We start from the raw sequence: 54,920 nt of genomic DNA on the forward strand, positions 1-54,920 counted from the left end.
CGGTCTGGTCCGGCAATGCGGGCGATATCGACCCGACGACGCGCGACTTCTTCCACTGGCTCTCCGCCCTGATCGCGCTGCCGACGGCGGCCTATGCCGGCCGGCCTTTCTTCGAGAGCGCGCTTCGGGCGCTGAAGGCCGGCGCGGTCAACATGGACGTGCCGATCACCATCGGCGTCGTCCTGGCGCTCGTGATGTCGGTCGCCGAGACCTGGAACCATGGCCGCCACGCCTATTTCGACGGCGTGGTGATGCTACTCTTCTTCCTTTTGATCGGGCGTTATCTCGACCAATTGATGCGGCGGCGCACCCGCGATCTCGCCGGAAATCTCGCCGCGCTCAAGGCCGAGACCGCGACGAGGCTCGCCGCCGACGGCAGCACCACGGTGATGCCGATCGCCGCGATCGCCCCGGGCGATCTCGTGCTGGTGCGGCCGGGCGAGCGGGTCTCCGTAGACGGCATCGTCGAGACCGGCTGGTCCGAACTCGACCAGAGCCTCGTCACCGGCGAGACCGCACCGGTCGCCATCGGGCAAGGCGAGCGCGTCCATGCCGGCACGCTGAACCTCACCGGCACTCTGACCGTGCGGGTTAAGGCGGCCGGGCAGGGCACTCTGCTCGACGAGATCGACCGGCTGATGGACCAGGCGGTCGGCAACCGCTCGCGCTATGTCCGCCTCTCCGACCGCGCCGCGCGGCTCTATGCCCCGATGGTGCACACGCTGGCGGCCTCGACCTTCCTCGGCTGGCTGGCCTTCGGCCTGTCCTGGCCGGAAGCGCTGATGATCGCCGTCACCGTGCTGATCATCACCTGCCCCTGTGCGCTCGGCCTGGCCATCCCCGCCGTGCAGGTCGTCGCGGCCTCCGCCCTGTTCAGGCGCAAGATCATGCTGAAGCAGGGCGATGCGCTGGAGCGTCTGGCCGAGGCCGACATTGCCGTCTTCGACAAGACCGGCACGCTGACCCTGCCCGAGCCGGAGATCCTCAATCCGGAGGCCCTGCCGGCCGAGCGGCGAGCCGAGATCGGCGCGCTCGCGGCGGCGAGCGGGCATCCGTTGGCGCAGGCACTCGCAAGGGCGCTCGGTGTTTCGCGTGCGGCGGAGGACGTGCACGAGGAGAAGGGGCAAGGTCTTTGCGTGGGGCAGGGCGGCAATGAGCGGCGTCTCGGCAGCGTCGCTTTCTGCGGCGCGCAGGCGCAGGCGGCCATGGTCGCGGCGCTGCATCCCGGCGCCTCGCTGATCGCCTATCGCCATGGCACCTTCCGCACCGTGCTGGCGCTCGGGCAGGCGCTGCGCCCGCAGGGGCGCGACACCATCGTAGCCCTGCGCAAGGCCGGGCTAGAGGTCGCGATCCTCTCCGGCGACCGCTTCGAGGCGGTGGCGCCGATCGCCGCCGAACTCGGCGTGACCGAACTGCATGCCGGCCTGCTGCCTGGCGACAAGCTCGCGCTGCTCGAACAAATGGCGGCCGATGGCCAGAAGGTGCTGATGGTCGGCGACGGGCTCAACGATGCGCCGGCCCTGGCGGGCGCCCATGTCTCGCTTTCGCCGGTCAGCGCCACGCATCTGGCGCAGGCGGCGGCCGACATCGTCTTCCTCGGCGAGAGCCTGGCGCCGGTCGCGGCGGCGCTGGGAATCGCCCGCAAGGCGCGCCGGCTGATGCTGCAGAACCTCTGGTTCGCCGTGCTCTACAATGCGGTCGCGGTGCCGGTCGCCATCGCCGGGCTGGCGACGCCTTTGGTCGCCGCCGTCGCCATGTCCGGCTCCTCGCTGGTGGTGACGCTCAATGCGTTGCGCGCCCGTGCAGCGGGGGCGGCGCAGTCATGAACATCATCGTGATTCTGTTCCCGCTGGCGCTCGGCCTTGGGCTTCTAGGCCTCGGTGCCTTCTTCTGGTGCATGCGCAGCGGCCAGTACGCCGATCTCGACGGCGCGGCCTGGCGGGTGCTGCAGGATGACGATGCGCAGGCCGGGCCGCGAGGTGGTGTCAGCGGCAGCGCCGGAAACGCTTCGGGCTGAAATCGAAGCCGCGCTGGCGGATGAAGGAGAGCGTGTCGCCATCGACACGGACGGTGAAGACGACCCGCATCGGCCGGCCTTCGCCATGACATTCCCCCGCGATTTCGTAGACGTCCCGCCGGCGCTCGGCGCACAGCGTTCGGCAACTCGCCTCGAATGTCGAGAAGTCAAGCTCCTTGGCGTCGAGGCCGATCACCGTGTCGTCGGCGCTGCAGCCCGGCGCGCCCCAGCGCCCGATCCATTCGGTCGCCTGCGCCGGTACTGCGATGATCGCAAATCCGGCGAAGGCGGCAATCCCTGCGATATGGTTCATGCTCGCGGCTCCTATCATGACCCATGGTCATGATAGGGCGGATGCCGCCGCCGCGACATAGACCCCGCCCTGGTGCGGTTGGGTCAGACGGGGGAGCGCCCCGGCCCTTATGGCCGGGGCGATGTCGTCAGTAATAGACGGTCCGGCAAACGCGCACGCGACGGCCGTAGCGGTTGCGTCGGACCGAGCAGACCGTCCGGCGACGGCGCGGACGGCGCCAGTACTGGCTGAACTCGGCGGGAGCCGCGTCGAGCCGGGCCGCGTTCTCCGGTGCAAGCGAGGCGGCGGCGACCGGCGCGCTCGCCAAGCTCACACCCGCGGCGCTCGCGGCGAGTCCACCACACAGCGTGGCGATGAATGAACGTCGGTTCATGATTTCTCTCCTTGGTGTCGCCCTTCGTAGAGCTGACCACAGGAAACATGAACGAATTGTGAAGCTATGGCTCGCTCGCTATAGCAGGCGACTGCGCTGTATTCGGTGATGAAGATCGAGATCATCGATACTGGCAGGCGCCTGGGTCGATCTGCCATTTCGAGAGATCTTATGAATTCTGTTCTTGAATCTCTTCTCCACTTACATTGAGGAATGTGCCGCGCCCTTTGCGGGCGCGGCCACCCTTTTGCGCCCGGCGTGGCGATCACGCCGGGCGGCCGGTTTCCTCGGCGTCAGGCGACGTCGAAACGGTCGAGGTTCATCACCTTGGTCCAGGCGGCGACGAAGTCCTTGACGAACTTCTCCTTGGCGTCGGCGCTGGCATAGACCTCGGCGAGGGCGCGCAGGATCGAGTTCGAGCCGAAGACGAGATCGGCGCGGGTGCCGGTCCATTTGACGGCGCCGGTCTTGCGATCGGTGCCCTCGAACACGTCCTTGGCCTCGGAGGTCGCCTGCCACTGCGTGCCCATGTCGAGCAGGTTGACGAAGAAGTCGTTCGTCAGCACGCCCGGCCGCTCGGTCAGGATGCCGTGCTTGGAACCGTCGGCGTTGATGTCGATGGCGCGCAGGCCGCCGATCAGCACGGTCAGCTCGGGGGCGGTCAGCGTCAGCAGTTGGGCCCGGTCGATCAGCGCCGCCTCGGCCGGTACCCTGACGCCCGGCTTCCGGTAGTTGCGGAAGCCGTCCAGCGCCGGCTCCATCACCGCGAAGGAGTGGACGTCGGTCTGCTCCTGCCTGGCGTCGGTGCGGCCCGGGGTGAACGGCACGCTCACGTCATGGCCGGCGGCCTTGGCCGCCTGCTCGACGCCGACATTGCCGGCCAGCACGATCAGGTCCGCCAGCGAGACCTTCTGGTCGCCGTCAGCTTCCTTGTTGAACTGGCGGCGGATGCCGTCGAGAACATCGATCACCCTGGCGAGCTGGGCCGGGCGGTTGACCTCCCAGTCCTTCTGGGGGGCGAGGCGGACGCGCGCACCATTGGCGCCGCCGCGCTTGTCGCCGCCACGGAAGGTCGCGGCCGAGGCCCAGGCGGTGCCGACCAGCTCGGAGACGGTCAGGCCGGAGGCCTTGATCTTGTCCTTGAGCGCGGTGACGTCGGCCTCGCTGACAAGCGGGTGGTCGGCCGCCGGCACCACGTCCTGCCAGATCAGCTCTTCCTTCGGCACTTCCGGGCCGAGATAGCGCGAGCGCGGGCCGAGATCGCGATGGGTCAGCTTGAACCAGGCGCGGGCGAAGGCCTCGGCGAAGGCCTGCGGGTTTTCGAGGAAGCGACGGGAAATCTTCTCGTAGGCCGGGTCGACCCGCAGCGAGATGTCGGTCGTCAGCATGGTCGGCTTGCGCTTCTTCGAGCGGTCATGCGCGTCCGGAATGATCGCCTCGGCGTTCTTGGCGACCCATTGATGCGCGCCGGCCGGCGACTTCTCCAGCTCCCATTCGAAGCCGAAGAGGTTCTCGAAGAAGAAGTTGCTCCACTGTGCCGGCGTCTGGGTCCAGGTGACCTCGAGACCGCTGGTGATGGTGTCGCCGCCCTTGCCGGAGCCGAAGCCGCTATGCCAGCCGAGGCCCTGCGCTTCGAGGCCGTCGGCCTCGGGATCGACGCCGACATTGTCGGTGGGGCCGGCGCCATGGGTCTTGCCGAAGGTGTGGCCGCCGGCGATCAGCGCGACGGTCTCCTCGTCGTCCATCGCCATGCGGGCGAAGGTGTCGCGGATGTCCCTGGCGGCGAGCAGCGGGTCGGGATTGCCGTCGGGCCCTTCGGGATTGACGTAGATCAGGCCCATCTGTGTCGCGGCGAGCGGGCTTTCCAGATTGCGCGAATGCACCTTGCCGTCGGCGTCGTCATCGGCGACGAGGACGGCCTCGCCGGCAGGCTTCTCGACGCCTTCCGAACCATGGGCGTAGCGCAGGTCGCCGCCGAGCCAGGTGGTCTCGCGGCCCCAGTAGACATCCTGATCCGGCTCCCAGGTGTCGGCGCGGCCGGCAGCGAAGCCGAAGGTGCGGAAGCCCATCGTCTCCAGCGCGACATTGCCGGTCAGGATCATCAGGTCGGCCCAGGAGATTGCCTGGCCGTATTTCTGCTTGATCGGCCAGAGCAGGCGGCGCGCCTTGTCGAGGCTGACATTGTCCGGCCAGCTGTTGAGCGGCGCGAAGCGCTGCTGGCCGCGACCACCGCCGCCACGCCCGTCGGCGAGGCGATAGGTTCCGGCGCTATGCCAGGCCATGCGGATGAACAGCGGGCCGTAATGGCCGAAGTCGGCGGGCCACCAATCCTGCGAGTCGGTCATCAGCTTGCGCAGGTCGTTCTTCAGCGCGGCGTAGTCGAGCTTGGCGAAAGCTTCGCGATAGTCGAAGGCCTGGCCGAGCGGATCCGACTTGGCCGAATGCTGGCTCAGCAGCTCGACGGGCAGCCGGTTCGGCCACCAGTCGCGGTTCTGCCGGGCGCCCCCGCCATGGGCGACGGGGCATTTTCCCGTGCTGTCCTCAGTCTTCGCGTTCATGTCTCTCTCCGAAGCTCGGCTGGGTTCCGGGGTGGGTCTTAGCAGGGCCATTTCATTATTTTAATTCCGATTTTCTGATCGCGACGATAAGCTGGGGTTATGACAAATCTGACCTTCAAGCAGCTGCGCTATTTCGAGGCGCTGGCGCGGCACGGCCATTTCGGCCGCGCGGCCGAGGCCTGCGCGATCTCGCAGCCGGCCTTGTCACAGCAGATCAAGGCGTTGGAGGAGGAGCTGGGCGGCGGGCTGTTCGAACGCGACAGGCGCCAGGTCCGGCTGACGCGCTTCGGCGAGGAGATCGCGGCGCGGGCCAGGGACGTCCTGCGCTCGCTCGACGAGCTCGAAGGTTACGCGCATACCTCGCGAGATGGGCAAGTCACGCGCCTGCGCATCGGCGTGATCCCGACGGTTGCGCCCTATCTACTGCCCGGCCTGATCAGCGATCTCACCCGCCTGCATGGCGAGCTCGACCTCAATGTGCGCGAGACTCTGACGCCGAAGCTGGTGCAGGAGCTGAGCGAGGGGCGGCTCGACATGGCGATCGTCGCCCTGCCGGTGTCCGAGCCGTCGCTGACCGAGGTCGCGCTGTTCACCGAGCGCTTCGTCCTGGTGCGGCCGCGTTCGGACGAAGGCAAGCCGGCCCCGGACCGCGAGGCGCTGCGCGAGATGCGGCTGCTGCTGCTGGAGGAGGGGCATTGCTTCCGCGACCAGGCGCTGTCGTTCTGCAGCACCAAGCCGCGGACCGTGCAGTCGCGCGACCTGCTCGACGCCAGCTCCCTCTCGACGCTGGTGCAGATGGTCGATGCCGGGCTCGGCGTCACGCTGATCCCGGAAATGGCGGTGGCGGTCGAAACGCGCTCGGCCTGCGTCGCGATCACGCATTTCAGGGCGCCGGAGCCGTCCAGGACGATCGGCATGGTCTGGCGCAAGACAAGCCCGCTGGCGAAGCAACTCCTGGAGATCGCGGAAGTGGTGCGGCAATCGGCCGGCGCGCTGCGGCAAGCCGATGGGACACGCGCCACAGAGGCTGGCTGACGCCGGCCTCGATCGTGGGGATGCCTGTTTTACCGTGGAGTCAGCGGTGATACAGCGCCGGCCGAGCGATGTCCGAACGCTCATGCGCGCCTGGCGCAAAGATCGAAACGGCCTTCGGATGAACTTTGAAACGCGCTGGCGTGGCGGTGACGATTTCGCCATCGGTGTTCACCGGCATCGGTTTCCTCGTCTCGATATCGAACTCGACGCATTTCGCCGTGCGGACCTCGCGCCATGCACCGTGAGTTCCCGACCGGAACGAGCGCAGCATCAGCGCCAGTTTCCAGAGATTCGTCATCTCCAGGCTGTAGAGATCGAGATGCCCGTCATCGATCTCGGCATTCTCCTCGACCACGTTGCCGCCGCCATAGTGCCGGCCGTTGCCCACGGCGATCTGGTAGGTCTCGACGTCGGTCGTCTGCCCCTTCTCCGTGATCTTGGCCTTGAAACGCGATGCGCCTGTCATGACCTTCATGGCGGCCACGGCGTAGCCCAGTCTCCCGAACCGCTTCTTCAGCACCGGGTCGAGGCTTTGCGCCAGCTCGCTGCTCAACCCGATGCTGGCGACGTTGAAGAAGGCGTAGCCGTTGACCGTACCGACGTCGACCGGGCGTATCTCGCCGCGAGCGATGATGTCTGCCGCGCCGACGAGATCCATCGGTATGTCGAGCGTGCGCGCCAGGTCATTTGCCGTTCCCATCGGGATGATGCCGAGCGGCAGGCCGCTTTCCATCGCTGCGAGCGCAGCCGACGACACCGAGCCGTCGCCGCCGCAGACGATGACGAGATCCGCCCTGTGGCGCAGGCGCACGATGTCGCGCGCGATTTCCGGTAGGGCTTCGAAGGTTTCGACGGTGACGTCGAGCCCGCCATCCTTCAGGCGATCGAGAAGGGGGTCGATCGACTCCTGGCCGCGGCGCGCCTTTGGATTGCGCAGCAGCAAGGCTCTTTTCGGTCGGCGCGTGAGATTGTCTGATATCGGGGACATCCCGACGCAGTTGGGGACGGCAACCTCGATGTCAACCGGGCAGAGTGTCGAGCTGGTGCACTCGTCGAACGAACCTGATCGGCGGCGACCACGTCCCGACCAGAAAACCTCGGGGGGCAAGATGGTAGCGGGAGAGGGACTCGAACCCCCGACACGCGGATTATGATTCCGCTGCTCTAACCAGCTGAGCTACCCCGCCCCGATGGCGACGCGCCGTGAACGGCGGTCAATCGCGACGGCGCGGATATAGGGGGCGGGGGGCGCCGGCGTCAAGCCTTGATGACGTGGCTCAGCTCAGCTTCCTCAGCCGGACCACCTTGAAATAGCCCTGGCCGACATGGACGGTCTCGTAGCGGCCGGTTCGCGCGGCCCAGTCGGTCAGGCGCGAGACCTTGAAATCGCTGCTCCAGCCGATCGCCCTGGCCAATGGCGCGACCGCCTTCCAGAACGGGGCGGCGAAGCCGCCATCATCGACGAGGCGGCTGGAGATGACGATCTCGCCGCCCGGGCGCAGCACCCGGTCCATCTCGCCGAGGGCCTGCTCGGGATCGGGGACGAGGGTGATGACGAACTGCGCGGTGACCGCGTCGAAGGAGTTGTCGGCGAAGCCGAGCCGGCAGGCGTCCATCACCATCAGGCCGCGGACATGAGCGAGATTCTGGCTCAGCACCTTGGCTCGCGCCACGCGCAGCATGTCCAGCGAGAGGTCGGCGCCGACAACCTGCCTGTCGGGCTCGAAATAGGGCAGGGTCAGGCCCGTGCCGACGCCGATCTCGAGGATGTCGCGGCCGCTGGCGCAGGCCGCCGCCACCGCCTCGCGCTGGGCGCGGGCAAGCAGGCCCTGATAGATCCGGTCGTAGAATTTCGCCCAGACCGCGTAGACGCGCCTTTGCGCGTCGAGACCGTTCGTCGTCGTCATGAGATGGCGTAGGCGGGCTCGGGCTGCGGCGCCGGGCGGGGCGCCCGGTTGGCCATGATGACGCCGCCGCCGAGCACGCGGGCTCCGCTGCCGGCATGGTCGTAGATCACGCAGGCCTGGCCCGGCGAGACGCCCTCCTCGCCCTGCGCCAGGAGGACATGCACGCCCTTGTCGTCGGCAAGCAGGCGGGCCTCGCGCGGCGCGCGGGTCGAGCGGACGCGGACCGCGACCTCGATGCCCTCGGGCGGCAGGTCGGCGAGCGCGATGTCGCCGATCCAGTTGAGGTCGCGCAGGTCGACGCGGCTGACGCTGAGCGCCTCGCGCGGGCCGACGATGACGCGGGCGTTCTCGGCGTCGAGCGCGACGACATAGAGCGGTTCGGCGCTGCTGATGCCGAGGCCCTTGCGCTGGCCGACGGTGTAGCGCAGCACGCCCTCGTGCTCGCCGAGCACGCGGCCGTCGAGGTGGACGATGGCGCCGGGACGGGCGGCGCCCGGCTTCAAGCGCTCGATCACCTCGGCATAGCGGCCGTTCGGAACGAAGCAGATGTCCTGGCTGTCGGGCTTGTCGGCGATGGCGAGGCCGAACTCGGCGGCGAGCGCCCGGGTCTGGACCTTGTCGAGGCCGCCGAGCGGGAAGCGCAACAGGTCGAGCTGCTCCTGCGTCGTGGCATAGAGGAAATAGCTCTGGTCCCGGCTCTCGTCGGCGGCACGGAAGAGGCCGCGATGGCCGGTGCCGAGATCGCGGCTGGCGACATAATGGCCGGTGGCAAGCGCATCGGCCCCGAGCTCGCGGGCGAGGCCGAGCAGGTCGCGGAACTTCACGGTGCGATTGCACTCGACGCAGGGGATCGGCGTCTCGCCGGCGAGATAGCTCTCGGCGAAGCGCTCGATCACCGCGTCGCGGAAGCGGCTCTCATAGTCGAGCACGTAATGCGGGATGCCGATCGCCTCGGCGACGCGGCGGGCGTCGTGGATATCCTGGCCGGCGCAGCAGGCGCCGGCGCGGTGCACGGCTTCGCCATGGTCGTAGAGCTGCAGGGTGACGCCGACGACGTCATAGCCCTGGCGCTTCAGCAGCGCGGCCACCACCGAGGAGTCGACGCCGCCCGACATGGCCGCGACGACGCGTGTGGCCGCAGGCGGCTTGGCGATGTCGAGCGAGTTGAGCGAAACGGTCATCAGGGGTCCAGGCGGGTTCGGGCGCGAAGCGTCCGAGGATTTGGGCGCTCTATAGCGGTTTTGATAGATGCGGGCCAGCATCCGGCCGGCAATTCCTGCCGAGTGGCGTCGTCCGATGACGTCATTCCTGCCGGGTCCGGGATCGAGCCGAATCACTCAAGATATTGAATTATAAAGATTTTCTGGTTGGCTCGCCTCTTGCTGGGAGAGCGGCGGCCACATCGTCACGGTTCCGTTCCGGAGAGTACCCATGTCAGCTGCGCCGGTCTCGCGTTCCTCTGCGCTGCCTGAGATCACGTTTCCGAGCCGCCGCGGCCCCGAACGGGACGCCTCGGAACAGGCTTTCACCTTGCCGCCCCAGCCGGCGGATCGGCCGCGCCCGCGCCTGGATGACGACCGGTCCCGCGGGCGTCTCGATGATGACCGCAATGCCCGCGATGACGCCGGCTTGCGCGATCAGGCGAAGCCGGACGACGGCGCCCGCAAGACGAGCGCGGCCGATGCCAGATCGTCGACCCGCGCCGACGATACCGGCAAGGACAGGAAGACCGCGGACGCCAGCGAGACATCCGACACGACGAAGGCGGAGGTCGGCGCGGACGCGACGAAGGACACCTCGGCGAGCCAGACCAGGACGAGCGAGACGGCTGCCGACGACAAGCCTGTCGGGGGCAAGACGATCGAGGAGCGCAAGGCCGCGTTGGCCGCTGCCCTCGATGGAGCGCCGGTGATCGGCAAGGGCAGCCCGGACGAGCAGGCCGCCGCTGGCGCGGTGATGCAGCCCGTGCCGCCGACACCGATCGCCGCGGAATTCCTCGCCCTCGCGGCCGCCGCGCTCCAGGGCGGCGAGCCGGCGAAGCCGGAAGGCACGACCACCGAGGACGGCAAGGCCGTGACGGCGACCGGGGCTACGGCGCAGGCGACCGGCGAGGCTATCGCCGTGCCGGTCCCGCCAGCGCTGCCGGCGAAGGCAGACGGCCAGGCGAGCGCGGGCGGCGAGGCCGCCGCTGCCGACATCAAGGCAGGGCTGCAGCCGCAGCTTCCGGCTGCCGGCACCGAATCCAAGACGGACGGCAAATCGGGCGAAGCCAAGTCCGGCGGCGCGGACCAAAGTGCTGCGAAGACGGCTGAGACCAAGCCCGGCGAGGCGCAGGCCACCGCCAAGGACGATAGCGAGGCCGGCAAGGTCGCTGCGAGCGCCGCTGGCAGCGATGCGAAGGCTACGGGCGATACCAAGGCCGCCGATGCCGCCACTGCGCCCGCAGCCACCGCCCAGACGACGCAGGCCGCGTCGACGGAAGCCACCAGCGGCGTGCAGCAGGCAAGCGCGCCCCTGAGCCCGCAGGCCATTCTCGCGGCCGGCCCGCAGAGCCTGACCGCGCCGCAAGCGCCGTTGACGGAGCTCGACGCCGCCGCCCAGGCGACGGCCCGTGCCCAGGCCGAAGCAGCCCACAAGGCTGTTTCCGCAGATGCCGGGCGGCCGACGCCGCTGCATGTCGTGCCGATCGAGATCGGCGCGAAGGCACTCGCCGGCAACAGGCGCTTCGACATCAGGCTCGATCCGGCCGAGCTCGGGCGCATCGACGTCAGCCTGGAAATCTCCGACAAGGGCGACGTCAGCGCCAAGCTGACCGTCGACCGGGTCGAGACACTCCACATGCTGCAGCGCGACGCACGCACGCTCGAGCGCGCCTTCGAGCAGGCTGGACTGAAGCCCTCCGAGGGCGGAATCGATCTCAGCCTGCGCGATCCGGGCGGCCAGCAGGCCGGTGGACGCCAGCAGCAGGGCGACGAGGCGCCGCGCGGCCGCCGCACCTGGGTTCAGGCCAGCGAAGACAGCGCACTCGTCACCGATGTCGCAACCCTGCCGCGAACCGGCGGCCGCCTCGGCGGCGTCGACCTCAGCATCTGAAGGAGGGACGTGTCATGGCCGTCTCCAATACCAGCAAGCTCACCGCCCAGCAGATCGCGGCGGCACAGAACAACACCGCGAGCGGCAACGGCACCTCGATCGCCAATAACTTCGACCAGTTCCTGACGCTGCTGACGACACAGCTCAGGAACCAGAACCCGCTCGATCCGCTCGACACCAACCAGTTCACCCAGCAACTGGTCCAGTTCGCCGGCGTCGAGCAGCAGCTCAAGCAGAACGAGACGCTGACCGCCCTGCTCGGCGTCAGCAAGGCGACGACGGGCGCGAGTGCGATCGGGTTCGTCGGCCAGACCGTCACGGCCGATGGCGCCGCGACGCCGCTCAAAGAAGGCAAGGCCGAGTGGACGCTCAATGCCTCCAAGGGCGGCACCGGCACGATCACCATCAAGGATTCGAGCGGCAAGGTGGTCTATACCGGCACAAAGACGCTGACGGCGGGCGACCAGACCTATAGCTGGGACGGCAAGACCTCGACGGGGTCCACTGCGCCCGACGGCGAATATACCATCACTGTCGACGGCACCGACGTCTCGGGCGCGGCGATCACGGTCAAGACCGAGATCACCGGCAAGGTCGACGGCATCGACTTCTCGACCACCGTGCCGACGCTGCTGATCGGCGCGATCAAGGTCCCGCTCGACAGGGTCAAATCGGTGAAGAGCACGTCCTGACAAACCCGTCATGAGCCATGCCGAAAGCCTGCGTGATTGCTTTAGGCAAAATTTAAGCCCGTCGGGGCTAGGCTCTCTGGCAGTAGGTCTGTTGAGTTGTGTGAGAGTACAATGACCGAGCCGCTGCGACCGCGCGTCAAATATGTGATCGGGCCCGATGGCAGCCCGTTGACGATCGCCGATCTGCCGCCGATGAACACGCGCCGCTGGGTGATCCGGCGCAAGGCCGAAGTCGTCGCTGCCGTGCGCGGCGGCCTGCTCAGCCTGGAGGAAGCCTGCCAGCGCTATACGCTGACGGTCGACGAATTCCTGAGCTGGCAGATGTCGATCGACCAGCATGGCCTCGCTGGCCTGCGCACCACCCGCATCCAGCACTACCGCCAGTAATTTCTTCTGGCGACCGCAGACATTCGAGAGGCGCCGGCCGAGAGGCCGGCGCTTTTCGCGTTCTGCTATGTGGCATTTCAGCCGAACTCCGCCGTTTCCTAACCGCCGTTAACCGGGCGCTAACCATGCACCGGGAAAAACTTGCCTAGTGGTGCGTCTGTGCGTTGGTCTCGCAGGCACCGGGCGACGGAAGAACGGCGTGAACGGGCTAGTCGAACAGTTCCGGAGATTCGGCGCGGCGCGGCTGGCGGCTATGCTGGCGGTGACTCTGGCGCTGATCGGCTTCTTCGCCTTCGTCATGGTGCGCATGTCGCAGCCGGCGATGGGCGTGCTCTTCGCCGACCTGTCGAGCCAAGACGTCAGCGCCATCACCAAGGATCTCGATACGCGCGGGGTCAAATACGAGTTGCGCGGCGATGGGCAGACCATTCTTGCACCGCGCGCCGACGTGCCGAAGCTCAGGCTCGAGCTCGCCGGCAAAGGCATCCCGTCCGGCGGCGGCGTCGGCTACGAGATCTTCGACAAGGGCGACGCCTTCTCCTCGACCAGCTTCGTCCAGAACATCAACCATCTGCGGGCGCTCGAGGGCGAGCTCTCGCGCACCATCCGCTCGATCAGCCGCGTCCAGGCGGCGCGCGTCCATCTCGTCATCCCCGAGCGGCGCCTGTTCGAGCGCGACCGCGAGCCGCCGCGCGCCTCGATCGCGCTCAAGCTCGCCGGCGACCTCGACAATGCCCAGGTCAGGGCGATCCGCCATCTCGTCTCCTCGGCCGTCGATGGCCTGAAGCCGGAGCGGGTCTCGATCGTCGACGAGCGCGGCCGGCTCCTCGCCGACGGCGCCCAGGGCGAGCAGGGCATGGTCGGCGTGGCGCTGGACGAGCGCCAGAATGCGATCGAGCGGCGGATCAAGTCGCAGGTCGACGACATCGTCGCCAGCATCGTCGGCCCGGGCCGCGCCCGCGTGCAGGTCTCGGCCATGCTCGATTCGAACCGGATCGAGAGCCGCTCCGAGACCTTCGATCCCGAAAGCAAGGTCATCCGCTCCAGCCAGAACCGCAACGAGGCCTCTGCCTCGAACGAGCAGCGCGAGGGCGTCACCGTCGGCAACGAATTGCCGGGCGCGCAGCAGAACCAGGGCCAGCAGCAGGGCGCGCAGCGCGACACCAGCTCGAAGAACGAGGAAGTCGTCAACTACGAGATCTCGCGCACGACAAGGACCGAGGTGCAGGAGGGCGGGCGCATCCGCAAGCTCTCCGTCGCCGTGCTGGTCGACGGGCTCTACAGCAGGCAGGGCAATGATGTCGCCTACCAGCCGCGGCCGCCCGAGGAGCTGGAACGCATCTCGCAGCTCGTGCGCACCGCGGTCGGCTTCGACCGCCAGCGCGGCGACCAGGTCGAGGTCGTCAACCTGCGCTTCGCCGAGGCGCCGCAGGCGCCGACGGACCTCGTCGAGCAGACGCTGATGCAGCAGCTCGCGTCGTTCACCCGGGAGGACGTCGTCCGCTTCGCCGAAATGGGCGTGATCGCGCTGCTGATCCTGATGGTGCTGATGGTGGTGGTGCGCCCGCTGCTCAAGCAGGTGCTGGCGCCCGATCGCGAGCTCCGGGCGATTCCGAGCTTCATGCGCAACGGCATGGTCGTCGTCGATCAGGGCACGGGCGATCCGTCGGCGTTCCCGTCCGTCTCAGGCGGCGCGGCGACGGGTTCCGGCGGAGAGGGTGGCATCGACGTCGAGGCGCCGTCAGAGCGCATGCTCGCGATCGCGCAGATCAAGGGCCAGCTCAAGGCCCAGTCGGTCGAGAAGATCGGCGCCATGGTCGCGCAGAATCCGGCGGATTCCGTCGCGGTGCTGCGCAGCTGGATCCACGAGAAAGCACCAGCGTGACGGGAGCCTGAACCATGGCCGCGACACGCGCCATCGCAACCCGCAGCGGAAACAGCGACTCCGACAGCGAGATGACGAACTATTCCGACGGCCCGATGATGCTCGACAGCATGACCGGGCCACAGCGCGCCGCAGTCATTCTGCTCATCCTCGGTGAAGACCATGGCCGGGTGATCTGGCAGGAATTCGACGACGAAGAGATCCGGATCATCACCCGCGCCATGGCCGAGCTCGGTACGGTCGATGCCGACCAGGTCGAGAAGCTGATGCTCGACTTCGTCGGCCGGCTGTCCAGCGCGGGGGCGATCACCGGCTCCTTCGATCGCACGATCTCGCTGCTGGAGAAGATCCTGCCGACCGACCAGGTCGCTCTGATCATGGAGGAGATCCGTGGTCCTGCCGGCCGCAACATGTGGCAGAAGCTCGGCAATATCGACGCCGTCGTGCTCGCGAACTTCCTCAAGAACGAATATCCGCAGACGATCGCCGTGATCCTCTCGCGCATCCGGCCCGATCATTCGGCCAATGTGCTGCGCAATCTGCCGAACGAATTGTCGATCGAGGTGGTCGGCCGGATGCTGCGCATGGAAGCGGTGCAGAAGGAGGCGCTCGACCATATCGAGAACACGCTGCGCACCGAATTCGTCTCGACGCTGACGCAGACGCGCCGGCGCGATCCGCACGAGATGATGGCCGAGATCTTCAACGGCTTCGATCGCCAGACCGAAATGCGCTTCCTCGCCGCGCTCGACGCCACCAACCAGGAATCGGCCGAGCGCATCCGCGCGCTGATGTTCACCTTCGAGGACCTCGGCAAGCTCGATTCCGCCGGCCTGCAGACCATGATGCGCCAGGTCGACAAGGACACGCTGGCCCGCGCCCTCAAGGGTGCGAACGAGGAGATGCGGGCCTTCTTCCTCGGGGCGATGTCGCAGCGCGCCGCCAAGGTCCTGCAGGACGACATGCAGGGCCTCGGGCCGTTGCGCCTCAAGGAGGTCGACGAAGCGCAGATGAAGATGGTGACCCTGGCCAAGGACCTCGCCGAAAAGGGCGAGATCATCATCTCCAAGGGCAACGCCGAAGACGAGCTGGTCTACTGACATGGCAGCAGCCAAGAAATTCATGTTCGCCACCGACTTTCGCGGCAATGGCAGCAAGGCGGTCGACGAAGCCGCGCTCGAGGCCGCCCGGGCGGACGGCTTCCATAGCGGGCTCGACCATGCGCGGCGCGAGGCCGACCAGCAATTGGGCGCGCTGCTCTCGCAACTGGTACGCCAGAGCGAGCGACTGCTGGCACACCAGGATGAGCAGCTGGCGCAGATCGAGGCGCAGGCTGCGCAGCTTGCGATCAAGACCGCGCGCAGCCTTGCCGGTGCGGCTCTTGCCGACAAGCCGCTGGCGCAATTGCTCGATGCGGCGCGCGAATGCCTCGCCCATGCCCGGCACGCGCCGCATTTGGCGATCCGAGTGCATGAGAGCCTGGTCGAGACCGTCGAGGCCAAGCTGTCGGCGCTGGCGCGCGAGACCGGATTCGCCGGCCGGATCGTCGTGCTGGGCGAACCCGACATCGCCCTCGGCGATGGCCGGCTGGAATGGGCCGATGGCGGCATCGCGATCGAAAGCGCAACGCTCAACGAGGCGGTCGACAAGGCCGTCAGGGCCGTCTTCGGCCCGGCAGCAGGGTAAGAGACAATGGCAAACGAAAACGACCTCAACCTGCCGCCGCTCAACCCGGCCGACCTGTCCTTCGATCACGATGCCGGAGGTGACTCGGTCGCGCGCTCCGGGCCGGTGCCGGTCAAGACGGCGGAGGATCTCGAGCAGGTCTTCGACGTGCCGGTCACCGTCTCGGCGGTGCTCGGCTCCTCGCGGATCGCAGTCGGCGACCTCCTGCGCGTCACGCCCGGCACGGTGCTGGAGCTCGACCGGCGCGTCGGCGAGGCGATCGACATCTTCGTCAATGAGCGCCTGGTGGCGCGCGGCGAGGTCGTGGTGGTCGAGGAGCGTCTCGGCGTGACCATGACGGAAATCATCAAGACCGACCGGTGACGAACCGGCCGGAACGACTGTATTCTTCAAGGAAGGCCTGAGCCATGCGCCTCATCATCGTCGGCAGCCTCAAGGGCCAGCTCATCACCGCCGCCAAGATCGCGGTGTCGCAGGGCGCCGCCGTCACCCATGCCGAGAGCGTCGAGCAGGCGCTGGCGGTGCTGCGCACCAAGGGCGGCGACCTCTTGATGGTCGATGTCGAGCAGCCGATCGCCAAACTCGTCGCGGCGCTCGAGGCCGAGCGCATCCGCACCCCGCTCGTCGCCTGCGGCACCTCGACAGATGCCCGCGCCGCCGTCGCCGCGATCCAGGCCGGGGCGCGCGAATACGTGCCGCTGCCGCCCGATCCCGAACTGATCGCCGCCGTGCTCGCCGCCGTCGCCGGCGACAAGGCCAGCCTGATCTGGCGCGATCCGGCGATGGAGCGCGTCGTCCAGCTCGCCAACCAGATCGCGCGCTCGGATGCGCCAGTTCTGGTCACGGGCGAGAGCGGCACCGGCAAGGAAATGATCGCGCAGCATTTGCACCAGAAGTCGCTGCGCAAGGACAAGCCCTTCGTCGCGGTGAACTGCGCCGCGATCCCCGACAATCTGCTCGAATCCGAACTGTTCGGCCATGAGAAGGGTGCCTTCACCGGCGCGATCGCCCGGCGGATCGGCAAGTTCGAGGAGGCCAATGGCGGCACGCTCCTGCTCGACGAAATCTCGGAGATGGATGTGCGCCTGCAGGCCAAGCTGCTGCGCGCGCTGCAGGAGCGGATGATCGATCGGGTCGGTGGCACCCAGCCGGTCAAGGTGGACCTGCGCATCATCGCGACCTCGAACCGCAATCTCGGCGATGCGGTGCGCGAGGGCTCCTTCCGCGAGGACCTGTTCTACCGGCTCAACGTCGTGCATCTGCGCCTGCCGGCGCTGCGCGAGCGGCCGGGCGACATCCTGGCGCTGGCCGACCATTTCGCCAAGAAATACGCCGAGCTGAACGGCATGCCGCTGCGGCCTATCGCAGCCGAGGCGCGCAAGCTCCTGCTCGGCAACAGCTGGCGCGGCAATGTCCGCGAACTGGAGAACACCGTGCATCGTGCCGTGCTGCTGGCGCAGGGCGTCGAGATCGGCACCGAGGCGATGCTGACGCCGGAAGGCGAGACGCTCGGCCCGGCCAGCGGACGCGACGTGGCCTCTCGGGCGGCGCAGACGGCCGAGGCGGTGACGCGCGGCCTGGTCGGGCGCACCGTCGCCGATGTCGAGCGCGACCTGATCCTCGACACGCTCGACCATTGCCTGGGCAACCGGACGCATGCCGCCAAGATCCTCGGCATCTCGATCCGGACGCTGCGCAACAAGCTGAGCGAGTATGTCTCTGCGGGCGTTCCCGTCGCCGAACCGGGCCAGGCACGGACGACATCGCTCTGACAAGCCCTGAAATGCAGATGGGCCGGAGCGAGAACTCCGGCCCATCCACGGTCACTCAATAATAGTAGCGGCGACGATAATAGTAGCGCCGCGGACGATAATAGTAGCGCGGGCGGTAGTAGTAGCGCCGGACATAGCGCGGGCGGCGATAATAATAGTACTGGCTGAAGTCGGCGTCGGTCTTGTCGAGGCCTTCCTTCAGCTCTTCAGACAGCTCCTCAGGCTTCCTGGTCGGGAGCGGGGCGATCTTGGGCTGTGCGGCTTCCGAAGCGGCGATGCCGCCGACGCTGGCTACGGCGAGACCGCCGAAGAGCGCCATCACAAATGAACGTCGATCCATGTCATGCCTCCAGTTGGTTCGATCCGGGCGCCGCGTTCCCACGAGGCCACTCTATTCCCCTTTCTGACCGAGCGTCACGCTGGTGTTGCGACGATGGTTCACAAAGGGCCGACGGCGCGGGAGACCGGCCGTTAGCTTGTTGTGACGGTCTGAGGCGCAATCGCGCCGCCGATGTCCGCCTCATTCTCAGACCGCTCCCAGCGGCTTGCTGATGTCTTCGAGCGAGCGGCGCTCGGCCTTGATCGCAAAGCGCCAGGCGATCAGCCCGGCCGCGATCATCAGCGCTGCGCCAAACAGATAGCCGCCGAACACACTCATGCGCGAGCCGGTGTCGATCAGGGCGCCGAACAGCCAGGGGCCGGCGATGCCGCCGAGGCCGGTGCCGAGCGAATAGAACACCGCGATCGCTAGCGCCCTGATCTCGAGCGGATAGGTCTCGCTGACCGTGAGATAGGCGGAGCTCGCTGCGGCCGAGGCGAAGAAGAAGACGATGCTCCAGCAGATGGTGAGCTGGCTGGCGCTGACGATCTCGCGTGCGAAGAGAAAGCCGGTGCCGGCGAGGAGCAGGCCAGACAGGATATAGGTGGCGGCGATCATCGGACGCCGGCCGAGCGTGTCGAAGAGCCGGCCCAGCAGGAGCGGGCCGAGGAAGTTGCCGGCGGCGAAGGGCAGGATGAACCAGCCGATCGCCTGCGATGGAACGCCGTAGAAGTCGGTCAGGATCAGCGCGTAGGTGAAGAAGATCGCGTTGTAGAAAAAGGCTTGCGAGGTCATCAGCGCCAGCGCCACCAGGGTGCGCGGCCGGTGCGTGACGAAGAGGGTATCGGCGACCTCGCTCATCGGCGTGCCCGGGCGAGGGCGCAGAGTGAGTGTCGGCAGCGTCGCGGTGGGCTGTGGCGGCGAGAAGGACTCGATATGGGCGACGATCGCCTCCGCCTCGGCAATGCGGCCATGGCTCATCAGCCAGCGCGGACTTTCGGGGATCCATCGCCGCAGGATCATGACGACGAGACCAAGCGCGGCGCCGATGAAGAAGGCGAGCCGCCAGCCGGTGTCGGGCGGTACCAGCGCGGGGTCGAGAAGGACGATGGCGGCGACGCCGCCGATCGCGGCGCCGACCCAGAAGGAGCCGTTGATGACGAGATCGGTCCAGCCGCGCACGCGCGCCGGCACAAGTTCCTGAATGGCCGAGTTGATCGCGGTGTATTCGCCGCCGATGCCCATGCCGGTGAGGAAACGGAAGAGCAGGAAGCTCCACAGGTTCCAGGAGAAGGCGGTCGCGGCTGTCGCCGAGAGATACACCAGTACGGTGATGGTAAAGAGCTTCTTGCGGCCAAGACGGTCGGTGAGCCAGCCGAAGAGGATCGCGCCGATGACCGCCCCGGCAATGTAGGCGGCGCCGGCGAGACCGATATCGGTGTTGGTGAACTTGAGCGCGGGGCTTTCCTTCAGCGCACCGGACACGGATCCGGCCAGCGTGACCTCGAGACCGTCGAGGATCCAGGTGACGCCGAGCGCGACGACGACGAGCGTGTGAAAGCGCGACCAGGGCAGGCGATCGAGCCTGGCCGGGATGTCCGTGACGATCTCGTCGCGTAGGCTTTCGCGTCCTTCGCTCAAACGGCTTATTCCTCCGACAGACGGTCTCGGCGCCGCTTCAAAGGTGACAGACGGCCCGAAGGCCGCCTGCCGATCGGATTTGCTCTCAGCGGTAGATTACGCGGCGGCGAACGACGACGCGGCGCGGACGGCGCACAACGACGCGGCGACGCACGACGACCGGACGACGATAGGGCCGTGGCCGGCGAACGACGACGCGATCACGGACTACCACTTGGCTGAAGTCGGCATCGGTCTTGTCGAGACCGGCCTTCAGCTCGGGAGCGAGATCTTCCGGATTCGGCAGCGGGGCAGCGGCGGGCACAGCGGTCGCGGCCTGCGCGATGCCCATGCCGCCGACGCTGGCGACGGCGAGACCACCGAACAGGCTCAGCATGAATGAACGTCTATCCAAAATTTCCTCCAGAAGGCTTTGGCCAGGTGGCCTTGTGTCGTCGGCCCGCCTCGAAGTTGGACGGCTGAATGCGGCCGGAAGGCGGCCATCCGATAACAGTCCGTTCAGAGAAAGGTTCCAGATGGGATTTTTTGAGGGGTCTTAACCACTCGTTCACCATGAGCCCGGCAAGAATTGCCGGGTACGGCTGCTCTTCGCGGAGGGGTGGCGCGTGGGAGCGGTTCTTCGATGAGCGATGTGACGGCAGGCAGCGGCAACGGCATGGCGATGCCGACGCGCGGCCAGATGGGCGCGCTGCTCAACCGGCCGGACCTGTTCCTCGCCATCGGCGTGATGGGCATCCTCGTGGTGCTGATATTCCCGCTGCCGGCGATGCTGCTCGACATGCTGCTGGCGCTCTCGATCATCCTCTCGGTGCTCGTGCTGATGACGGCGCTCTTCATCGAGGAGCCGCTGGAGTTCTCGGCCTTCCCGACCGTGCTGCTGATCGTGACGATGCTGCGCCTCGCGCTCAACCTCGCCTCGACGCGCCTCATCCTCGCCCATGGTCATGAGGGCACTGCTGCTGCAGGCCACGTCATCGAGGCCTTCGGCAACTTCGTGATGAGCGGCAATTTCGTGATCGGGGTGATCGTCTTCACCATCCTGATCATCGTCAACTTCGTCGTCATCACCAAGGGCTCGGGCCGTATCGCCGAGGTCGCGGCGCGCTTTGCCCTCGATGCCTTGCCTGGCAAGCAGATGGCGATCGACGCCGACCTCTCGGCCGGGCTGATCGACCAGGACGTCGCCAAGGTCAGGCGCAAGGCGCTGGAGGACGAGGCGAATTTCTTCGGCTCGATGGACGGTGCCTCCAAGTTCGTGCGCGGCGACGCGATCGCGGGCCTCCTGATCACCTTCATCAACGTGATTGGCGGCATCATCATCGGCGTCGCGCAGCAGGGCATGAGCTTCAGCGCCGCGGCGCACAGCTATACCCTGCTGACGGTCGGCGACGGCCTGGTCAGCCAGATTCCGGCGCTGATCGTCTCGACCGCGGCCGGCCTGCTCGTCTCGAAGTCGGGCGTGCGCGGCGCCGCCGACAAGGCGCTCGGCAAGCAGCTCTCGGGTTACCCCAAGGCGCTCGGCATGTCGGCGGCGGTGATGCTGCTGATCGCGGTCCTGCCGGGCATCCCGATGCTGCCCTTCCTTGTGCTCGCCGGCGGTTCGGGCTGGCTGGCGCGGCATTTCGGCAAGCTCGCCAAGGCGCGGGAGTCGGAGGCCGCCGTGCAGGCGCAGGCGGCCTCGCCGCTCGCGCCCGACGGCACGCCGAAGGAAGAGACGCTCAACGACCTGCTCAAGCTCGACGAGCTCAAGATCGAGATCGGCTACGGCCTGCTGCCGCTGGTCAACGCCCCGGGGGGTGCCGACCGCCTGACCGACCAGGTCCGGGCCCTGCGGCGCCAGCTCGCCGCCGAACTGGGATTCGTCATGCCGGCGGTGCGCATCGTCGACAACGTCCAACTCGAGGCGAACCACTACTTCATCAAGATCAAGGAGATCGATGCCGGCCACGGCATGGTCTATCCCGGACAGTACATGGCGATGGATCCGATGGGCGGCAGCGTGACGCTGCCCGGCCACAATGTGCTGGAGCCGACCTTCGGCCTGCCGGCGACCTGGATCGACGGGGCGCTGCAGGACGAGGCGCAACTGCGCGGCTACACCGTGGTCGACGCCGCGACGGTAATCTCGACCCATCTCACCGAGGTGCTGAAGTCGCACATGCCGGAGCTGCTCTCGCATGGCGAGGTGCAAAAGCTGCTGCGCGAACTGCCGAAGGACCACGCCGACCTGGTCAAGGAGATCGTGCCGAACCAGATCTCGACCACCGGCATCCAGCGCGTGCTGCAGCTCCTGCTCTCCGAGCGCATCTCCATCCGCGACCTCGCCACCATCGTCGAGGGCATCGCCGAGGTCGCCGGCAGCGTCAGGAGCCCGCGCGACATCGCCGAGCATGTCCGCGTCCGCCTCGCCCGCCAGATCTGCGCGCAGTTCTCCAACCAGCACGGGCAATTGCCGATCATCACCATGTCGCCGGCCTGGGAGAGCGTCTTCGCCGAATCGATCGTCGGCCAGGGCGAGGACCGGCACCTGGCCATGCAGCCCTCGCGGCTGCAGGACTTCGTCCATCAGGTCCGCGAGAAGTTCGAGGACGCGGCCCGGCTCGGCGAGATGCCGGCCCTGGTCACCTCGGGCATGGCGCGGCCCTTCGTGCGCCAGATCATCGAGCGCTTCCGCCGCGAGACACCGGTGCTCTCGCAGAGCGAGATCCACCCGCGGGCGAAGCTCCGGACGGTCGGGAGCGTGTGACGGCGCTCAGCGCCTGCTTACCACCACGAGATAGCGCGCCGGCTCGGTGCCGGGGTTGCTGAAGCGGCAATCACTGGGCGGGCCGAGCTCCATGCAGTCGCCGGCTTCGAGCCGTGTGACGATGCCGCCCTCGTCGAAGTCGAGCACGCCTGACTGCATCCAGATCTGCTGGCGGATGAAGGCGTAGGAGCTGGCGGGATAGGCGATTGCCGCGCCCGGCGGCAGTTCGCCGGCGACGAGTTCGAGATCGCCATTGCCGGCCGGCGAAATGGCGCGGCGGACGAAACCGGTCTCGGGGTCGCGCCAGAGCGGCTGGTCCTTGGCGCGGCGGACCCGCTCGCCGGCATTCTCGATCCGCGCCAGCAGGTTCGACAAGGTCAAGCCGAAGGCGCCGGAAAGCCGGCCGAGCAGCACCGCGGTCGGGCTCGCCTCGCCGCGCTCGATCCGGCTGATCATGGCGCGCGAGACGCCCGAGCGCTCGGCGAGATCATTCAGGCTCCAGCCGCGCGCCTCGCGCTCTCCACGCAGCCGTTCAGCCAATCTTGACGCGAGATCGTCCATCATCATACCTTCGATTCTCTTATAATAGAGCGTGGCACGGGCGTTGGCCAGAGGACGGCGCAGGCGCTCCTCCATCAAAGCCATGGCCGCATGCCGGACCGGCATTGGTTCTTCCGTTTCCCCATCGTTAAGCGCAGCCATGTCCCGCAACGCCATCCTCTTCGCGCTGATGTGCCTCGTCTGGGGCCTGACCTGGCTGCCGATCAAGGTCGGCGCCCAGCATGTTCCGCCAGTCTTCCTGGCGGCATCGCGCTTCGTCATCGCCGGCGCGTTGATGCTGGCCTGGGCCGGGCGGGACGTACTGAAGGTGCCGGCTGCAGCCTGGCCGCGCGTCGTCATGACCGCGCTGCTGCTCAATACCGGCAACTACACCCTGCTGTTCTGGGGCACGGCGCAGGCGCCGACCGGGCTCGCGGCGATCGTCAACTTCGCGACCATCCCGATCTTCACCATCATCGCCAGCTACCTGATCGAAGGCCATGCGATCGGGGGGCGCAAGCTCGCGGCGATCGGGCTGGGCGCGGTCGGCCTCGGCTTCCTGTTCTCGACGCGGGCGCTGGGCGGCCTCGCCGCGGCCAAAGGCGGGCCGCTCGAGCTCTGGGGCCTGGCCGCGGTCGCGGCCGGCACGCTGCTCTACTGCTTCGGCGCGGTCTGGTCGCGGCCGGTGATGGGCCGCATCCCAACGCTGACGCTGGCCGGCTGGCAGACGCTGATCGGCGGCTTCGGGCTCTGCCTGATGTCGGCGCTGCTGGAGGACGTGAAGCCGGCCCACTTCGCCGCGCTGGTCTCGTGGCCGGTGCTGCCGGCGGTCGCGGTGCTGGTAATCGGCGGCTCGCTGATCGGCTTCACCATCTATCTCAGGCTGGTGCGCGACTGGGGCGCCTTCCGGGCCGGGCTCTATGCCTTCATCAGCCCGGCGGTCGCGGTCGGAGCAGGCGTCTTGGCGCTCGGCGAGCCATTCGGCCCCGCCGAAGCGATCGGCAGCCTCCTGATGTTCGGCGCGGCGGCCATCGCGCTGAAGCGCTGAGGCCTTACTCCGGCTTGTCGATGTGCAGGGCCGCGGCCTTGGCCGCTGCCTGCTCCTGTGCCTTCACCTGCGTCTCGTGCGCCAGGGCCTTGCGTAGCTGGGTCCGCTCGAATGCGAGCACGATCGGCAGGGAGATCACCAGCGGAATGATCAGGTAGAACATCCGCCAGACCAGCAATGCCGCAAAAACGGCCGGGGCCGGCACCCCCGGCATCACCGCCAGGAACACAGCCTCCATAACGCCGACCCCGCCCGGCACCTGGCTGAGCAGGCCGGCCGAGAACGAGATCAGGAAGGCGCCGAGCACGATGAAGAAGCCGGGATTGCCCTGCTCCGGCAGGGCGAAATAGATGATGCCGGCGGCGCCCATCAGTTCCAGCGGGGCGGCGAAGTACTGCCTGGCGACGATCGGCAGACGCGGATAGACCAGCTCGAACGAACCGATCCTGAGCGGCTTGAAGCGCAGCCAGGCGCCGACCGTGTAAAGCGCGCAGAAGGCGAGCAGGCCAAAGCCGATCAGGCGCGCCTGCTTGTCGCCGATGCCGAACCAGTCGGAAAGCCGGTGCAGCGGCCGCAGGATCTGCGGTTCGCCGATCAGCACGCACCCCATCAGGAGGATCGTGCCGAAAGCGAAGGTGAAGGAGCAGAGCGCCACCAGCACCGCGATCTCGGGCGCGCTCAGGCCCTTCGCGTGATAGGCGCGGTAGCGCACCATGCCGCCGGAGAAGACCGAGGCGCCGATATTGTGCGAGAGCGCGTAGGTGACGAAGGAGCAGAGCGAGATATAGGCCCAGGAGATGCCCTTCTCGCGGTGCAGATGCAGCAGCGCGATCCGGTCGTACCAGGCGAGCGCGGCATAGGCGACGAGCGTCGCGAGCCCGGCATGGAAGAAGGCGGTCGGCGGGATCAGCGCGATCTTCTGGCCGATCCCGGTGGCGACGATCCGGACCGATTCCCAGAGGCCGGCCTGCTCGAGCTGGGCGGCGACGGCCTCATTGGTCAGGGCCTCGGCCTTGAGCTTGTCCCAGAGCAGGTCGACCGACCAGACGACAGCAACGAGGCCGATCAGGGGCCAGAGATAGTCGAGGTATTTTTTCATCGAACCCGCGAGCAGCCGGAGACGAGAAAGACCGTTCGCCAAGTCTCCTGAGCCCTTATCCTGAGGAGCCATGCGGCAGGCATGGCGTCTCGACGGATGCTTCAGGAGGCTCCGGAACCATCTGGAGCATCCTTCGAGACGCCGCTGCGCGGCTCCTCAGGATGAGGGCGGAGGTGTCAAACAGACTCTGAAGCGCCTCTCTGCCAGTGCCGGCCTTGCAGGGCAAGCGGCGGCGGGAAACCTACCCTCGATCTTCACCAACCCAAGGTAGGCGACAGGCACTACTTGCCGCGCTGCTTCAGCCATGCGCGCATGAAGGCGATCTCCTTTTCCTGCTCGGTGATCACGCCCTCGGCGAGCTTGCGCAGCTCCGGGTCCTTGCCGTGGGCGAGCACGACCTTGGCCATGTCGATGGCGCCCTGGTGATGCGGGATCATGCCGCGGACGAAATCGACATCGGCGTCGCCGCTGAAGGCGATGTCCATCTCCTTGTGCATCCTGTCGTTGGCGGCCTTGTAGCCTTGCGTCGCGGCCGTATTGGCGGCGGCAGGCGTCGTCGCGCCATGGCTGCCATGGCCCTGATGGCCCTGCGCGACCGCGAAGCCGGCGAGGCCGAGCGTGGCGAAGAGGGCGGCGCCCGCCAGGAGGCTGCGGGTAGTGGTCATGCTGATGTCCTTTCGGGAGGCCGGATCCGATATGCCCGAACCTTCAGTGCCGATCATGTCATCAGCGCGGCGGGCCTGGCGATCCGGCTGTCGCTCGCCAGCCTCAGGCCGGGGCAGTGAGCCCCCTGCAGATAAGGCGGACCAAACCTTCGATCTGGCGATCGAGATCGCGATGCGGGACGGCGATCAGCTTCTGCTCCAGCCCGATCGCGACGACGCCGTGCACGGCCGAGAACAGGGTCCGGCTCATCAGCATGCGCTCCGCCTCGGCACGATCCGGCAGCAGCACGCTGAGCGGCTCGAGGATGTGGCGGAACAGCGTCATCTGCTCGCTCACCGCCCAGTCCGGCACCACCGCGCCTTCCGCCATGCGGTGCTCGAACAGGATGCGCCAGAGCTGCAGGTTCTCGCGGGCGAAGGCGCAATAGGCGAGGGCGACCGCGACCAGCCTGGCGGCTGCGGCATCCGCGCAGGCCGGCGCATCCTCGCCCTCGGCCGCGCTCAGCGCCGCATCGAGCCGTGCCAGCGTGCGTGAGCCGACGCGCAGGACGAGCTCGTCCATATCCGCGACGAGGTTGTAGATCGCACCGAGCGCGCAGCCGATCTCCTGCGCCAGTTCGCGCGCCTTCAGGCCGGCCAGCCCCCTCTCGGCGATGGCCCTTTCGGCTGCGTCGATCAACTGGGTGCGTTGCCGCTCGCGGCGCGCTGCCGTCGTGGTCATTCCGTCAATCTCAAATTTTGTGAACTTCGTTCAAAATATTCCTTGAACGACGTTCATGGTTGGGCTATGCCTTGTTTCATGAACAACGTTCATAGCAAGGAAGCGTCAATGTTCAAGATGTTTCTCACCTTCGTCCGCGGCAGCGCCGCCATTGCCGAGGAGCGCTTCGCCGATCGCAACGCGCTCCTCATCCTCGACCAGCAGATGCGCGATGCCGCCGGCGCTTTCGAGCGCGCCAAGAAGGCACTTGCGGTCGCGATCGCACAGGACCGGCAGGAGAGCGAGCGGCTCGCCGCGAGCCATGCCCGCATCACAGATCTGGAGAACCGGGTCGCCGCTGCGCTCACGGCCGGCGACGAGGTTCTCGCCCGCGAGGGCGCCGAGGCGATCGCGGCCCTCGAGGCCGATCGCGATGCGGCGGCGGGCGCGCAGGCGCTGTTCGCCGCCGAGATCGTCCGCTTGCGCCGCCATGTCGGCCAGGCCCAGGCGCGCATCGCCGAACTCGACCGCGGTCGGCGCCTCGCCCGCGCCTCGGAGGCCGTACGCCAGATGCGGCAGGGCCGGATCGAGATCGGCCCTGCCCATGAATCGACGCTGGCCGAGGCCGAGCAGACGCTGAAGCGCCTGCGCGAGCGCCAGGTCGAGGCGGAGGCGGCCGAGACCGCGCTCGACGAACTCGACGGCGCGGCCGCGGCCTCGGTCACCGAGAAGCTCGCCGCCAAGGGCTTCGGCCCCAGGCTGCGGACCACCGCCGGTGACGTGCTGGAGCGGCTGCGCGGCCGGCAGTTCCAGGCGAATTGATCTCTTTCCTTTGCAAGCGTACCCGACGGGAGCAAACCATGAACCAGAACGTACAGCCCCATAGCGGCGCCTGGGTCAGCTTCACCTACGCCTCCTTCTTCGCCGCGGCGGCCATGGTCGGCGCCGGAATCCTGTTCCTGCCGCTCGACTGGTGGGCCAAGGGCTATCTCGCCATGGGCTGCGTGATGCTGGTCCAGTCTTGCATCACCATGACCAAGACGGTGCGTGACATGCACGAGGCGTCCAAGCTGGTGAACCGGATCGAGGATGCCCGCACCGAGCGCCTACTGATGGACGTCGGCAAGCCGGCTCTGTGAGTGTCGCTACGGTGCCGATCGTCGTTGCGAGCGGAGCGAAGCAATCCAAAAGGTCTCGCTCTGCCATCCCTGGATTGCGTCGTCGCAATACTCCTCGCAATGACGGTTCTGTCGGTCACCTTCACTTAACCGCTTCGCCACATCGGCCGGCGCAGGCAAGAGTTGCTAAAGCCCGGCCGATGCAACCTCTCTGTCCCTTCCCGTGAGATCGCCATGATCGACACATTGATGCTGAAGCGGCGCTTCGCCCCGCTGTTCTGGGCGCAGTTCTTCTCCGCCTTCAACGACAACTTTCTCAAGAACGCGCTGGTCTTCATCATTCTCTACAAGCTCGCCGGCTCGCATGGCGAAGCGCTGGTGACCCTGGCGGGCGGGCTCTTCATCGCGCCGTTCTTCCTGCTCTCGGGCGTCGGCGGCCAGATGGCCGACCGGTTCGACAAGGCGGTGATGGCGCAGCGGCTCAAGCTCGCGGAGATCGGCGCGGCGGCGGTCGCGGTCCTCGGCTTCACCTTGCATTCCGTGCCGGTGTTGTTCGTCGCGCTCGGCCTGTTCGGGGTGATCGCGGCGCTGTTTGGGCCGATCAAATACGGCATCCTGCCCGACCATCTGAAGCCTGAGGAGTTGCCTGCCGGCAACGCCCTGATCGAGGGTGCGACCTTCATCGCTATCCTGCTCGGCACCATTGCCGGCGGCCTGACCGCACGCGAAGGCGGCGATGCCGCGCAGCTCAGCCTGCTGATCCTGGTTTTCGCGCTGGCCTGCTGGGTCGCGACCCTGTTCATCCCGAAGACCGGGCCGGCGGCGCCCGACCTCGTTGTCGACCGCAACATCCTGCGCTCGACCCGCGACCTGCTCAGGGATCTGTGGGGCGATGCAAGGCTGTGGCGCACCGGCGTCATGGTCTCGCTGTTCTGGCTGATCGGCGCGGTGGTGATGTCGCTCCTGCCGTCGCTGGTGAAGAACGGCATGGGCGGCACCGAGATGGTCGTCTCGACCTATCTCGGCATCTTCGCCATCGCGATCGCGGTCGGCTCCGGCATCGGCTCCTTCCTGTCGAGCGGGCGCATCGTGCTCTTGCCGGTGCCGGTCGCCGGCGTGGTGATGGGCCTGTTCGCGCTCGATCTCGGCTGGGCGGTCTCGGGCATCGTCGCGCATCAGCCGGCGCAGGATATCGGCGCCTTCTTCGCGGGACCCTCCGCCTGGCGCGTCGGCATCGATCTCGCCGGCCTCGCCATCGCCGGCGGCGTCTTCGTCGTGCCGTCCTTCGCGGCGACGCAGGCCTGGGCCCCGGCCGACAAACGCGCCCGCATCGTCGCCGCGGTCAACGTGCTCTCGGCCGCCTTCATGGTCGCCGGGGCCGTCGTCGTCGCGCTGCTGCAGGCGGCGGGCCTGACGCTCGGCCATCTCTTCCTGCTGATCGGCGTGCTGACCATCGCGGCGTCCGTCTGGATCCTGCGGACGCTGCCGACCAATCCGCTCAGCGACTTCCTGTCGATCCTGTTCCGCGCCTTCTACCGGGTCGAGGTCACCGGCCGCGAGAACATCGCCAAGGCCGGCGACAACGCCATCATCGCGCTGAACCACGTCTCCTTCCTCGATGCGGCGCTGGCGCTCTCGATCCTCGACAAGGAGCCGGTCTTCGCCATCGACCACGGCATCGCCCAGCGCTGGTGGGTGAAGCCCTTCCTGAAGCTGACGCGCGCCATGCCGCTCGATCCGTCGCGGCCATTGGCGACGCGCTCGCTGATCAACGCCGTGAAGAACGGCGAGAGCCTGGTGATCTTCCCCGAGGGGCGCCTCACCGTCACCGGCAGCCTGATGAAGGTCTATGACGGCGTCGGCATGATCGCCGAGAAGTCGGGGGCCAAGGTCGTGCCGGTGCGGATCGAGGGTCTGGAAGCGACGATCTTCTCGCGGCTGACCCGCGAGCAGGTGCGCCGGCGCTGGTTCCCCAAGGTGCGCGTCACCGTGCTGGAGCCGGTCTCGCTGACCGTGCCGGAAGAACTGAAGGGCAAGCCGCGGCGCCAGGCGGCAGGTGCGGCGCTCTACCAGATCATGTCCGACCTGATCTTCAAGACCACCGACATCGACCGCAGCGTCTTTTCGGCGGTGGCGGAAGCGGCTGTGGTCAACGGCAAGGGCCGCGTCGCGGTCGAGGACCCGATCACCGGAAGCCTCACCTACAAGCGCCTGCTGATCGGCGCCGAGGTACTCGGCCGCAAGCTGATGCCGCTCGCGGCCAAGGGTGAGGCGATCGGCGTGATGCTGCCCAACGCCAATGGTGCGGCTGTGACGCTGCTCGGCCTGATGTCGGCGGCGCGCGTGCCGGCGATGATCAACTTCACCGCCGGCGCGAGCAATATCGCCGCGGCCTGCAAGGCGGCTGAAGTGAAGACCATCGTCACCTCGCGCGCCTTCGTCGAGAAGGGCCGGATGGGGCCATTGATCGAGGCGCTGCAGGCCGAGGTTCGCATCGTCTATCTGGAAGACGTGCGCGCCACCGTCTCGACTGGAGACAAGCTCAAGGCGCTCTGGCGCCATGGCACGCGGATCGAAGAGGCCAAGGGTTCGGATCGCGCCGCGATCCTGTTCACCTCGGGCTCGGAAGGGGCGCCCAAGGGCGTGGTGCTCTCGCACCGGAACATGCTGGCCAATGCGGCGCAGGCCGCGGCCCGGATCGATTTCGGCCGGCGCGACAAGGTCTTCAACGTGCTGCCGGTCTTCCATTCCTTCGGCCTGACGGCGGGGCTCGTCCTGCCGCTGGTCTCGGGCGTGCCGGTCTATCTCTACCCGTCGCCGCTGCACTACCGGATGGTGCCGGAGCTGGTCTATGGCTGCAACGCCACCATCCTGTTCGGCACCGACACCTTCCTCACCGGCTATGCCCGCGCCGCGCACCCCTACGATCTGCGCTCGCTGCGCTACATCGTCGCCGGCGCCGAGCCGGTGAAGGACACGACGCGGCGGACCTATATGGAGAAGTTCGGCCTGCGCATCCTCGAAGGCTACGGCGTGACCGAGACCGCGCCGGTGCTGGCGCTGAACACGCCGATGTTCAACCGCTTCGGCACGGTCGGCCGGATCATGCCCGGCATGGAGGCCAGGCTCGAGCCGATGCCCGGCGTCGAGGAGGGCGGCCGGCTGCATGTGAGCGGCCCGAACATCATGCTGGGCTATCTCAAGTCGGAGAATCCCGGCGTGCTCGAGCCGCCGCCCGAGGGCTGGCACGACACCGGCGACATCGTCGTGATCGACAAGGACGGCTTCGTCACGATCAAGGGCCGCGCCAAGCGCTTCGCCAAGATCGCCGGCGAGATGGTCTCACTCGCCGCGGTCGAGGCGCTGGCCGCCGAATGCTGGCCGGGCGTGCTCTCCGGTGTCGCCAGCCTGCCCGATGCCCGCAAGGGCGAGCGGCTGGTGCTGGTGACGCAGCAGAAGGACGCAACGCGCGCCGCCTTCCAGGCCTTCGCCAAGAGCAAGGGCGCCGCCGACCTGATGATCCCGGCCGAGGTGATGGTGGTGCCGGCCGTGCCAGTGCTCGGCTCCGGCAAGCTCGACTTCGCCGGCATCTCCAGGCTGGTAAAGGAGCGTAGCCAGGCCCCCGCCCCGGCGGTGGCTTGATGCTCGGCTTCTGGCTGAAGGCGCTGCGGCGGCCGACGCTCGACCTTACGCTCGCGACCGCGCCGGGCCTGACGACGCGGATCATCGAGCGGCCGGGCGTGGTGCTCGACGACGCCGAGCTCGCGGCGCTGGTCGAGCAGCTGCGCACCGTGGCGGGGCGGACGCTGGCGCAGGGCGCGCTGACCTATGGCGTCTTCTCCGGCGAGCGCGAGCGCCTGAGCCAGAGCATCGTCACCCTGATCAGCGAGACGGCGACCGGGCGCCCGGTCGCCTTCAACGCCCTGGCGCAGATGCAGCTCCAGCTCAACGGCGAGCCGGAGCAGGTCACGCATCTCGGCCTCGTCATGGTCGATCCCGAGGTGCGCGGGCGCGGGCTCTCCTGGGTGCTTTACGGCCTGACCGTGCTGGTGCTGTTCGTGCGCGGGGGCCTCAGGCCGCGCTGGATCTCGAACGTGACGCAGGTCCCGAGCGTGGTCGGCATGGTCTGCGAGACCTTCTCCGACGTCTATCCCTCGCCGGATGCCGGCAGCCGCCAGAGCTTCGCGCATCTGACCCTCGCCCGGCAGATCATGCGCGGGCACCGCCACGTCTTCGGCGTGGGCGATGAAGCCGGCTTCGAGGAAGCCCGTTCGGTGATCACCGACGCCTATACCGGCGGCTCCGACGATCTGAAGAAGAGTTTCGAGCAGGCCGCCCAGCATCGTGATGCCAGCTACAACGCGTTCTGCCGGGAGACGCTGGATTACGAGCGCGGCGACGACGTGCTCCAGCTCGGCCGCATGGACCTCGCGGCGGCGCGGCGCTACCTGCTCGGGCAGGTCCCCCGCTCGTCCTTGCCTGGTCTCATCGGGGCCTCGGCTTTTCTGCTGCTGCAGAGGCTGGTGCTGCCCTTGCTGCATTGGCTCGACGATGGCAGGCGTTTCGGCACATTGCGTCCACGCGCCGCCAGGACGAAGCCATGATTCCCGGGTTTAGCTACGAGCTCTTCACCACCCGCAATATCGGTTTCGTCACCGAGGCCGAGCAGGCGCGGTTGCGGCAGGCGACGGTCTTCGTCTGCGGCGTCGGCGGCATGGGCGGGGCCGCCTTCATGGCGCTGGTCAGGGCCGGAGTCGGCCGTTTCGTCATCGCCGATATCGACGTCTTCGAGATCTCGAACCTGAACCGGCAGGTTTTCGCCAATGCCGGCACGGTCGGCCAGCCCAAGGCGGAAGCTGCCGCCGAGGCGGCGCGCGCGATCAACCCGGAGATCGAGATCGAGGTGCTCGGTGCGCAATGGGCGGAGCGCCTGCCGGAGATCGCCGGGCGCTGTCAGGTGATCGTCAACGGCATGGACGACATCGCCGCGGGTCTGCATCTCTACCGCACGGCGAAAGCCGCCGGCGCCAGCGTGATCGACGCCTATATGGCTCCGCTCCCCTCGGTGATCGTGGTCCGGCCGGAAGACCCGCGCCCGGAGGAGCGCCTCGGCTTCCCGACGCTCGGGAAGGATTGGCGCACGCTGAGCGAGGACGACAAGCGCGCGGCGCTGCTGTGCGAGGTGACGCATGTGATGCTGCATTCGCGCTCGCGCCACCATGTCGACCTTGCCATCGCCGGCGAGGTCGCGGCGGGCCGCCGCAGTCGCATGTCCTTCGCGCCGATGGTGATCACCACCGGCATGATGATGGCCTATGAGGCGATCGCGCTCGTGCTGGGCAGGCGCACCGGCACCGATTGCCGCGGCTGGTTCTTCAATCCCCATCGGCCGGCGGTCGAACGGCCTCTGCCGGCGCCGATTGCGGCGCTGCTGAAGCCGTTCGTGGTGCGGGCGCTGGCCAAGATGGTGGCCGGGCCATGAATGGCGGCTTCGCCAATCCCGCTTTGGTCGCCGATTCCATCGTCGACATCTGCGGAGCGCTGGGGCTCGCCGTCGCCATGCTGACCTTGCGCCGGCGCGATCCGCGCGGGGCGCTGACGACGCGCTTCCTCGTGGCGATGGGGCTCGTCGCCGCGCTCTTCCTGCTGCGTGGCCTGAGCTGGTGGAGCGGCAGCGTGCTGCTCGAGCGACTGGCGCTGGCCTGTGCCGCTTTGTTCCCGCTGGGGGCGCTGATCGTCACCGAGGGCATGCTGCGCCGGCATGCGCCGCGCGCAGGCAAGATCGCCGTGCTCGCCGGCTCTGGCCTGCTCGTGCTCGGCAGCCTCGTCGGCCTCGCCGATCATCACTGGGCCTATGATTTGGCGCTGGCCGGTTTTCAGTTCCTGACGGTCGCCTTTTGTGGCGTGCTGCTGTTCCGGCGCGACCCGGCCTCGCTGACCGAGGCGGAGAACACCAGCGTCTGGCGGCTGGCGCTCTGCGCCTTCCTGATCCTGCCCTTCGCGCTCAGCGATTTCCGGGAGCTGATGCCCGACATGCCGGTCCGGCTCGGCGGTGTCGGCGCACTGCTGCTGGTTTCGATCGTGCTGGTCACGGGTGGAGCGGCGCCCACGCGCCGGCAAGGCTTCTACCTGCTCGGCGTGCGCGTCGCGGCAGCCTTGCTGCTCGGGGCGGCCGCCGCGCATGTCACGCCCGGTGCCGACCTCGCCCACGGCGTGAGACTCTGCGCCGTGACGCTCGCCGGCGTGCTCGCCATTGCGCTCGCAGTCGATGCGCTGTCGAGCCTCTTCGATGCGACGGCGCCCGGCGTCCTCGGCTCGCTCGCCCATTCGCGGGCGGAGACGCGGGAGGCGTTGATCGCCCTGCTCGCCGGCCATCCGCTGTTCAGCCATGCCCGCCGGCTCGGCGAGGCGGAGCTGCGCGACTACGATCCTGCCATCCTGAAGCCGTCGCTGCGCGAGATCGGGGTGCTCCATGCCTCCGGGCGAAGCTGGCCCTGGCCGCCGACCGATCCGGTCGCCGAACGGCTCGCGGCCTTGATGGCGGCCCATTCCGCCAGCCATCTGCTCGTGCTCGGCGAAGAACCGCTCGACCTGTTGCTGCTGACCGTGCCGGTGGTCTCTGACGATCCGGCGACCGAGACCGCGCTGGCGCTGGTGCGCCGGCTCCTGGCGAGCGCACCGAGCAAGGTCCCGGCATGATCGAGATCGCCAGCAGCGACCGCAAGGCCGCCTTTGCCGTCACGACAGAGGTCTATCCCGCCGACAGCCCCTATGTGCCGCCGATGTGGTCAGATTTCGACCGCATGCTCGACCCCAAGCGCAATCCGCTGGTCAGGGACGGGCACGGTCGCTTCGAGCTGTTCACGGCGCTGAAGGACGGGCGACCGCTCGGACGGATCGTCGCTGCGATCCACGACGCCTCGAATGCGCGCCACGGCACGGCTCGGGCCCAGTTCGGCTATTTCGACTGCGCCGATGACCCCGAGATCGCCTCGGCCTTGCTCGGTGCCGCCGAGAGCTGGGCGCGCGAGCGCGGCATGGCGGAGCTCGTCGGCAACTTCAACCTGACCGCGATGCAGCAGGCCGGCGTCGTCACCGGCGGCTTCGAGAACGCGCCTTTCACCGACATGCTCTTCAGCCCGCCGCATATCGCGCAGCTGCTCGAGGCGAACGGCTATGCGCCGACCTTCCCGATGACGACCTTCCGGATCGCGCTGGCCGATGTGGACCCTTCCGGGCTGCTCGGCGACAAGCAAAAGGCGATCCTCGCCGATCCCGATTATCGCTGGATGCCGATCGACCGCCGGCATTTCGCCGAGCGGCTGGAAGAGTCGCGCCTCATCCTCAATGACGGCTTCGACGCCAACCCGATGTTCGTGCCGCCGACGGCGGAGGAATATCGCTTCCAGGCCGGCGACATGATGTGGGTGATCGACAAGCGCATCTCGACCGTGGTGCACCACAAGGGCGAGCCGGTCGGGGCGATCATCGCGATCCCCGATCTCAACCCGCTGGTGAAGGTGGCCGGCGGGCGGATCGGCCCGAGCTTTCCTTTTCGGTTCCTCTGGCATCGCTGGACCAACCGGCGCGCCGTCATCGTCTACCAGTCGGTCAGCCGCGCCTTCCATAATCGCGGGCTCAACGGCGCCATGCTCTACAAGGTGACGAGCGCGCTCAAGGCAGCTGGCTATGACGAGCTCGGCGGCACCTGGATCGCCGACGTCAACGGGCCGAGCCTCAGGCAGGCGCAGAAGGCGGGCGCTAAGCCGCTGCATCGGCTACACCTCTTCGCCAAGAGCCTGATCGACCACGATGCTGTCTCATGATGACGCCTTGCTTCCTCATCTGGTCGTCCCGGGCGGAGCGAAGCGTAGACCCGTGACCCACTCCGGAACGGTTCAGGCATGGAGCCGGGATCGGCGCCGCCTGCGGCGGCTTGTCCGGGATGACATCTATGGGTGACGCAGGCTGATGCTCGACCCTTCTCTTCTCGAAGACCTGCTCGCCGAGGTCCGGCTGGCCCCGAGCGTCCACAACATCCAGCCGACGCGCTGGCGGCTTGTCGGCGGCGATGTGCTGCTCCTGCTGGAAGACATCGCGCGACGCCTGCCGGCCGCCGACCCCACGGGGCACGACGTCAGGCTCTCGCACGGTGCCGCGGTCGAAGGGCTGTCGCTGGCGCTCGGCCGGCATGGGCTGAGGATCGTCGAGATCGAGCCTGCGACTGAAGCCGCAATCTCGGGAGATCTGTTGCCGGTGGCGCGTATTGTTACCGCAGCCGGTGGCGCTCTCGATAAGCTGGCCGATCTGGTCGCCAGCCGCATCAGCTGGCGCGGTGGTTTCCGTGCCTTCGGTCCAGCCGGCGAAGCAGCTTTGGATGGGCTGGCGGCTTCGTCGACCGACCTGCTGCTCGTTCGCGATCCGCCGGCGGTGGGGGAGATCGCGCGGCTCGCCGACGAGGCCAGCTTCCACTTCCTCTGCGATGACGCCCATCGTGCCGAGTTGCTGCGCTGGATGCGGCTGTCGCGATCGGATCCGGCCTATGTGCGCGACGGGCTCAGCGCCGAGGCGATGGCGATGCCGGGCGTAGTCGCGTTCGGGACGAGGCTGGTGCTCGGGCCGCTGTTCCCGCCGCTGCGTCGGCTGGGTCTTGCAGCGAGGCTGGTGAGCGAGCGCGGCACGTTCGCGAACGGGGCCATCGCGCTCTTCCATCGGCCGGAGGGCGAGGACCCGCTCGTGACCGGGCGCGCCTTCTACCGGGCCTGGCTCGCGATGACGGCGCAGGGGCTCGCCGCCTGTCCGGTCTCGGTGCTGGCCGATCGGCCGGCGAGCAATAGGCAACTTATCGAGCGACACGGCGTTCCCAAAGGTCGCCGCCTCGTCAACGTCTTCAGGCTCGGCCTCGCCGCGGGTGCACCCGCGGCAGTGCGAGCCCGGTTGCCGGTAGCGGAGCTGATTGTCTGAACGCAGCCGCAAGGCTGGACAATCGGCGACGGGGCGACAGATTGAACAAAGGTCTTTCTGCGAGAGGATGCCAGGCATGCTGCCGGACGAGATGGTCAAGCGCTTCAGGGTCACGGACGGCGATGACTTCAAGCTGAAGCATTTCGACCCCGGCGAGACCTGCGGCCTCGACCTCGACAAGGACGGCGCGCGCGAATCGCTGCAGACCGGCGTCAAGCGCCTGCGCGAGCTGCAGGAACGGCTCTTTGCGGAGAAGCGCTGGTCGATTCTGATCGTGTTGCAGGCGATCGACACCGCCGGCAAGGACGGGACGATCGAGCACGTCATGTCCGGCGTCAATCCGCAGGGCTGCGAGGTCACCTCCTTCAAGGCGCCGAGCTCGCTGGAGCTGCGCCATGATTTCCTCTGGCGCACCGCGTGCGCGCTGCCGGAGCGCGGCGAGATCGGCATTTTCAACCGCTCCTATTACGAGGAGGTGCTGGTCGTGCGCGTGCACGAAGAGTTGCTGCGCAAGCAGGGACTGCCGCCCAAGCTCATCGGCAAGCATGTCTGGCGCGATCGCTTCGAGAGCATCCGCGATTTCGAGAAGCATCTGGCCCGCAACGGTACCGTCGTCCTGAAATTCTTCCTCAACCTGTCGAAGGACGAGCAGCGCCGGCGCCTGCTGGCGCGGATCGACGAGCCCGATAAGCACTGGAAGTTCGATGCGGGCGATCTCGCCGAGCGCAAGCATTGGGACGACTATCAGGGCGCCTACCAGGACGCGATCGCCGAGACGGCGAGCAAGCACGCGCCCTGGCATGTCGTTCCCGCCGACAACAAATGGTTCACCCGGCTGATCGTCGCGGCGACGATCGTCAACCGGCTGGAAAAGCTCGATCCGCAGTTCCCGGTGGTTGACGACGAGGCCCGCAAGGTCATGGCCAGGGCCCGAAAGGAACTGTTGGCCGAGGACGGCAAGCGCAAGCGCTGAGGCGGGTCAGCCGGCTTCGTTGGAGGGTGAGGCGTCGTCGCTGCGGACATAGCGCCAGAGCACCTCGGCGATCTCAGCCCGCTGGCGGAGCTTCGCCTTCGACGATGACATGTCCCATCGGAATTGCGCCTCGAAGGTGTGCCGGTTTGCGACCGAGAAGATCGAGAGGGCGTTCAGCGTGGCATGGAGCGCATGGGCATCGATCTCCGGCCTGATCGCGCCGAGGCTCTTGCCCTTGGCGAGCACGCGCTCGATCTGGCCGATGATCGGTCTTGTCATCTGCTGGAGCGTCTCGCTGCTGGCGACATGCCGGCCGCGATGGATGTTCTCGATCGCGACCAGCCGCACGAATTCCGGATTGGCCTGGTGGAAGTCGAAGGTGAACTCGGCGAGCCCGCGAATTGCCGCCTCCGGTGCGAGTGTCTCGAGATGCAGGCTCTCCTCCGCCTGGCGCATCCTGCCATAAGCCATCTCCAGCACGGCGACGAAGAGCTCTTCCTTCGAGTTGAAATAGTAGAAGATCAATCGCTTGGTGATCCCCGCCCGCGCGGCGATCGCGTCGGCATTGGCGCCGAGCAGCCCGTTCTCGGCGAACTCCTCGAAGGCGATCTGCAGGATCTCGGCCTTCGTCTTCTCGCGATCCCGGCGGCGGACCTTGGCCGGTTCGTTGCGGGCCGGCCTGCGCGTGGTCACTGCTGTCATCCCGCGATCCCGATTGCCCGTTCCGATTGGGAGGCTTGCCCGATCAGCTCATCCTACCGCGCTTGACAGTAATTATCCACCGGGTTAATCGGATCGCAATTATCCTGCAAGTTAATAGCAGCGGCGCATGGCGGTCATAGGGAGCCGTGGTACTATGAAGACCATCGCAATCGGCGTGATCGGCGCGGGGCTGATCGGGCGCAAGCATCTGGCCAAGATCGCCGCGCATCCCGACTTCGAGCTGGCGGGGATCGCCGACGTCAATGCCGAGCAGGTCGCAGCCCAGAATCCCGATGCGCGCGTCTTCGCCGACTATCGCGCGATGCTCGACGAGACCCGTCCGGACGCTGTCATCATCGCCTCGCCCAACCAGCTTCATGCGCAGAACGGCATCGAATGCGCCCGCCGCGGCATTCATATCCTGATCGAGAAGCCGGTCACCGACACGCTGGAGACGGCGACTGCGCTGATCGAGGCGACGAAGGCCGCCGGCATCCGCTCGCTGGTCGGCCATCATCGCCGCCATCATCGCCAGGTCGCGACCTTGCGTGCCCTGCTGAACGAGGGCCGGATCGGCGACCTCGTCGGCGTCTCGGCGATCTGGGCGGTGCACAAGCCGGACGCCTATTTCAGTGCGGCGCCCTGGCGGACGCAGGCCGGCGGCGGGCCGGTGCTGATCAACCTGATCCACGAGATCGACTTCCTGCGCTTTTCCGTCGGCGAGATCGTCGCGGTCGGCGCCGTCCTCTCCAACCGCCGGCGCGGCTTTGCCGTCGAGGACACGGCCGGGGTCCTGATCGAGTTTGAGAACGGCGCGATCGGCAGCTTCTTCGTCAGCGACAGCGCCGTCTCGCCCTGGACCACCGAACAGGGCGTCGGCGAGTCGCCGGAGTTCCCGTTCAGCGGCGAGAGCAGCTATCGCTTCATGGGCAGCCGCGGCGCGCTGGAATTCCCCAATCTGGTGCAGTGGACGCAAGGAAGTGAGGCTCCGAGCTGGAACCTGCCGATCCAGGCGCAGCGGATCCATGCGCCGACGCTCGACCCCTATATCGCCCAGCTCGACCATTTCCGCGCCCTGGTCAGGGGCGAGGCTGCCTCGCTGCAGCCGGTCGAGGACGGCGCGCGCACGCTGATCGCGACGCTCGCCGTAGCCGAGGCTGCCGCGAGCGGGCAGCGGATCGACCTGCGCGAGCGCTACGGGGCGTGCTGAACCTGCCGCGGTCGCGCGTCAGGCGCTGGCGAGCCGGCGATGGAGCTCCGCCACCGCTTCGTCGAGCGCATCCGCGATCAGCGCTTCCGCCCGCGGGGTGTAGCGGATCGCTGGGAGGGCAACGTTGAGTGAGCCGAGCGCCTGTCCGTCCTCGGCCAGCACCGCCTTCGCCAATCCTATGATGCCCGGGGTGAATTCCTCGTGCGAATAGGCGATGCCGTCGCGCCGGATCTGGTCGAGCTGCCGGCGGAGTTCCGCCGCTGAGGACAGCGTGTTGGCCGTGATCGGCTCGAACCTTACGCGCGCCAGGTACTCGTCCCGCCGATCCTGCAGCATATGCGCCAGGATGATCTTGCCGCCGGAGGTCGCATAGAGCGGCGCGAGATCGCCGAGCCGCATATGGGAGACCAGCCGCTGCGAGGAGCTAACGGTCGCCACCACTTCCGCGTCGTCGCCCTTGAGCATGTTCAGCGCCGCGGATTCGCCGGTCTGCGCGGTGATCCGCTCCAGCACCGGCTGGGCCAGCCCGACGAGGTCCTGCCGGCGTGAGGTCAGGCGCGCCATGCTGGTGAAGCGCTCGCCCAGGCGATAGCTCTTGCCGGCAGCCGAATAGGCGACGTAGCCGCGCCCCGTCGCGGTCTTGAGAAGCTGCGTCAGGCTGCTCTTGGGGATGCCGAGCGCCGCGGTGATCGCGCTGTGCGAGAGGCCGCCATTGACGCGCGCCAGCAATTCGAACAGGTCGAGCAGCCGATCGGCCGATTTCACGGTGCTGCGCGTGTCTTCGGTCGGCTCTACCCTCAACCTGGATCCCTCAGTTCATCAGTATGAACAAACTTAGCAAGCTCTTCCCAGGGAGAAAAGCGGGAGATCAGGGGCGGGCGGCCGCGTTTCGGGCAAGCAGCTGCCTTGTGGCGTCGCCCGCGCGCCGGGCGCGCTCCATGGGCGAGCAGGACGCGAAAGCGGCCGAAGGCGCCTCGACCCCGACCGGCGTATCGGGCGCGAACGCGTCGAGAAATGCGTCCAGCCACAATTCGCCGAGCCCCGGATAGAGCCGCTCCGCTCGCGCTTCGGCACGGAAGCCCGAGGCAGGAGGGCGCGCGGCGGGGGCGTCGCAGAGATGGATGTAGGAGAACAGGCCGGGGTCGTAACCGGCGATGTCGGCTGGGCTGCCGCCCGAGCGGCTGAGGTGCAGCGCATCGACCAGGAGACCGGCATCCCTGGGCGCCGCCTGCCGCAAGAGTTCATGCGCGCTGCCGAGATCGGCGATCGTCGCATACGGGATGAACTCCAGCATCGGCCGCAGCCCGCGTGCGTTCGCCAGCGTGCACAGGCGCCCGAAATTGTCGAGGAGGCGGGCGGATTCGACATCGAAGCCGACGGTCAGCACATGGCGCGCGCCGAGCTCGGCCCCGACGTCCAAAGCTGGCTCCAGATGGTCGACAGCGGTCTGCGGCGACAACCAGATGGCTTCGATGTCGAGGATGCGAATGCCCGTCGCGGCGAGCCGCTCCTTGATGCGGCGCTGCAGGGGGATGTCGCCGACCACGGGCACGATCGTATCGCCCGGCAGTGGCGGCACGATGCGCAGGCCGATCGCGTCGAAGCCGCCGGCCACGCCGGCATCGATCAGCTCCAGCGGGCCCGCATCGAGCACGGTGAGATGCGCGAGCGAGATCGATCTCATCGTCTGCTCTCCGGTTGACTCGAGTTGGCCATTATACAAAACTAGTTCCTGTAAATGAACAAATTGTGGGGAGGCAGCGATGACCGCAGCGAGCGATCAGGCTGACCGGCGCGCCATCCGCGACCTCCTGGAGAATTGGGTGGTCTGGCGCGATGCCGGCGACTGGGAGCGCTTCCGGGGCGTCTGGCATCCCGAGGGACGGATGATGGCGACCTGGTTCCAGGGGACGGGCGACGAATTCATCCGCGTCAGCCGCGAGGGCTTCGAACGCGGCGTTCGCATCCTGCACTTCCTCGGCGGTATCGCGATCGACGTCGCGGGCGCAAGAGCGATCTCCCAGACGAAGATGACGATCAACCAGCGCGCCGAGGTCGAGGGTGTCGTCTGCGACGTCGTCTGCACCGGCCGCTTCTACGATTTCCTCGAGAAGCGCGACGAGCGCTGGGGCATCGTGCTGCGGCAGCCGATCTACGAGAAGGACCGGATCGATCCGGTCGACCCTGCCGCCACGCTCGCGCTCGATCGCGAGGTGCTGATGCGCTTTCCGGAGGGCTATCGCCATCTCGCCTATCTGCAGACCCGCATCGGCTACAAGGTCAAGCCCGACATGCCCGGGCTCACCGGCCGCGAGGTCGAGGCGCTCTATGCCCGCGGCGCCGGCTGGCTGAAGGGCGCACCGGCCGACGAGCCTGCGGCGCCGGCGAGCTGAGGCCGACATGGCGAGCGTGGTTGTCCAGCCCTTCGTCTACCAGGCCGATCCGGCAGGGTGAGGCGTTCTGCGTGGCCGATGGCGTCGCCGCTGCGAGGGACGTGCCCCAAGTCTGACTGGCGACGAGGCAACGGGAGAACAGCGTGAGAAATTTCGACGAGCGCTCGATCACCGCCGCCGTCCGCGAGCGGGTGGGGCAGGCCAGCGATCCGCGCCTCCGTCAGGTCAGCGACGCTCTGATCCGCCATCTCCACGACTTCGTGCGCGAGATCGAGCCGACCCAGGAGGAGTGGTCGCGGGCGATCGCCTTCCTGACCCGTACCGGGCACATGTGTACCGCCAACCGTCAGGAGTTCATCCTGCTCTCGGACGCGCTCGGCGTCTCCATGCTGGTCGACGCGATCAATCACCACCTCCCGGGCGGCGCCACGGAGACCACGGTGCTCGGCCCGTTCTATGTGCAGGAGCCGCCGGAACTGCCGCTCGGAGCCAATATCTCGCCAGGGCTCGCCGGCGTGCCGCTGCTGGTCACCGGTTCGGTCAGCTCAGCCGGCGGTCCGGGGCTGGCCGGCGCGGCGGTCGATGTTTGGCATTCCGACGGCGAAGGCTATTACGACGTCCAGCAGTTCGACGAGGATCACGGTCTTGCCATGCGGGCAAGGCTGCGGACTGCGCCGGATGGCGCCTTCCATTTCTGGACGATCATGCCGGCCGCCTACCCGATCCCGAATGACGGGCCGGTTGGCGAGATGCTGGCGGCGCAGGGGCGCCATCCCTATCGGCCGGCCCATGTGCATTTCATGATCGCTGCGCCGGCGCATGAGCCGCTCGTCACCCATGTCTTCGTCGAGGGCGATGCCTATCTCGACTCCGACGTCGTATTCGGCGTCAAGGATTCGCTGATCCGTCCTTTCACCAAAATGCCGGCGGGCACGGCTCCCGATGGCACGCGGGTCGACCGGCCCTATCGCCACCTGCATTACGACTTCGCGCTGGCGCCGCAACGGCGCGTGGCTTGAGCCTCTGCCCGTCGTCGATGGAACGGGCTCTAGCGGGGCAATTTGCCGCGATGCGCCTTCGCAAGCACATCGGCCACGCGCTCTTCGCCCGAGCCGCAATCCCGGCCGGCGACCTCGGGAGAAATAGCCGAGAGCCGGATCGCGCTCGATGCTGCTCCGACCGCGCTCGCCCGGCGCGGCAGGGCTGTGATTCCAACGCTCGCCGCGAGCGCCGTGGCCATGTCTCGCCTGGTCAGGGTCATGCTGATCTCCCGTACTGGAATGAGGATTGGGCTCCCCTCGGATCGTTTTTCGCCCATCCCGCACGATGGCAGCAGCATGCCTCGGCCTCGGAAAGTGAGATTTGCTCAACCGGGCTTGAGAGATTCTTGGCCCGGTCGGAAAGGTCGGAAAACAGCGCTTCGGCAAGCGTTTAGCGGCGCCGGGACGCGTGATGAAAATCTCTTCAGAGCCCTGAAGAAAAACTCGTTGGTGCGACCGCGGGCGGCGACCCATCTTCGTTGCAACCGGCGGGCCTGATGGCCTGCCGCCGCAATGAGGACCTGCCATGACGACGCTTCTTCACATCGACGCCAGCGCCCGCGGCGACCGCTCGCTCAGCCGTGCCCTGTCAAGGGCCTTCGTCGAGGCCTGGCTGGCGCGCGAGCCCGCCGCCAATGTGATCGCCCGCGATGTCGGGCGCGATCCGCCGCCCTTCCTCAATGAGGCCTGGGTCGCAGCGGCGTTCACGCCCGAGGAGGCCCGCACGCCGGAGCACAAGGCGGAGCTCGCTCTGTCAGATGAGCTGATCGCAGAGCTCGCCGCCGCCGATGTCATCGTCATGGGCACGCCGATGTACAATTACGGCATGCCGGCGCAGCTCAAGTCCTGGTTCGACAAGATCATCCGGATCGGCAAGACCTTCAGCTTCGACCTGGCGCGCGGCGATTTTCCGCTGGAGCCGATCCTCAGCGGCAAGACGCTCGTGGTGCTGAGCTCGCGCGGCGAGTTCGGCTTCGGGCCGGGCGGCGTGCGTGCCGACATGAACCAGCTCGACCCGCATATCCGGACCTGCTCGCATTATCTCGGCGTCGAATCGATCCATACGATCGCGATCGACTATCAGGAGTTCGGCGATGCCCGGCACAAGCGCTCGATCGCCGAGGCGCATGCCGCGGTGCCGGGGCTGGTCGACGAGCTCATCGCCGGCCGCCGCGCCGAAGCGGCCTAGGTGAGGGAGTCGAAAGGCCTTGATCCAGAATCCGATCCCGTGGCCGAACGGGGCGCGCTGCGCCTGCGCCATCACCTTCGACGTCGATGCCGACAGCCTGATCCATATCGCCAGGCCGAAGGACAGCTGGAACCGGCTGTATCCGATCACCATGGGGCGCTACGGGCCGACCGTCGGCGTGCCGCGCATCCTCGAAACCTATCGCCGGCTCGGCCTGAAGCAGTCCTTCTTCATCCCGGGCTGGACGATGGAGCGCTATCCAGAGGCCGTCGAGGCGATCCTGACGGGAGGCCACGAGATCGGCCATCACGGCTATCTCCATGAGGACCCGGCCGAGATCTCGCCGGAGGCGCAGCGCAGCGCCTTCGAGAAGGCGCTCGCCATCCACCGGCGGATGACGGGTCTCACGCCGCGCGGCTATCGCGCGCCGGTCTACAACGCGACGCAGGCGACGATCGACCTCCTGATCGAGCACGGCTTTTCCTATGATTCCTCGCTGATGGCAGACGACATCCCCTACCGGATGCGGTCGGGCGGCAAGCATCTCTACGAGGTGCCGCCGCATTGGGGCTCGGACGACTGGCCGCCCTTCGCCCATTATGCCGAGATCGGCTACATGATGCCGGTGCAGCCGCCGGAGCAGGGCCTCGCGGCCTCCTTCGCCGAGTTCGAGGCGCAATACGAGGCCGGCGGCTTCTGGATGGGGATCTGGCACCCGTTCCTGACCGGGCGCCTGGCACGCTGGGCCGTGGTCGAGCGCTGGCTCGAGCAGGTGCTGGCGACGCGCAAGGTCTGGTTCGCGCCGCTGGAGGAGATCGTCGCTCATGTCGAGCGACTGGTCGCGGCCGGCGAATACCAGGTCCGGACCGAGGAACTGCCCTATTTCACGCAGCCTGTGGCAGGGTGAGCTCGGGCGCCTCGCGCCGGCGGAAGGCGGCGGCCTCGGCGCGCAGCCAGTCGCGGAACAGCACGGTCGAGCGCTTGCGCGGCGTCGCGCCCTCGACCAGCCGAAAGGCGAAGCCCGGCAGGCTGCCGCCGTCGAGGCGCACCAGGCTGCCGTCGCGCAAGGCATCGTCGACGAGGACACCGCTGCACAGCAGCGGGCCCAGCCCGCGACCGGCGGCGTGCAAGGCCAAAGTCTCCTCGCTGAACCAGGACTGGCGGAAGTCTGGCACCCTTCCCGGCAGCGCCTGCGCCAGCCAGGCCGACCAGTCCGGAGTTTCGAGCGCGCGGTTCTTCCAGCGGTAGCCGATCAGCGGGCGACCGAGCATGTCGGCGATGCCTGCGCGGCGTCCGGCCGGGCAGAGATCGCCGGAAGCGACGGCGATGTAGCTGTCCTCCAGCAGCACGGTCTGACGCTGATCGGCCGGGACCGGGCCATAGCGGATGGCGAGGTCGATGCCCTCGGCGCGCAGGTCCATCACCTCCTCGGAGGCGTCGATATGGACGGTGATCGCTGGATGGGCTGCGTGGAAAGCCGGGAGGCGCGGCATCAGCCAGCGCTCGGCGAAGGCGCGGGTGGTCGAGACGGTAACGGAGTCGGCCGAGCGGGTATCGTCGAGCAAAGCGAAGGCATCGGCGAGCCGATCGAAGCCGTCGCGCAGAAGCGGGAACAACGTCTCGCCGGCGGCGGTCAGCGCGAGCGCCCGCGCCTGGCGCTCGAACAGCTTCAGGCCGAGCACGGCTTCGAGATGGCGCACCTGATGGCTCACCGCCGTTACCGTGACGCAGAGCTCGTTGGCGGCCTGGGTGAAGCTGAGATGGCGCGCCGTCGCCTCGAAGGCGCGTACCGCATTGAGCGAAGGCAGCTTGCGCATGATGAGCCTCCCGTCAGGCGATCTGGTAGTGCGCGTCGGTCGGATGCATGGCGTTGACCGGCACCATGTCCTGCGGGCAGGCCGAGAAGACGACGATCAGGTCTATCTCGGCGCGCAGGGCGATATGCTGGCCGGGTTCGCTGACCGGCGCCTCGAAGGCAAGGCTGCCATCGGCGCGCACCGGCACGTTCATGAACAGGTTGAGCGGGCTCGGCGTCAGCGGCACGGCGATGCCGAGCTCGGCGAGCGCGGCCTTGAGGTTGTCGGTGCAGCTGTCGTGATGGCCGTGCGCGCCGAGCTGGCGATAGCGATGTTCGTCGCAGGCGGCGATCAGCATGTCGTGGATGCCGGGGGTGGTGTCCTCGACCACGGTCAGCATCGGGTTGCGGCGATTGCTGACCAGCGTGTCGCCGACCGCCGGCATCAGCTTCAGGATCGCGGCCCGGCTGTGCTCCATCGAGAGGTGCTCGTCGATATCGGCGGCGCTGAAGGCCCAGGTGTCCACGACCTGCTTGCCATGAGTATTGACGACGCGGACGCTCTGGCCGCGCTTGACCCTTGCGGCGACGCCGCTGCGGGCCGGGATCAGTTCGAGCGCCGGCTGGAGCGCTCCGACCTGCTTGTTCATGGCGATCTCCTCGCTGGCTCATTCGCTATGCCGGCAAGGAAACCCTCAATCGTTATGCAAATCCAATAATTTGATTTGGCTTCATTATCAGAAAATCATATGAAGCTAGCATGCGCCTGCGCCAGCTCGAATGCTTCCGCGCCTTGATGATCCACGGCACGATGACGCGCGTCGCCGAACTTCTCGGGATCTCGCAGCCCGGCGTCAGCACGATGATCGCCGCGTTGGAGCATGATTTCGGCGTGCCGCTGTTCGTGCGGCGCGGCACGCGGCTGCAGCCGACGGCGGAGGCGCATCTGATCTATGCGGAGGCGAGCCGGGCGCTGGAGGCGGTCGAGAACACTATGCGGGTGGCGGGAGAGATCCGGGCCGGCAAGCGCGGGCATCTCGCGATCACCGCCTATCCCAGCATCTCGATCGCGCTGCTGCCGCGGCTGCTCTCGGTCTTCGCCGCCGAGCGGCCGGGCCTGCAAATGAAGATCATCACGCGGGCATCGCAGAGCGTGAAGGAGCTGATGTCGACGCGGACCTTCGACTTCGCCATCGCCGAATTGCCGCTCGACTATCCGACGGCGCAGATGGAGGTCTTCAGCTATCAGTGCCAGTGCATGCTGCCGCTCGGCCATCCCCTGGCGGAACGCGAGGAGATCACCCCGGCCGATCTCGACGGCTTGCCCTTCGTCACCCTGTTCCGCGGCGATCCCGTCTACCAGAAGCTCGCCGCTGCCTTCTCCGAATATGGCGCGCGCTGGAATGTCGTTGCCGAGACGGAGTTCTTCTCCTCGGCCTGCGAGCTCGTCGCCGCCGGCATCGGTGTCGGGATTGTCGATCCCGTGGTCAGTGCGCCGTTCACGGCCGACATCGTGTGCCGGCCGTTCCGGCCGGCGATCTCCTACGAGATCGCCATCCTGCATCCGCTGCACGAGGAGCTGTCGCAGCTCGCGCGCGAGTTCATGGTCCCGCTGCGCGAGGCTTTGACGGCCTGATCTCTTGCGATAGTCGGTCAGACGTGGCCGTATTTCGCCAGAGCATCGGCGAGCGAGAGCCCGCGCGAGAGCTCGCGCCGGATGTTGACCTCGACGGCGGTCAGCCGCTCGGCTTCGGCCAGCACCTCCTCGATCCGCTCGGCCGGGATGACGATGGCGCCGTCATCGTCGGCGAGGATGAAGTCGCCCGGCTTGATCTCGACATAGCGGCTGGTCGCGCCGCGCATCAGCACCGGGACCTGGCTGGCGTTGACCTTCCAGCGGCCGATCGACTGCACCGGCGTGCGGTAGCGCGCATAGACCGGGAAGGCCTGCTCGCCGATCCAACGGATGTCGCGGATGCCGCCGTCGACGAGCGCGCCGACGCAGCCCTTCTCCTTCATGCCGATCGCGATCAATTCGCCGAAATAGCAGATGCCTTCGCCGTCGCCGCTCCAGACCGTGACCTCGCCGGGCGAGACGCCCTGGCAGGCCTTCATCTTCTCGGCGTCACCGCCGAGCGGGAACGGCGTCATCTGGCCGCGGATGGTATAGGCGAAGCCGGCGAGCTGTCCGGTGGTCGCGGGGTAGGGAGCAAATTGCGGTGCGAGGCCCTGGTCCGGCAGGCCGAGCGTGTCGAGCACGTCGGCGACGTTGGAGGTGTCGACGGCAAGGAAGCGGCGGCGGATGTCCTCGCGCCAGATGGCGTCGCGCTGGGGCAGTTCGGTCATGATTTCAGATCCTTTCAGATGCTCTGGAGATAGCCGCCATCGACCCGGATGACCGAGCCGGTGATGTAGGCGGCGCGGGCGCTGGCGAGGAAGGCGACGGCGTCGGCGTATTCCTCGGGCGTGCCGTAGCGGCCGAGCGGGATCGCGCCCGTGCTCTCGGCGACGATGTCGGCGAGCGGCCGGCCTTCGCGCTTGGCTTTCTGCTCGTCGAGAAAGAGGATGCGGTCGGTAGCGATCCGCCCCGGCAGGATGACGTTGCAGGTGATGCCGGACGCCGCGACCTCGCGCGCCAGCGTCTTCGACCAGCCGACCAGTGACAGGCGCAAGGCGTTCGAGATGGCGAGGTTCGGGATCGGAGCGACAACTCCCGAGGAGGTCGAGGTGACGATACGCCCGAAGCCGCGCTCGCGCATGCCCGGCAGCACCTTGTCGGTGAGCGCGATGACGGAGAGCACCATCGCCTGGAACTGCGCCGTCCAGGTCTCGGATGGCACGCCGGCGGCGAGGCTCGGCGGCGGACCGCCGGTGTTGTTGACGAGAATGTCGACCGGCCCGAGCGCCTCGGCGATCGCGGCAAGATGCTCGTCGGCCTCGTCGAGGCGGCCGATGTCCCAGCGCCGCGCCAGATGCGGTGCGCCCAGAGCGGAGAGGTCAGCGGCCCTGGCGGCGAGCGCCGTCTCGTCGATGTCGGCGAGCGCGACCTTGGCTCCCTCACGAGCCAGCGTCCTGGCGATGGCGCGGCCGAGCCCGCCGCCGGCACCCAGTACGAGCGCCGTGCGTCCAGCAATTCCCAGATCCATGATGGTTCCTCGTGAGTCCGGCTTACGAGCCGATGCGCAGGGGAGCGTCGAGCTTGCGCAGATAGGAGATGACCGAGAGCGCGGTGATGCGGCCGGTCTTCGGGTTGTCGCTCGGCACGTTCTCGATCGTCATCGAGAAGCTGGCTGAGTCGGCGTCGACCTCGATCGTATGGGTGTTGCGGGTCAGCGCCGGATCGGCCCAGATCTCCAGCGTCGTCCGGTCGGGCCCGATGCCGGCGAGCGAGAGCGCGACGGCGACGTTGAGATTGGCCGGGAAGCCGATCGCGGCCTCGCGCGGCGTGCCACTGAAGACCCGGGTCGGTTCGGTCACGTCGTCGAGGGTAATGTTGTTATCGATGAGATAGGGCGCGCCGACGAGGCCGCGCACCGGCTTGCGCGTGATCATCCGGACCGAGCGGATCACGCCCTCGGCCGCGGCGGTGACGGCATCGAGGCCGAGCAGCGCGCCGGTCGGCACGACGATCTGGCCGCCGTGGGCGCGGGCGATCTCGATGAGGCCCTCATGCGAGAGGATGGCGCCGGAGCTCAGCACGATCACCGTCTTGCCGGCACGCAGGAAGGGCTCGGCGATGGCCGACAGCAGCGCGGCCGGGGCGCATTCGACGACGATGTCGGCGAGTGCTTCGAGTTCCTCGATCGCCACCACCGGGATCGGCCGGGAGAGATGCGAGAGCCGCTCGCGCGCCTTGTCGCGGTCATGAGCGGAGACGGCGACGAGTTCGCAGCCGGGCACGCCCTGGTCGAGCACGCTGGCGATCTTGAGGCCGACGGCGCCGAGACCGGCGATGGCGACCCGCCGGCGCGGATGCGCGCCGGGTGCGGAAGGGGACGTCATGGGCGTTTCCTTGTCTTGTCGTCAGCCGGCCTGAGGAGCCGGGAAGAGGCTGGCGTAATGGCGCGCGCAGGCGCCGGCCGTGGTGAACCAGATGCGGTCCTGATGCTTGTTGAGATGGTCGAGCACCCGGCGGAACTGCCGGATGCGGAAAGGCTGGCCGACGATGAAGGTGTGGATCGTCATGCCGTAGACCAGCGCCTGCTGCTCGGACTGGACCAGCATCTCGTCGAGATTGTCGATCGCCATGTCGGCGAAGGCCTGCGCCGTGCCGTCATGCAGTACAACCATCGGCACGTCGTTGACCTCGTGCGGATAGGGCATCGCCAAGAGGGGCCCGCCCTTGGTCTTCAGCCAGACCGGCTGGTCGTCCATCGGCCAGTCCATGGTGTAGGCGTAGCCGGCTTCAGCCAGCAGGTCCTCGGTGCTGGCGCTGGGATGGGCGCCCGGGCTCATCCAGCCTGAGGGCGCAGCGCCCTCATGGCTCGCGATCGCCTGCGTCGCCTCGGCGATCAGCCGCCGCTCGGCCTCGATCTCCATGCCGTTCTGATGCTCGGAATTGGTGCGGCCATGGGCGACGATCTCGTCGCCGCGGCGGCGGTGGGCTGCGACCAGCTCCGGGCAGTGCGCGTAGCATTCGGTGTTGAGCAGCACCGAGAGCGGCAGGCGGTACTCGTCGAAGAGCTCGATCAGCCGCCAGCCGCCGACGCGGTTGCCGTATTCGCGCCAGGCCCAGTTGTAGGTGTTGGGGTGCTGGAGCCCTGGCGAATAGGGCAGGCCGAGCCCCGAGCCATAGGCGAAGTGCTCGACGCAGAGCGCGACATAGACGGCGAGCCGCTTGCCGCCCGGCCAGGTGAAGTCCGGCCGGTCGACGATGGGCGAGTAGGGGAAGCGTCCGGGGCTGGGCAGCATGAGCGTGCGTCCGTCAGGGGCGATAATCGGTCGGGGCGACGACCGAGGAGAGATCGACTGTCGCGACGTTGTCACGCGTCACCAGCAGCGCCGGCATGACGACACGGGCTTCGACCGGCTGCTTCGCCGCGGCCTTCAGCGCCTGCGCCATCGCGGCCTTGCCCTGGGCGACGACCTGCTGGATCGAGGTGCAGGCGATGTCGCCGTCCTTCAGCATCTGCTGGGCGGTGGGGCTGAAGTTCGAGGCCGAGACCTTCACAGGCTTGCTCGCCGACTTGAAGGCCGAGACGACGCCGGCGGCCATGTCGTCGGTCGCGGCATAGATGCCGGCGAGGTCGGGGAAACGCTGCGTCCAGTCCTCGGCGGTGCCGAGCGCAGCGTTGCGGTTGTCGGCGAGACGGGATTCGGCGACGATCTTGACGTCGGGCGCCGCCTTGGCCAGCGCCTCGCGGAAGCCCTTGGCGCGCAGGTCCGACCAGGCCTGGCCGGCAGGGCCCGCCATCATCGCGACCGTGCCCTTGCCGCCGACCGCCTTGGCGAGACATTCGGCCTGGAGCTTGCCCATGTCGGCATGGTCGGCGCTGACCAGGGAGGCGAGCTTCGGCGTGTTCGGCGGCGAGGAGATGCCGACGACCGGGATGCCGGCCTCGATCGCGCGCTCGACGATCGGCTTCACCGCGTCGCCATTGGTGGCGCCGATCACGATCGCCGCAACCTTGCGCTGGATCAGGTCCTGCACCTGGGCGATCTGCTGCGAGGCGTTGGCGTCGCCGCCGGCATTGAGCTTCAGAACCGTGGCGCCGCTCGCCTTCGCCTCGCTCTCCATGCCGTAGACGGCCGAGATCCAGAAGGAGGAGGCGAGGTTCGGCACGGCGATGCCGATCGTCTTCTCCTGGGCGAGGGCCGGCTGCGCCAGCGCGGCGACGGCGATGGAGGCAAGCAGGAGGCTGCGACGGGTCAGGGACGTCATGGCGATATCTCCTTGGTCTGGCGGTTGCGGGAAAAAAGCGAGCGGAGTGCGGTGTCCATCAGGCCGGAGCCGAGGATGACGAGGCCGACGGTGACCTGCGCCAGGAAGGGCGAGACCCCGGTGAGGTTGAGCCCGGTCAGCACGACCTGGACGAAGAAGGCACCGGCAGCGACGGCGAGGGCGTTGGCGACGCCGCCGGACAGGGCGGTCCCGCCGATGATCGCGGCGGCGATCGCCTGCAATTCCATGCCGGCGCCTTCGGTCGGCAGGCCGGCGCCGGCCCTGGCCGTCATCAGCGCGCCGGCGAGCCCGGCGAAGAGGCCGCAGAGCTGGTAGGCGCGGATCTGGAGCGCGCCGGCATCGGCGCCGACCAGGCCGACGGCTTCGGGATTGGCGCCGAGCATCAGGATGCGCTTGCCGAGCGTGGCGTGGCTCAGGAGAAACTTGGCACCGAGGACGCAGACGAGGGCGAGCCAGGCCAGCGGCGGCAGGCCGAGCACGGGGTCGAAGGCGAGGCTGGTGGCCTGGCCGGCTTCGGTGAGCGGTACGGCCTGGCCGTCATCGCTGACCAGCAAAGCGAGCCCTTTCAACGCGACCAGCGAGCCGAGCGTCGCGACGATCGGCTGCAAGGCGAGACGGCCGATCAGCCAGCCGTTCAGCGTGCCGCAGGCGAGGCCCACGAGGGGAGCGACCAGCAGGCCGGCCAGCCCGAAGCTGTTGGCGGCCATTGCGGCGAGGGTTCCGGCGAGCGCCGCGATGGCGCCGACGGAGATGTCGAAGCCGCGGGCCGCCAGGGCGAACATCTGGCCGGTCGCGAGCAGGACGAGGACCCAGGCCTGGCCGGCGATGCTGGCGGCATTGCCGAGCGAGAGGAAGCCGGGCGCGACCGCGGCGAAGATCAGGCCGGCGGCGAGAATGCCGGCGGGCGCGACCAGCAGGCGTGGGGCGATGGCGGCGCTCATCCGCGCCTCCCACCGATCAGAATGCGGGCGGCGTTGCCGAGGAAGGCCCAGTCGCGCTGCAGCAGCACGGCAGCGACGACGAGCGCGCCGAGCAGGATGAGCTGGTAGGCGGTCGGCAGGTTGAGCAGCACCACGATGTTGTTGAGCATGGCGACGATCAGCACGCCGCAGGCGACCTGCAGCACATTGCCGCGCCCGCCGCCGAGCGGCAGCCCGCCGACGGCACAGGCGGCGATGGTCTCGAAGGGCAGGTTCGGCGCGAGCATGGGCTGGCCCGAGGCGACGCGGCTGGTCAGGATGACGGCGCCGAGCGCGCAGAACAGGCCCGCCACGGCATAGCCGGCAAAGACGAGGCGGGGCACGGAAAGCCCTGCGAGCCTGGCGGCCGTCGCATTGGCGCCGACCAGATACCAGCCGCGTCCGAGCCGGGTCTTGGCGAGCAGGACATGCAACAGAGCGAAGGCGACGGCGGCGCAGAGGATCGGGACGGGGATGCCAAGAATGCGGCCGCGGGCCGGGAAGGAAAAGGCGTCCGAGGGCGGCGCATCGATCGGCAGACCGCCGGCGAGCCAGGCCGCGAGACCCGAAGCGATCATCAGCATGCCGAGCGTCGCGATCACCGGCGGCACGGCAAAGCGCGCGACGAGCAGGCCGTTGACCATGCCGACACCCACGATCAGCAACGCGCCAAGGAGGAAGGCGCCGACGACACCGGCCGTCGGGAGAGCCATGACGATGACGACGCTCGCCAGCGCCGCCGAGGCACCGAAGGAGAACTCGATGCCGGCGAGGATGACGACGATGGCCTGGCCGCAGGCGACGATGCCGAGGATGGCGGCGATGCGCAGCACGTTCTCGATATTGCCGAGCGTGCCGAAGCGCGGCACCGCCAGGGCGGCCAGCCCGAAGAGCAGCGCGGTCACGATCAGGATGGCTGGCGGGCGCAGGATGGCAGGCATGCTGGGCGGGCCCCGGTCGCCGAGAGGAAAGCTGCTCACGCCGCGGCCTTTCCGGCGAGCGCGGCCATGATCGTTTCGGTCGAGGCATCTCCCGGCAGGTCCTGCGCGATCGAGCCGTCCCGGACCACGAGGTAGCGGTCGCAGAGCGCGGTGAGCTCATCGAGGTCGCTCGATGCGACCAGAACGGCCACGCCGGTGCGGGCCATGTCGATGACGGCGCGGTGGATCATGGCGCGGGCCGCGACATCGACCCCGCGCGTCGGCTCGAGCAGGACGAGAGCGCGCAGGTTCGGCAAGGCGAGGCAGCGCGCGATCAGGAGCTTCTGCTGGTTGCCGCCGCTGAAGCTCGCGGCCTCGGCATCGGGGCGGGCCGGGTGCAGGTGCAGGCGGCGCAGCAGCGGCTCGATCGCATTGCGCTCGCGTGCCTTGCCGAGGAGGCCGCGGGCGGAGAAGCGCCCGAGCGCGCTGGCCGAGGCGTTGCCGATCGCGCTGACCGGCGGAAACAGCCCCTCGGCATGGCGGTCGGCCGGAACATAGGCGACGCCGAGGCGGACGGCCGCGCGCCGGTCGCCGAGGGCGAAACTCTGCTCGCCGACGGCGATCTCGCCCTGCCCGGGAGCGGCACCGGCCAGGGTCGCGGCGATGGCGAGCGCGCCGGAGCCGACCAGGCCCGCGAGGCCGACGATTTCGCCGGCGCTTACCGAGAGGTCGAGACTATGGCCAGTCGCCATGTGGACATTGGTTGTCGTCAGGACGGGTTCCGTCCGGGCGCTGCCCGAACGGTGCTCGTGCTCGACCTGCATGCCCAGCATCGCCTTGACCAGCGTGGCGCGGTCGTGCCGGCCGATCGGGGCTGCGTCGATCACGGTGGCGCCGTCGCGCAGCACGGTGACCTCGTCGGCGAGGCGCTCGATCTCGTCGAACTTGTGCGAAATGAAGAGCACGGCTGTCCCGCCTGCGCAGAGATCGCGGACCACGGCAAAGAGCCGGTCGGCCTCGGCCCCGTTCAGCGCTGCAGTAGGCTCGTCGAGGACGAGTATGCGGCAATTGCGGCCGACGCCGCGGGCGATCTCGAGCAACTGGCGCTCGCCGAGCGAGAGCGACGAGACCGCGCGGTCGAGATCGAGGTCGAGCCCGACGCGGGCGAGCCAGGTCTTGGCCTCGCCCCGGGGCACCAGCGCCTTGCGGCTGAGGCCGGCCCGGCCGGCAACGAGCTGGAAGGCGGAAAGGTTGTCGAGGACGGAGAGCTCGGGAAACA

55 protein-coding genes and 1 tRNA gene (2 of these 56 running past the window's edge) are annotated in these 54,920 nt (G+C 67.9%); 28 read left to right on the plus strand and 28 right to left on the minus strand.

Translation table 11 applies throughout. The features are described from left to right. Together V7S63_RS12855 and ccoS are read left to right on the plus strand one after the other, a co-directional pair. Nucleotides 1-1,826, plus strand: partial view of a heavy metal translocating P-type ATPase gene (locus tag V7S63_RS12855; RefSeq protein ID WP_336530497.1) — the 3' portion only. It extends 364 nt beyond the left edge of the window; 1,826 of the gene's 2,190 nt are visible here — the last part of the coding sequence; its start codon lies off the left edge, out of view; its stop codon occupies nucleotides 1,824-1,826. Then, nucleotides 1,823-2,017, plus strand: a complete 195-nt coding sequence (gene ccoS / locus V7S63_RS12860) for a cbb3-type cytochrome oxidase assembly protein CcoS (protein WP_091837389.1) — start codon at nucleotides 1,823-1,825, stop codon at nucleotides 2,015-2,017. The genes V7S63_RS12855 and ccoS overlap by 4 nt, the downstream gene beginning before the upstream one ends. On the opposite strand, the gene V7S63_RS12865 is transcribed toward ccoS, so the two are convergent. The 3 genes from V7S63_RS12865 to katG all read right to left on the minus strand — a co-directional run bounded on the left by V7S63_RS12865 (nucleotide 1,986) and on the right by katG (nucleotide 5,261). After that, nucleotides 1,986-2,330, minus strand: coding sequence for a hypothetical protein (locus V7S63_RS12865; RefSeq protein ID WP_336530498.1), 345 nt, complete (start codon nucleotides 2,328-2,330; stop codon nucleotides 1,986-1,988). The genes ccoS and V7S63_RS12865 overlap by 32 nt on opposite strands. A gap of 127 nt (nucleotides 2,331-2,457) precedes the next feature. Then, nucleotides 2,458-2,703, minus strand: a complete 246-nt coding sequence (locus V7S63_RS12870; RefSeq protein ID WP_100961654.1) for a hypothetical protein — start codon at nucleotides 2,701-2,703, stop codon at nucleotides 2,458-2,460. Nucleotides 2,704-2,996: 293 nt separating this feature from the next. Continuing rightward, complete coding sequence (gene katG, locus V7S63_RS12875) at nucleotides 2,997-5,261, minus strand: catalase/peroxidase HPI (RefSeq protein WP_336530499.1); 2,265 nt, start codon at nucleotides 5,259-5,261, stop codon at nucleotides 2,997-2,999. A 99-nt stretch (nucleotides 5,262-5,360) separates the two neighbouring features. Here katG and V7S63_RS12880 point away from each other — a divergent pair, with 99 nt between their 5' ends. Beyond that, nucleotides 5,361-6,296 (plus strand): hydrogen peroxide-inducible genes activator, encoded by a 936-nt coding sequence (locus V7S63_RS12880; RefSeq protein ID WP_100961649.1) that lies wholly within the window; start codon nucleotides 5,361-5,363, stop codon nucleotides 6,294-6,296. 40 nt (nucleotides 6,297-6,336) lie between these two features. On the opposite strand, the gene V7S63_RS12885 is transcribed toward V7S63_RS12880, so the two are convergent. The 4 genes from V7S63_RS12885 to mnmA all read right to left on the minus strand — a co-directional run bounded on the left by V7S63_RS12885 (nucleotide 6,337) and on the right by mnmA (nucleotide 9,384). Further along, nucleotides 6,337-7,404, minus strand: coding sequence for a lipid kinase (locus V7S63_RS12885; protein ID WP_442896460.1), 1,068 nt, complete (start codon nucleotides 7,402-7,404; stop codon nucleotides 6,337-6,339). A 2-nt stretch (nucleotides 7,405-7,406) separates the two neighbouring features. After that, nucleotides 7,407-7,483 (minus strand) — tRNA-Met (locus V7S63_RS12890). A 90-nt stretch (nucleotides 7,484-7,573) separates the two neighbouring features. Then, the gene (locus tag V7S63_RS12895; RefSeq protein ID WP_091837377.1) at nucleotides 7,574-8,203 is read right to left on the minus strand and encodes a class I SAM-dependent methyltransferase; all 630 of its coding nucleotides are present in this window, start codon (nucleotides 8,201-8,203) and stop codon (nucleotides 7,574-7,576) included. Continuing rightward, nucleotides 8,200-9,384 carry a tRNA 2-thiouridine(34) synthase MnmA gene (mnmA, locus tag V7S63_RS12900; RefSeq protein WP_100961920.1) on the minus strand — a complete coding sequence of 395 codons (1,185 nt, stop codon included), beginning with the start codon at nucleotides 9,382-9,384 and terminating at the stop codon, nucleotides 8,200-8,202. The genes V7S63_RS12895 and mnmA overlap by 4 nt, the downstream gene beginning before the upstream one ends. Nucleotides 9,385-9,634: 250 nt before the next feature. Here mnmA and V7S63_RS12905 point away from each other — a divergent pair, with 250 nt between their 5' ends. The 8 genes from V7S63_RS12905 (at nucleotide 9,635) to flbD (ending at nucleotide 17,718) form a co-directional block, all read left to right on the plus strand. Further along, nucleotides 9,635-11,296, plus strand: a complete 1,662-nt coding sequence (locus V7S63_RS12905; RefSeq protein ID WP_336530500.1) for a flagellar hook-length control protein FliK — start codon at nucleotides 9,635-9,637, stop codon at nucleotides 11,294-11,296. Between the two features lie 14 nt (nucleotides 11,297-11,310). After that, nucleotides 11,311-11,988 (plus strand): flagellar hook assembly protein FlgD, encoded by a 678-nt coding sequence (locus tag V7S63_RS12910; protein ID WP_336530501.1) that lies wholly within the window; start codon nucleotides 11,311-11,313, stop codon nucleotides 11,986-11,988. A 111-nt stretch (nucleotides 11,989-12,099) separates the two neighbouring features. Beyond that, complete coding sequence (gene sciP / locus V7S63_RS12915) at nucleotides 12,100-12,375, plus strand: CtrA inhibitor SciP (protein ID WP_038359348.1); 276 nt, start codon at nucleotides 12,100-12,102, stop codon at nucleotides 12,373-12,375. Nucleotides 12,376-12,574: 199 nt separating this feature from the next. After that, nucleotides 12,575-14,260 (plus strand): flagellar basal-body MS-ring/collar protein FliF, encoded by a 1,686-nt coding sequence (gene fliF / locus V7S63_RS12920; protein WP_091837370.1) that lies wholly within the window; start codon nucleotides 12,575-12,577, stop codon nucleotides 14,258-14,260. Between the two features lie 71 nt (nucleotides 14,261-14,331). Continuing rightward, nucleotides 14,332-15,360 (plus strand): flagellar motor switch protein FliG, encoded by a 1,029-nt coding sequence (gene fliG / locus V7S63_RS12925; RefSeq protein ID WP_244543925.1) that lies wholly within the window; start codon nucleotides 14,332-14,334, stop codon nucleotides 15,358-15,360. Between the two features lies 1 nt (nucleotide 15,361). Further along, the gene (locus V7S63_RS12930) at nucleotides 15,362-15,946 is read left to right on the plus strand and encodes a FliH/SctL family protein (RefSeq protein WP_091837365.1); all 585 of its coding nucleotides are present in this window, start codon (nucleotides 15,362-15,364) and stop codon (nucleotides 15,944-15,946) included. Between the two features lie 6 nt (nucleotides 15,947-15,952). Next, on the plus strand, nucleotides 15,953-16,309 hold the full coding sequence (gene fliN / locus V7S63_RS12935; protein ID WP_100961637.1) for a flagellar motor switch protein FliN: 357 nt from the start codon (nucleotides 15,953-15,955) through the stop codon (nucleotides 16,307-16,309). A gap of 44 nt (nucleotides 16,310-16,353) precedes the next feature. Continuing rightward, complete coding sequence (gene flbD / locus V7S63_RS12940) at nucleotides 16,354-17,718, plus strand: sigma-54-dependent transcriptional regulator FlbD (protein WP_100961635.1); 1,365 nt, start codon at nucleotides 16,354-16,356, stop codon at nucleotides 17,716-17,718. Between the two features lie 55 nt (nucleotides 17,719-17,773). Here the strand turns inward: flbD and V7S63_RS12945 are convergent, their stop codons facing one another. From V7S63_RS12945 to V7S63_RS12955, 3 genes are all read right to left on the minus strand, one after another. Then, the gene (locus V7S63_RS12945) at nucleotides 17,774-18,058 is read right to left on the minus strand and encodes a hypothetical protein (RefSeq protein ID WP_199777416.1); all 285 of its coding nucleotides are present in this window, start codon (nucleotides 18,056-18,058) and stop codon (nucleotides 17,774-17,776) included. 186 nt (nucleotides 18,059-18,244) lie between these two features. After that, on the minus strand, nucleotides 18,245-19,678 hold the full coding sequence (locus V7S63_RS12950; protein WP_336530502.1) for an MFS transporter: 1,434 nt from the start codon (nucleotides 19,676-19,678) through the stop codon (nucleotides 18,245-18,247). An 85-nt stretch (nucleotides 19,679-19,763) separates the two neighbouring features. Beyond that, entirely contained in the window at nucleotides 19,764-20,072 is a 309-nt protein-coding gene (locus tag V7S63_RS12955) for a hypothetical protein (protein ID WP_143079733.1), read from the minus strand. A 228-nt stretch (nucleotides 20,073-20,300) separates the two neighbouring features. On the opposite strand from V7S63_RS12955, the gene flhA reads away from it, so the two are divergent. Further along, a complete protein-coding gene (flhA, locus tag V7S63_RS12960; RefSeq protein ID WP_100961631.1) occupies nucleotides 20,301-22,424 on the plus strand; it encodes a flagellar biosynthesis protein FlhA in 2,124 nt (707 codons plus the stop codon). A 6-nt stretch (nucleotides 22,425-22,430) separates the two neighbouring features. Here the strand turns inward: flhA and V7S63_RS12965 are convergent, their stop codons facing one another. Continuing rightward, entirely contained in the window at nucleotides 22,431-22,985 is a 555-nt protein-coding gene (locus tag V7S63_RS12965; protein ID WP_336530503.1) for a helix-turn-helix domain-containing protein, read from the minus strand. Nucleotides 22,986-23,124: 139 nt separating this feature from the next. Between V7S63_RS12965 and V7S63_RS12970 the strand changes: the two genes are divergently transcribed. After that, a complete protein-coding gene (locus V7S63_RS12970; protein WP_336530504.1) occupies nucleotides 23,125-24,012 on the plus strand; it encodes a DMT family transporter in 888 nt (295 codons plus the stop codon). Between the two features lie 4 nt (nucleotides 24,013-24,016). On the opposite strand, the gene V7S63_RS12975 is transcribed toward V7S63_RS12970, so the two are convergent. The 3 genes from V7S63_RS12975 to V7S63_RS12985 form a co-directional block, all read right to left on the minus strand. Then, a complete protein-coding gene (locus V7S63_RS12975; RefSeq protein ID WP_199777415.1) occupies nucleotides 24,017-25,111 on the minus strand; it encodes a lysylphosphatidylglycerol synthase transmembrane domain-containing protein in 1,095 nt (364 codons plus the stop codon). Between the two features lie 281 nt (nucleotides 25,112-25,392). Beyond that, a complete protein-coding gene (gene copM / locus V7S63_RS12980) occupies nucleotides 25,393-25,776 on the minus strand; it encodes a CopM family metallochaperone (RefSeq protein WP_336530505.1) in 384 nt (127 codons plus the stop codon). Between the two features lie 103 nt (nucleotides 25,777-25,879). Next, nucleotides 25,880-26,497 (minus strand): TetR/AcrR family transcriptional regulator, encoded by a 618-nt coding sequence (locus tag V7S63_RS12985; protein ID WP_336530506.1) that lies wholly within the window; start codon nucleotides 26,495-26,497, stop codon nucleotides 25,880-25,882. 108 nt (nucleotides 26,498-26,605) lie between these two features. On the opposite strand from V7S63_RS12985, the gene V7S63_RS12990 reads away from it, so the two are divergent. The 9 genes from V7S63_RS12990 to V7S63_RS13030 all read left to right on the plus strand — a co-directional run bounded on the left by V7S63_RS12990 (nucleotide 26,606) and on the right by V7S63_RS13030 (nucleotide 37,531). Then, a complete protein-coding gene (locus V7S63_RS12990; protein WP_336530507.1) occupies nucleotides 26,606-27,298 on the plus strand; it encodes a PspA/IM30 family protein in 693 nt (230 codons plus the stop codon). Between the two features lie 38 nt (nucleotides 27,299-27,336). Further along, nucleotides 27,337-27,615, plus strand: coding sequence for a YiaA/YiaB family inner membrane protein (locus tag V7S63_RS12995; protein ID WP_091837337.1), 279 nt, complete (start codon nucleotides 27,337-27,339; stop codon nucleotides 27,613-27,615). Nucleotides 27,616-27,828: 213 nt separating this feature from the next. Continuing rightward, a complete protein-coding gene (locus V7S63_RS13000; RefSeq protein WP_336530508.1) occupies nucleotides 27,829-31,236 on the plus strand; it encodes an acyl-[ACP]--phospholipid O-acyltransferase in 3,408 nt (1,135 codons plus the stop codon). After that, on the plus strand, nucleotides 31,236-32,198 hold the full coding sequence (locus V7S63_RS13005) for a hypothetical protein (protein WP_336530509.1): 963 nt from the start codon (nucleotides 31,236-31,238) through the stop codon (nucleotides 32,196-32,198). Before V7S63_RS13000 ends, V7S63_RS13005 begins: the two co-directional genes overlap by 1 nt. Next, a complete protein-coding gene (locus V7S63_RS13010) occupies nucleotides 32,195-33,076 on the plus strand; it encodes a ThiF family adenylyltransferase (RefSeq protein ID WP_336530510.1) in 882 nt (293 codons plus the stop codon). The genes V7S63_RS13005 and V7S63_RS13010 overlap by 4 nt, the downstream gene beginning before the upstream one ends. Further along, on the plus strand, nucleotides 33,073-34,293 hold the full coding sequence (locus tag V7S63_RS13015; RefSeq protein WP_336530511.1) for a hypothetical protein: 1,221 nt from the start codon (nucleotides 33,073-33,075) through the stop codon (nucleotides 34,291-34,293). Before V7S63_RS13010 ends, V7S63_RS13015 begins: the two co-directional genes overlap by 4 nt. Beyond that, entirely contained in the window at nucleotides 34,290-35,420 is a 1,131-nt protein-coding gene (locus V7S63_RS13020; RefSeq protein ID WP_336530512.1) for a GNAT family N-acetyltransferase, read from the plus strand. The genes V7S63_RS13015 and V7S63_RS13020 overlap by 4 nt, the downstream gene beginning before the upstream one ends. 145 nt (nucleotides 35,421-35,565) lie before the next feature. Beyond that, complete coding sequence (locus tag V7S63_RS13025) at nucleotides 35,566-36,558, plus strand: hypothetical protein (RefSeq protein WP_336530513.1); 993 nt, start codon at nucleotides 35,566-35,568, stop codon at nucleotides 36,556-36,558. 76 nt (nucleotides 36,559-36,634) lie between these two features. Then, nucleotides 36,635-37,531 (plus strand): polyphosphate kinase 2 family protein, encoded by an 897-nt coding sequence (locus V7S63_RS13030; RefSeq protein WP_336530514.1) that lies wholly within the window; start codon nucleotides 36,635-36,637, stop codon nucleotides 37,529-37,531. A gap of 6 nt (nucleotides 37,532-37,537) precedes the next feature. On the opposite strand, the gene V7S63_RS13035 is transcribed toward V7S63_RS13030, so the two are convergent. Next, complete coding sequence (locus tag V7S63_RS13035; protein WP_336530515.1) at nucleotides 37,538-38,233, minus strand: TetR/AcrR family transcriptional regulator; 696 nt, start codon at nucleotides 38,231-38,233, stop codon at nucleotides 37,538-37,540. Between the two features lie 154 nt (nucleotides 38,234-38,387). Here V7S63_RS13035 and V7S63_RS13040 point away from each other — a divergent pair, with 154 nt between their 5' ends. Continuing rightward, nucleotides 38,388-39,443, plus strand: coding sequence for a Gfo/Idh/MocA family protein (locus V7S63_RS13040; protein ID WP_336530516.1), 1,056 nt, complete (start codon nucleotides 38,388-38,390; stop codon nucleotides 39,441-39,443). Nucleotides 39,444-39,461: 18 nt separating this feature from the next. Here the strand turns inward: V7S63_RS13040 and V7S63_RS13045 are convergent, their stop codons facing one another. Together V7S63_RS13045 and V7S63_RS13050 are read right to left on the minus strand one after the other, a co-directional pair. Continuing rightward, complete coding sequence (locus tag V7S63_RS13045; RefSeq protein ID WP_336530517.1) at nucleotides 39,462-40,208, minus strand: IclR family transcriptional regulator; 747 nt, start codon at nucleotides 40,206-40,208, stop codon at nucleotides 39,462-39,464. Nucleotides 40,209-40,311: 103 nt separating this feature from the next. Then, the gene (locus V7S63_RS13050) at nucleotides 40,312-41,127 is read right to left on the minus strand and encodes a sugar phosphate isomerase/epimerase family protein (RefSeq protein ID WP_336530518.1); all 816 of its coding nucleotides are present in this window, start codon (nucleotides 41,125-41,127) and stop codon (nucleotides 40,312-40,314) included. A 79-nt stretch (nucleotides 41,128-41,206) separates the two neighbouring features. On the opposite strand from V7S63_RS13050, the gene V7S63_RS13055 reads away from it, so the two are divergent. Together V7S63_RS13055 and V7S63_RS13060 are read left to right on the plus strand one after the other, a co-directional pair. After that, nucleotides 41,207-41,836: a nuclear transport factor 2 family protein gene (locus V7S63_RS13055; RefSeq protein ID WP_336530519.1), complete on the plus strand. Its 630-nt coding sequence runs from the start codon at nucleotides 41,207-41,209 to the stop codon at nucleotides 41,834-41,836. A 143-nt stretch (nucleotides 41,837-41,979) separates the two neighbouring features. Then, nucleotides 41,980-42,855: a dioxygenase family protein gene (locus V7S63_RS13060; RefSeq protein ID WP_336530520.1), complete on the plus strand. Its 876-nt coding sequence runs from the start codon at nucleotides 41,980-41,982 to the stop codon at nucleotides 42,853-42,855. A gap of 29 nt (nucleotides 42,856-42,884) precedes the next feature. On the opposite strand, the gene V7S63_RS13065 is transcribed toward V7S63_RS13060, so the two are convergent. After that, entirely contained in the window at nucleotides 42,885-43,175 is a 291-nt protein-coding gene (locus V7S63_RS13065; RefSeq protein ID WP_336530521.1) for a hypothetical protein, read from the minus strand. Between the two features lie 227 nt (nucleotides 43,176-43,402). On the opposite strand from V7S63_RS13065, the gene V7S63_RS13070 reads away from it, so the two are divergent. Both V7S63_RS13070 and V7S63_RS13075 read left to right on the plus strand, forming a co-directional pair. Continuing rightward, nucleotides 43,403-44,065, plus strand: a complete 663-nt coding sequence (locus V7S63_RS13070; protein ID WP_336530522.1) for an FMN-dependent NADH-azoreductase — start codon at nucleotides 43,403-43,405, stop codon at nucleotides 44,063-44,065. A gap of 19 nt (nucleotides 44,066-44,084) precedes the next feature. Next, nucleotides 44,085-44,972, plus strand: coding sequence for a polysaccharide deacetylase family protein (locus tag V7S63_RS13075; RefSeq protein ID WP_336530523.1), 888 nt, complete (start codon nucleotides 44,085-44,087; stop codon nucleotides 44,970-44,972). Here V7S63_RS13075 and V7S63_RS13080 read toward each other — a convergent pair. Both V7S63_RS13080 and V7S63_RS13085 read right to left on the minus strand, forming a co-directional pair. Continuing rightward, the gene (locus V7S63_RS13080; RefSeq protein WP_336530524.1) at nucleotides 44,950-45,882 is read right to left on the minus strand and encodes a LysR substrate-binding domain-containing protein; all 933 of its coding nucleotides are present in this window, start codon (nucleotides 45,880-45,882) and stop codon (nucleotides 44,950-44,952) included. The genes V7S63_RS13075 and V7S63_RS13080 overlap by 23 nt on opposite strands. A gap of 13 nt (nucleotides 45,883-45,895) precedes the next feature. Then, a complete protein-coding gene (locus V7S63_RS13085) occupies nucleotides 45,896-46,510 on the minus strand; it encodes an urea carboxylase-associated family protein (RefSeq protein WP_336530525.1) in 615 nt (204 codons plus the stop codon). A gap of 110 nt (nucleotides 46,511-46,620) precedes the next feature. Here V7S63_RS13085 and V7S63_RS13090 point away from each other — a divergent pair, with 110 nt between their 5' ends. Continuing rightward, complete coding sequence (locus tag V7S63_RS13090) at nucleotides 46,621-47,496, plus strand: LysR substrate-binding domain-containing protein (protein WP_336530526.1); 876 nt, start codon at nucleotides 46,621-46,623, stop codon at nucleotides 47,494-47,496. 17 nt (nucleotides 47,497-47,513) lie between these two features. Here the strand turns inward: V7S63_RS13090 and V7S63_RS13095 are convergent, their stop codons facing one another. The 8 genes in view from V7S63_RS13095 to V7S63_RS13130 are tightly spaced (at most 22 nt apart) and all read right to left on the minus strand, a layout consistent with a single transcriptional unit that may run on beyond the window. After that, complete coding sequence (locus tag V7S63_RS13095; RefSeq protein WP_336530527.1) at nucleotides 47,514-48,206, minus strand: RraA family protein; 693 nt, start codon at nucleotides 48,204-48,206, stop codon at nucleotides 47,514-47,516. A gap of 14 nt (nucleotides 48,207-48,220) precedes the next feature. Then, the gene (locus V7S63_RS13100) at nucleotides 48,221-49,006 is read right to left on the minus strand and encodes an SDR family oxidoreductase (protein WP_336530528.1); all 786 of its coding nucleotides are present in this window, start codon (nucleotides 49,004-49,006) and stop codon (nucleotides 48,221-48,223) included. Between the two features lie 22 nt (nucleotides 49,007-49,028). Next, nucleotides 49,029-49,862, minus strand: a complete 834-nt coding sequence (locus tag V7S63_RS13105; RefSeq protein WP_336530529.1) for an aspartate dehydrogenase — start codon at nucleotides 49,860-49,862, stop codon at nucleotides 49,029-49,031. 21 nt (nucleotides 49,863-49,883) lie between these two features. After that, on the minus strand, nucleotides 49,884-50,771 hold the full coding sequence (locus V7S63_RS13110) for a polysaccharide deacetylase family protein (RefSeq protein ID WP_336530530.1): 888 nt from the start codon (nucleotides 50,769-50,771) through the stop codon (nucleotides 49,884-49,886). Between the two features lie 13 nt (nucleotides 50,772-50,784). Further along, nucleotides 50,785-51,741 carry a TMAO reductase system protein TorT gene (locus tag V7S63_RS13115; RefSeq protein ID WP_336530531.1) on the minus strand — a complete coding sequence of 319 codons (957 nt, stop codon included), beginning with the start codon at nucleotides 51,739-51,741 and terminating at the stop codon, nucleotides 50,785-50,787. Further along, complete coding sequence (locus V7S63_RS13120; protein ID WP_336530532.1) at nucleotides 51,738-52,703, minus strand: ABC transporter permease; 966 nt, start codon at nucleotides 52,701-52,703, stop codon at nucleotides 51,738-51,740. Before V7S63_RS13120 ends, V7S63_RS13115 begins: the two co-directional genes overlap by 4 nt. Further along, nucleotides 52,700-53,701, minus strand: a complete 1,002-nt coding sequence (locus tag V7S63_RS13125) for an ABC transporter permease (protein WP_336530533.1) — start codon at nucleotides 53,699-53,701, stop codon at nucleotides 52,700-52,702. The genes V7S63_RS13120 and V7S63_RS13125 overlap by 4 nt, the downstream gene beginning before the upstream one ends. Next, nucleotides 53,698-54,920: the 3' portion of a sugar ABC transporter ATP-binding protein gene (locus V7S63_RS13130; protein ID WP_336530534.1), read on the minus strand. It continues 280 nt past the right edge of the window; only the last 1,223 of its 1,503 coding nucleotides appear in the window; the start codon falls outside the window, past its right edge — the gene reads right to left on this strand; it ends in the stop codon at nucleotides 53,698-53,700. Before V7S63_RS13130 ends, V7S63_RS13125 begins: the two co-directional genes overlap by 4 nt.

This window comes from Allobosea sp. CCNWLY174 (genome assembly GCF_037120455.1).
Taxonomy (GTDB): Bacteria; Pseudomonadota; Alphaproteobacteria; order Rhizobiales; family Beijerinckiaceae; genus Allobosea; species Allobosea lupini.

Bases quoted from the DNA above. Each gene is read 5' to 3' on its own strand.
- V7S63_RS12905 (WP_336530500.1), top strand. From the start codon at position 9,635: ATGTCAGCTGCGCCGGTCTCGCGTTCCTCTGCGCTGCCTGAGATCACG.
- mnmA (WP_100961920.1), bottom strand. From the start codon at position 9,384: ATGACCGTTTCGCTCAACTCGCTCGACATCGCCAAGCCGCCTGCGGCC.
- V7S63_RS13100 (WP_336530528.1), bottom strand. From the start codon at position 49,006: ATGGATCTGGGAATTGCTGGACGCACGGCGCTCGTACTGGGTGCCGGC.
- flhA (WP_100961631.1), top strand. From the start codon at position 20,301: ATGAGCGATGTGACGGCAGGCAGCGGCAACGGCATGGCGATGCCGACG.
- V7S63_RS12945 (WP_199777416.1), bottom strand. From the start codon at position 18,058: ATGGATCGACGTTCATTTGTGATGGCGCTCTTCGGCGGTCTCGCCGTA.
- V7S63_RS13080 (WP_336530524.1), bottom strand. From the start codon at position 45,882: ATGCGCAAGCTGCCTTCGCTCAATGCGGTACGCGCCTTCGAGGCGACG.
- sciP (WP_038359348.1), top strand. From the start codon at position 12,100: ATGACCGAGCCGCTGCGACCGCGCGTCAAATATGTGATCGGGCCCGAT.
- V7S63_RS13050 (WP_336530518.1), bottom strand. From the start codon at position 41,127: ATGAGATCGATCTCGCTCGCGCATCTCACCGTGCTCGATGCGGGCCCG.
- V7S63_RS13070 (WP_336530522.1), top strand. From the start codon at position 43,403: ATGACGACGCTTCTTCACATCGACGCCAGCGCCCGCGGCGACCGCTCG.
- V7S63_RS13015 (WP_336530511.1), top strand. From the start codon at position 33,073: ATGAATGGCGGCTTCGCCAATCCCGCTTTGGTCGCCGATTCCATCGTC.
- V7S63_RS13065 (WP_336530521.1), bottom strand. From the start codon at position 43,175: ATGCTGCTGCCATCGTGCGGGATGGGCGAAAAACGATCCGAGGGGAGC.
- V7S63_RS13095 (WP_336530527.1), bottom strand. From the start codon at position 48,206: ATGACCGAACTGCCCCAGCGCGACGCCATCTGGCGCGAGGACATCCGC.
- fliN (WP_100961637.1), top strand. From the start codon at position 15,953: ATGGCAAACGAAAACGACCTCAACCTGCCGCCGCTCAACCCGGCCGAC.
- V7S63_RS12910 (WP_336530501.1), top strand. From the start codon at position 11,311: ATGGCCGTCTCCAATACCAGCAAGCTCACCGCCCAGCAGATCGCGGCG.
- V7S63_RS12990 (WP_336530507.1), top strand. From the start codon at position 26,606: ATGTTCAAGATGTTTCTCACCTTCGTCCGCGGCAGCGCCGCCATTGCC.
- V7S63_RS12870 (WP_100961654.1), bottom strand. From the start codon at position 2,703: ATGAACCGACGTTCATTCATCGCCACGCTGTGTGGTGGACTCGCCGCG.
- V7S63_RS13110 (WP_336530530.1), bottom strand. From the start codon at position 50,771: ATGCTGCCCAGCCCCGGACGCTTCCCCTACTCGCCCATCGTCGACCGG.
- V7S63_RS12975 (WP_199777415.1), bottom strand. From the start codon at position 25,111: ATGAAAAAATACCTCGACTATCTCTGGCCCCTGATCGGCCTCGTTGCT.
- V7S63_RS12965 (WP_336530503.1), bottom strand. From the start codon at position 22,985: ATGGACGATCTCGCGTCAAGATTGGCTGAACGGCTGCGTGGAGAGCGC.
- V7S63_RS13035 (WP_336530515.1), bottom strand. From the start codon at position 38,233: ATGACAGCAGTGACCACGCGCAGGCCGGCCCGCAACGAACCGGCCAAG.
- V7S63_RS13025 (WP_336530513.1), top strand. From the start codon at position 35,566: ATGCTCGACCCTTCTCTTCTCGAAGACCTGCTCGCCGAGGTCCGGCTG.
- V7S63_RS12930 (WP_091837365.1), top strand. From the start codon at position 15,362: ATGGCAGCAGCCAAGAAATTCATGTTCGCCACCGACTTTCGCGGCAAT.
- V7S63_RS13030 (WP_336530514.1), top strand. From the start codon at position 36,635: ATGCTGCCGGACGAGATGGTCAAGCGCTTCAGGGTCACGGACGGCGAT.
- V7S63_RS12895 (WP_091837377.1), bottom strand. From the start codon at position 8,203: ATGACGACGACGAACGGTCTCGACGCGCAAAGGCGCGTCTACGCGGTC.
- V7S63_RS13010 (WP_336530510.1), top strand. From the start codon at position 32,195: ATGATTCCCGGGTTTAGCTACGAGCTCTTCACCACCCGCAATATCGGT.
- V7S63_RS13040 (WP_336530516.1), top strand. From the start codon at position 38,388: ATGAAGACCATCGCAATCGGCGTGATCGGCGCGGGGCTGATCGGGCGC.
- V7S63_RS13105 (WP_336530529.1), bottom strand. From the start codon at position 49,862: ATGACGTCCCCTTCCGCACCCGGCGCGCATCCGCGCCGGCGGGTCGCC.
- copM (WP_336530505.1), bottom strand. From the start codon at position 25,776: ATGACCACTACCCGCAGCCTCCTGGCGGGCGCCGCCCTCTTCGCCACG.
- fliG (WP_244543925.1), top strand. From the start codon at position 14,332: ATGACGAACTATTCCGACGGCCCGATGATGCTCGACAGCATGACCGGG.
- V7S63_RS13020 (WP_336530512.1), top strand. From the start codon at position 34,290: ATGATCGAGATCGCCAGCAGCGACCGCAAGGCCGCCTTTGCCGTCACG.
- V7S63_RS13005 (WP_336530509.1), top strand. From the start codon at position 31,236: ATGCTCGGCTTCTGGCTGAAGGCGCTGCGGCGGCCGACGCTCGACCTT.
- V7S63_RS12970 (WP_336530504.1), top strand. From the start codon at position 23,125: ATGTCCCGCAACGCCATCCTCTTCGCGCTGATGTGCCTCGTCTGGGGC.
- V7S63_RS13090 (WP_336530526.1), top strand. From the start codon at position 46,621: ATGCGCCTGCGCCAGCTCGAATGCTTCCGCGCCTTGATGATCCACGGC.
- V7S63_RS12995 (WP_091837337.1), top strand. From the start codon at position 27,337: ATGAACCAGAACGTACAGCCCCATAGCGGCGCCTGGGTCAGCTTCACC.
- ccoS (WP_091837389.1), top strand. From the start codon at position 1,823: ATGAACATCATCGTGATTCTGTTCCCGCTGGCGCTCGGCCTTGGGCTT.
- flbD (WP_100961635.1), top strand. From the start codon at position 16,354: ATGCGCCTCATCATCGTCGGCAGCCTCAAGGGCCAGCTCATCACCGCC.
- V7S63_RS12985 (WP_336530506.1), bottom strand. From the start codon at position 26,497: ATGACCACGACGGCAGCGCGCCGCGAGCGGCAACGCACCCAGTTGATC.
- V7S63_RS13115 (WP_336530531.1), bottom strand. From the start codon at position 51,741: ATGACGTCCCTGACCCGTCGCAGCCTCCTGCTTGCCTCCATCGCCGTC.
- katG (WP_336530499.1), bottom strand. From the start codon at position 5,261: ATGAACGCGAAGACTGAGGACAGCACGGGAAAATGCCCCGTCGCCCAT.
- V7S63_RS13000 (WP_336530508.1), top strand. From the start codon at position 27,829: ATGATCGACACATTGATGCTGAAGCGGCGCTTCGCCCCGCTGTTCTGG.
- V7S63_RS12880 (WP_100961649.1), top strand. From the start codon at position 5,361: ATGACAAATCTGACCTTCAAGCAGCTGCGCTATTTCGAGGCGCTGGCG.
- V7S63_RS13085 (WP_336530525.1), bottom strand. From the start codon at position 46,510: ATGAACAAGCAGGTCGGAGCGCTCCAGCCGGCGCTCGAACTGATCCCG.
- V7S63_RS12865 (WP_336530498.1), bottom strand. From the start codon at position 2,330: ATGAACCATATCGCAGGGATTGCCGCCTTCGCCGGATTTGCGATCATC.
- V7S63_RS13055 (WP_336530519.1), top strand. From the start codon at position 41,207: ATGACCGCAGCGAGCGATCAGGCTGACCGGCGCGCCATCCGCGACCTC.
- V7S63_RS13120 (WP_336530532.1), bottom strand. From the start codon at position 52,703: ATGAGCGCCGCCATCGCCCCACGCCTGCTGGTCGCGCCCGCCGGCATT.